The organism is Bacillus sp. AFS098217, assembly GCF_002551815.1.
Lineage (GTDB): Bacteria > Bacillota > Bacilli > Bacillales > Bacillaceae_G > Bacillus_A.
The window spans coordinates 1-48,031 of record NZ_NVPR01000002.1 but is presented as its reverse complement, the minus strand read 5'-3'; the positions used below and the strand labels follow the sequence as shown (position 1 = coordinate 48,031).

Annotated in this window: 42 protein-coding genes and 4 pseudogenes; 12 read left to right on the top strand and 34 right to left on the bottom strand. The window is 36.1% G+C overall.

What is annotated here, in order from left to right; all coding sequences use genetic code 11:
• Window positions 1-699: 699 nt before the first annotated feature.
• The 6 genes and pseudogenes from COO03_RS00715 to COO03_RS00690 form a co-directional block, all read right to left on the bottom strand.
• Window positions 700-1,158: pseudogene (locus tag COO03_RS00715) on the bottom strand (DinB family protein).
• Between the two features lie 162 nt (window positions 1,159-1,320).
• Window positions 1,321-1,434: pseudogene (locus COO03_RS27305) on the bottom strand (iron chaperone); the annotation flags it as partial.
• 259 nt (window positions 1,435-1,693) lie between these two features.
• Window positions 1,694-2,266, bottom strand: coding sequence for a hypothetical protein (locus tag COO03_RS27360; RefSeq protein WP_097894567.1), 573 nt, complete (start codon window positions 2,264-2,266; stop codon window positions 1,694-1,696).
• 237 nt (window positions 2,267-2,503) lie between these two features.
• Window positions 2,504-3,934: a PQQ-dependent sugar dehydrogenase gene (locus tag COO03_RS00700; protein WP_097894565.1), complete on the bottom strand. Its 1,431-nt coding sequence runs from the start codon at window positions 3,932-3,934 to the stop codon at window positions 2,504-2,506.
• Between the two features lie 346 nt (window positions 3,935-4,280).
• The gene (locus COO03_RS00695; protein WP_097894564.1) at window positions 4,281-5,999 is read right to left on the bottom strand and encodes an alpha-keto acid decarboxylase family protein; all 1,719 of its coding nucleotides are present in this window, start codon (window positions 5,997-5,999) and stop codon (window positions 4,281-4,283) included.
• A gap of 386 nt (window positions 6,000-6,385) precedes the next feature.
• Entirely contained in the window at window positions 6,386-6,721 is a 336-nt protein-coding gene (locus COO03_RS00690) for a hypothetical protein (protein WP_097894563.1), read from the bottom strand.
• A 137-nt stretch (window positions 6,722-6,858) separates the two neighbouring features.
• On the opposite strand from COO03_RS00690, the gene COO03_RS00685 reads away from it, so the two are divergent.
• Window positions 6,859-7,188 (top strand): hypothetical protein, encoded by a 330-nt coding sequence (locus tag COO03_RS00685; RefSeq protein ID WP_097894562.1) that lies wholly within the window; start codon window positions 6,859-6,861, stop codon window positions 7,186-7,188.
• Between the two features lie 88 nt (window positions 7,189-7,276).
• Here the strand turns inward: COO03_RS00685 and COO03_RS00680 are convergent, their stop codons facing one another.
• The 7 genes from COO03_RS00680 to COO03_RS00645 all read right to left on the bottom strand — a co-directional run bounded on the left by COO03_RS00680 (window position 7,277) and on the right by COO03_RS00645 (window position 18,250).
• Entirely contained in the window at window positions 7,277-7,996 is a 720-nt protein-coding gene (locus COO03_RS00680) for a class I SAM-dependent methyltransferase (RefSeq protein ID WP_097894561.1), read from the bottom strand.
• A 265-nt stretch (window positions 7,997-8,261) separates the two neighbouring features.
• A complete protein-coding gene (locus COO03_RS00675; protein WP_097894560.1) occupies window positions 8,262-9,956 on the bottom strand; it encodes a peptide ABC transporter substrate-binding protein in 1,695 nt (564 codons plus the stop codon).
• A 609-nt stretch (window positions 9,957-10,565) separates the two neighbouring features.
• On the bottom strand, window positions 10,566-12,269 hold the full coding sequence (locus COO03_RS00670) for a peptide ABC transporter substrate-binding protein (RefSeq protein ID WP_097894559.1): 1,704 nt from the start codon (window positions 12,267-12,269) through the stop codon (window positions 10,566-10,568).
• Window positions 12,270-12,835: 566 nt separating this feature from the next.
• The gene (locus COO03_RS00660) at window positions 12,836-14,542 is read right to left on the bottom strand and encodes a peptide ABC transporter substrate-binding protein (RefSeq protein ID WP_097894557.1); all 1,707 of its coding nucleotides are present in this window, start codon (window positions 14,540-14,542) and stop codon (window positions 12,836-12,838) included.
• A gap of 354 nt (window positions 14,543-14,896) precedes the next feature.
• Complete coding sequence (locus COO03_RS00655) at window positions 14,897-16,159, bottom strand: dicarboxylate/amino acid:cation symporter (protein WP_097894556.1); 1,263 nt, start codon at window positions 16,157-16,159, stop codon at window positions 14,897-14,899.
• 398 nt (window positions 16,160-16,557) lie between these two features.
• On the bottom strand, window positions 16,558-17,364 hold the full coding sequence (locus COO03_RS00650) for an ABC transporter permease subunit (protein ID WP_097894555.1): 807 nt from the start codon (window positions 17,362-17,364) through the stop codon (window positions 16,558-16,560).
• Window positions 17,357-18,250, bottom strand: a complete 894-nt coding sequence (locus tag COO03_RS00645) for an ABC transporter ATP-binding protein (RefSeq protein ID WP_097894554.1) — start codon at window positions 18,248-18,250, stop codon at window positions 17,357-17,359. Before COO03_RS00645 ends, COO03_RS00650 begins: the two co-directional genes overlap by 8 nt.
• Before the next feature lie 137 nt (window positions 18,251-18,387).
• Between COO03_RS00645 and COO03_RS00640 the strand changes: the two genes are divergently transcribed.
• Complete coding sequence (locus COO03_RS00640) at window positions 18,388-19,032, top strand: TetR/AcrR family transcriptional regulator (protein WP_141523349.1); 645 nt, start codon at window positions 18,388-18,390, stop codon at window positions 19,030-19,032.
• A gap of 190 nt (window positions 19,033-19,222) precedes the next feature.
• Here COO03_RS00640 and COO03_RS00635 read toward each other — a convergent pair whose 3' ends face one another.
• From COO03_RS00635 to COO03_RS00600, 8 genes are all read right to left on the bottom strand, one after another.
• Window positions 19,223-20,251 carry an oxidoreductase gene (locus COO03_RS00635; RefSeq protein ID WP_097894552.1) on the bottom strand — a complete coding sequence of 343 codons (1,029 nt, stop codon included), beginning with the start codon at window positions 20,249-20,251 and terminating at the stop codon, window positions 19,223-19,225.
• Between the two features lie 188 nt (window positions 20,252-20,439).
• On the bottom strand, window positions 20,440-22,863 hold the full coding sequence (gene parC, locus COO03_RS00630) for a DNA topoisomerase IV subunit A (protein WP_097894551.1): 2,424 nt from the start codon (window positions 22,861-22,863) through the stop codon (window positions 20,440-20,442).
• 1 nt (window position 22,864) lies between these two features.
• The gene (gene parE, locus COO03_RS00625; RefSeq protein ID WP_097894550.1) at window positions 22,865-24,829 is read right to left on the bottom strand and encodes a DNA topoisomerase IV subunit B; all 1,965 of its coding nucleotides are present in this window, start codon (window positions 24,827-24,829) and stop codon (window positions 22,865-22,867) included.
• Window positions 24,830-25,206: 377 nt separating this feature from the next.
• A complete protein-coding gene (locus tag COO03_RS00620) occupies window positions 25,207-25,620 on the bottom strand; it encodes a CoA-binding protein (RefSeq protein WP_097894549.1) in 414 nt (137 codons plus the stop codon).
• A 72-nt stretch (window positions 25,621-25,692) separates the two neighbouring features.
• Complete coding sequence (locus COO03_RS00615; protein ID WP_097894548.1) at window positions 25,693-26,919, bottom strand: S1C family serine protease; 1,227 nt, start codon at window positions 26,917-26,919, stop codon at window positions 25,693-25,695.
• A gap of 519 nt (window positions 26,920-27,438) precedes the next feature.
• The gene (locus COO03_RS00610) at window positions 27,439-28,116 is read right to left on the bottom strand and encodes a response regulator transcription factor (RefSeq protein ID WP_097894547.1); all 678 of its coding nucleotides are present in this window, start codon (window positions 28,114-28,116) and stop codon (window positions 27,439-27,441) included.
• An 18-nt stretch (window positions 28,117-28,134) separates the two neighbouring features.
• Window positions 28,135-28,587, bottom strand: coding sequence for an anaerobic ribonucleoside-triphosphate reductase activating protein (gene nrdG / locus COO03_RS00605; RefSeq protein WP_097894546.1), 453 nt, complete (start codon window positions 28,585-28,587; stop codon window positions 28,135-28,137).
• Complete coding sequence (locus tag COO03_RS00600; RefSeq protein ID WP_097894545.1) at window positions 28,584-30,440, bottom strand: anaerobic ribonucleoside triphosphate reductase; 1,857 nt, start codon at window positions 30,438-30,440, stop codon at window positions 28,584-28,586. Before COO03_RS00600 ends, nrdG begins: the two co-directional genes overlap by 4 nt.
• A 223-nt stretch (window positions 30,441-30,663) precedes the next feature.
• Here COO03_RS00600 and plsY point away from each other — a divergent pair, with 223 nt between their 5' ends.
• Both plsY and COO03_RS00590 read left to right on the top strand, forming a co-directional pair.
• Window positions 30,664-31,260, top strand: coding sequence for a glycerol-3-phosphate 1-O-acyltransferase PlsY (gene plsY, locus COO03_RS00595; RefSeq protein ID WP_097894544.1), 597 nt, complete (start codon window positions 30,664-30,666; stop codon window positions 31,258-31,260).
• Between the two features lie 108 nt (window positions 31,261-31,368).
• On the top strand, window positions 31,369-31,659 hold the full coding sequence (locus COO03_RS00590; protein ID WP_097894543.1) for a HesB/YadR/YfhF family protein: 291 nt from the start codon (window positions 31,369-31,371) through the stop codon (window positions 31,657-31,659).
• Between the two features lie 26 nt (window positions 31,660-31,685).
• Here COO03_RS00590 and COO03_RS00585 read toward each other — a convergent pair whose 3' ends face one another.
• The gene (locus COO03_RS00585) at window positions 31,686-32,105 is read right to left on the bottom strand and encodes an acyl-CoA thioesterase (protein WP_097894542.1); all 420 of its coding nucleotides are present in this window, start codon (window positions 32,103-32,105) and stop codon (window positions 31,686-31,688) included.
• A gap of 109 nt (window positions 32,106-32,214) precedes the next feature.
• Between COO03_RS00585 and COO03_RS00580 the strand changes: the two genes are divergently transcribed.
• On the top strand, window positions 32,215-33,507 hold the full coding sequence (locus COO03_RS00580) for a LysM peptidoglycan-binding domain-containing protein (protein ID WP_097894541.1): 1,293 nt from the start codon (window positions 32,215-32,217) through the stop codon (window positions 33,505-33,507).
• Between the two features lie 15 nt (window positions 33,508-33,522).
• Here the strand turns inward: COO03_RS00580 and tlp are convergent, their stop codons facing one another.
• The 5 genes from tlp to COO03_RS00555 all read right to left on the bottom strand — a co-directional run bounded on the left by tlp (window position 33,523) and on the right by COO03_RS00555 (window position 35,975).
• A complete protein-coding gene (gene tlp, locus COO03_RS00575; RefSeq protein ID WP_097894540.1) occupies window positions 33,523-33,747 on the bottom strand; it encodes a small acid-soluble spore protein Tlp in 225 nt (74 codons plus the stop codon).
• Between the two features lie 107 nt (window positions 33,748-33,854).
• Complete coding sequence (gene sspN, locus COO03_RS00570; protein ID WP_097894539.1) at window positions 33,855-33,989, bottom strand: acid-soluble spore protein SspN; 135 nt, start codon at window positions 33,987-33,989, stop codon at window positions 33,855-33,857.
• A 43-nt stretch (window positions 33,990-34,032) separates the two neighbouring features.
• Window positions 34,033-34,176 carry an FbpB family small basic protein gene (locus tag COO03_RS00565; RefSeq protein WP_097894566.1) on the bottom strand — a complete coding sequence of 48 codons (144 nt, stop codon included), beginning with the start codon at window positions 34,174-34,176 and terminating at the stop codon, window positions 34,033-34,035.
• Window positions 34,177-34,333: 157 nt separating this feature from the next.
• Complete coding sequence (locus COO03_RS00560) at window positions 34,334-35,281, bottom strand: 3'-5' exonuclease (RefSeq protein ID WP_097894538.1); 948 nt, start codon at window positions 35,279-35,281, stop codon at window positions 34,334-34,336.
• Window positions 35,282-35,399: 118 nt separating this feature from the next.
• The gene (locus COO03_RS00555; protein ID WP_097894537.1) at window positions 35,400-35,975 is read right to left on the bottom strand and encodes a redoxin domain-containing protein; all 576 of its coding nucleotides are present in this window, start codon (window positions 35,973-35,975) and stop codon (window positions 35,400-35,402) included.
• A gap of 198 nt (window positions 35,976-36,173) precedes the next feature.
• Between COO03_RS00555 and COO03_RS00550 the strand changes: the two genes are divergently transcribed.
• The 3 genes from COO03_RS00550 to COO03_RS00535 all read left to right on the top strand — a co-directional run bounded on the left by COO03_RS00550 (window position 36,174) and on the right by COO03_RS00535 (window position 37,658).
• The gene (locus tag COO03_RS00550; protein WP_097894536.1) at window positions 36,174-36,764 is read left to right on the top strand and encodes a DUF4306 domain-containing protein; all 591 of its coding nucleotides are present in this window, start codon (window positions 36,174-36,176) and stop codon (window positions 36,762-36,764) included.
• Window positions 36,765-37,095: 331 nt separating this feature from the next.
• Window positions 37,096-37,308, top strand: a complete 213-nt coding sequence (locus tag COO03_RS27355; RefSeq protein WP_097894534.1) for a hypothetical protein — start codon at window positions 37,096-37,098, stop codon at window positions 37,306-37,308.
• A gap of 23 nt (window positions 37,309-37,331) precedes the next feature.
• Window positions 37,332-37,658 carry a YmzC family protein gene (locus tag COO03_RS00535; RefSeq protein WP_097894533.1) on the top strand — a complete coding sequence of 109 codons (327 nt, stop codon included), beginning with the start codon at window positions 37,332-37,334 and terminating at the stop codon, window positions 37,656-37,658.
• A gap of 94 nt (window positions 37,659-37,752) precedes the next feature.
• Here the strand turns inward: COO03_RS00535 and acnA are convergent, their stop codons facing one another.
• Window positions 37,753-40,476 (bottom strand): aconitate hydratase AcnA, encoded by a 2,724-nt coding sequence (acnA, locus tag COO03_RS00530; RefSeq protein ID WP_097894532.1) that lies wholly within the window; start codon window positions 40,474-40,476, stop codon window positions 37,753-37,755.
• A gap of 295 nt (window positions 40,477-40,771) precedes the next feature.
• On the opposite strand from acnA, the gene sspO reads away from it, so the two are divergent.
• Window positions 40,772-40,921: a small acid-soluble spore protein O gene (gene sspO, locus COO03_RS00525; RefSeq protein WP_006095643.1), complete on the top strand. Its 150-nt coding sequence runs from the start codon at window positions 40,772-40,774 to the stop codon at window positions 40,919-40,921.
• 38 nt (window positions 40,922-40,959) lie between these two features.
• On the opposite strand, the gene pdaB is transcribed toward sspO, so the two are convergent.
• Together pdaB and COO03_RS00515 are read right to left on the bottom strand one after the other, a co-directional pair.
• Window positions 40,960-41,685: a polysaccharide deacetylase family sporulation protein PdaB gene (gene pdaB, locus COO03_RS00520; RefSeq protein WP_097894531.1), complete on the bottom strand. Its 726-nt coding sequence runs from the start codon at window positions 41,683-41,685 to the stop codon at window positions 40,960-40,962.
• Between the two features lie 44 nt (window positions 41,686-41,729).
• Window positions 41,730-41,993, bottom strand: a complete 264-nt coding sequence (locus tag COO03_RS00515) for a hypothetical protein (RefSeq protein ID WP_097894530.1) — start codon at window positions 41,991-41,993, stop codon at window positions 41,730-41,732.
• 120 nt (window positions 41,994-42,113) lie between these two features.
• Between COO03_RS00515 and COO03_RS00510 the strand changes: the two genes are divergently transcribed.
• On the top strand, window positions 42,114-42,257 hold the full coding sequence (locus tag COO03_RS00510) for a small acid-soluble spore protein P (RefSeq protein ID WP_000414451.1): 144 nt from the start codon (window positions 42,114-42,116) through the stop codon (window positions 42,255-42,257).
• 417 nt (window positions 42,258-42,674) lie between these two features.
• A complete protein-coding gene (locus COO03_RS00505) occupies window positions 42,675-43,055 on the top strand; it encodes an Hsp20 family protein (protein ID WP_141523347.1) in 381 nt (126 codons plus the stop codon).
• 233 nt (window positions 43,056-43,288) lie between these two features.
• Here COO03_RS00505 and COO03_RS27350 read toward each other — a convergent pair.
• A pseudogene (locus COO03_RS27350) lies at window positions 43,289-43,538 on the bottom strand (MFS transporter); the annotation flags it as partial.
• Window positions 43,522-43,914, bottom strand: coding sequence for a hypothetical protein (locus COO03_RS00495; RefSeq protein WP_097894528.1), 393 nt, complete (start codon window positions 43,912-43,914; stop codon window positions 43,522-43,524). The pseudogene COO03_RS27350 and the gene COO03_RS00495, both read right to left, overlap by 17 nt.
• A 136-nt stretch (window positions 43,915-44,050) precedes the next feature.
• On the opposite strand from COO03_RS00495, the gene COO03_RS00490 reads away from it, so the two are divergent.
• Entirely contained in the window at window positions 44,051-45,253 is a 1,203-nt protein-coding gene (locus COO03_RS00490) for an alanyl-tRNA editing protein (protein WP_141523346.1), read from the top strand.
• Between the two features lie 160 nt (window positions 45,254-45,413).
• Here the strand turns inward: COO03_RS00490 and COO03_RS00485 are convergent.
• Window positions 45,414-45,701, bottom strand: a pseudogene (locus COO03_RS00485) (acetyl-CoA C-acyltransferase); the annotation flags it as partial.
• A gap of 15 nt (window positions 45,702-45,716) precedes the next feature.
• Entirely contained in the window at window positions 45,717-47,330 is a 1,614-nt protein-coding gene (locus COO03_RS00480) for a long-chain fatty acid--CoA ligase (RefSeq protein ID WP_097894527.1), read from the bottom strand.
• Between the last annotated feature and the right edge of the window lie 701 nt (window positions 47,331-48,031).

Genomic DNA, 48,031 nt, shown 5'->3' with positions numbered 1-48,031 from the left:
TTTTTAGCGTTTTGGCAAGATTCTTGAAAATAAGAATACATACGATGTCCTTTTTTAATCCAAATCTGAAGAGTTTTATAATTTATTTGATTTTCCGTTGTCATTTTTTCACCTCCTTGTTAAGAATATTATACCAAAACAAGAACGTATGTTTCTATATTTTTACTTGAACATAAAATATTTTTTCGATTCATCTCACCACCTTCACATATGTTTAGAGGTGGGAGTCCTCTCGAAAGGTATGATAGATCATCATAATTTCATTATGTAAACAAAATGATAGCAATAAAGTAAAACCATTTTCTCTTGCCACACCACTGTAGGTTTGCAAAAAAGAGTAACTCCATTTTAATCAATCTTTTTTCAAAATGCAGTTTTTGTAGTTGCTGTTAAATAAGGATTGAAGGTAACTTTTTATTCAAACTTTATTTTAATCCTACAGCCACTGTGCAAGGACAAGAAAGTCTAAACTAAAATTTTATAGATTTACAGAATTATACCCATTTAAGCTTATGTTAAATCAAATAAATTTGAAAAAAGATAACGCCTTTAAAGAAAAAACGAAAAATTTTTATTTTCTTTATTAATATTTTTAATTCCTCTTTTATTGATTTAGTTACAGTTAATAATTGTTTTGTTCTAGAGTTATAATTGAATAAGCCTGTACGCTGTACAGACTTATTCATATTTGGTTATTCGTTACTTTTCTGCTTCTATAATACGTTTCATTGCCTTCATTTGACCGATATGGTCCGCTTCATGGTACAGCATCATACCGTAAAGCTCACCTACTGTTTCCAATCCTAAGAACGGCTCCGGAAGCTTCTTTTCAAATGATTCTGTCGGAATTACTTTAATGCGCTATGCTTGCTCTTGTAATTGGGACATTAGCACCTCTAGTGAAGGGCCTTCTGTTTTCCATTCAGATGGCCTTGTATCCAATCCGAAAAGGCCTGGATACTCGCTTGGCAAATGCTTAAACTCTTTGCCAAACATGAACGACTCTGCTGCAGTTAACACATGACCGATATGCCAGCGAATTGTGTTGTTGAAGCCATCCGGCTGCTTATCCGCAGTTTTAATATCCAACGTTTGCATAAATTTAACTAATGCTCCACGCGTTAATTCAAATTGCTTTAAACCCACCGTTTTATTCATTCTATCGCTCTCTTTCTCATGTACTTTTTATTTTAATATATCAGTAACAGTCACGAAATACACCTAAAAAGCTTAACTAATGAATGAACCGAGCCCCAAATAGTGGACACTAAAAAAGTGGAGCTATTCAGAGTTCGGTTCACCCTTAATAATCCGATTTTTTTATTTCCGCCAAAAAGTTGAACAGTCTGTCTTATCCAAAATATTAAACTCGATCATTTTCTCAAGTAATGAGAAATCAACCGGACTATCCCACTGGATACGTACCCACTGCTTGATTACATAATTATATCAAATGACCAATTACCCACATACAATAAGCTCCATTTTGAAACAGCTCATTTGCTTTGACTTCCAACATAGTTTTTTCAGCTCCAAGGCCACCAAGGGGATTAAGCATTGTATTCAAAATGTTTCACATGCTCCAATAACGTTTGGTATTGCTGATCAAGGGCATATTCATCTTGTCTCCTCCTTCTTTTCAAATATATGTGGCATTCAACGCTTATTCGTTCAAAAAGATTTTATGCAACTATTAAGACAATACCCGACACAATCTATTCATGAGTATTCTACAAAGCTCCGCGAAGATCCAGCAGTAAAGAAAACTCAATATAAATATTATTGCAATAACCTTTGAATCCATAGTTGTATCAACAGTAGGGCCTAGCACTGGAAAATGGAATACATACAGAATCATCATAATACCCGTAAATAGACATATCGATGAAAAGGAAACAACCACAATCCTCCTCTTCAATTGTAAAAAGGCCACACCCATCGCTATACCTAATAAACCTGTTGTAAAGGGAAAGATAATTAGTTCACTCGGCTGAATAATAAATAAAAGGAAAATCGTAAGGGTATAAGAGAGGATTCCCTGGCGGATAGAAAAGCAAGTAGCTAAAAAAATTGGTAATGTCGCTAGAAAACTAATCAGAAAACCTATACCAGGCATAAAGCCCCCCGCTGATTGAAGCATAGTGGCAAATGTACTCAATAAGGCTGTAATAACTAACTTGGTTGCAAGGGCCATCTTTCTTACATGAACATAGTTTGCACCTGTCTCTATCATCGATTGATACCAATAACGAACAAACCAATTGATGAAAACACCCCCAAAAAATATCCAATTCGTCACTTTCTATACTATTCATTCCCTTGCGCTTTATGCGGTATTGCCTGTTAGTAATCAATTGGAATGAGAATGGGGTTTGCGAAGTATTTTTGAACAAACTTTATTTCAAAGCTACAATTAGCTCTATTTTGAAATTTTCTCCTTCTTTGTCTTTATCGTCATAAATGTATGACAAATACGCCAGCCGTCGAATTTTATAGTTATAAATCATGGAACAATTTCAAAAACAGTACCTTGGTTAAAATCAGTCACTTTCATAGAGCCATAAACCCCTAAATATAGTCTGGTTTGATCCAGATTCGTTCCCAAATTAACATAATAAGCTGATTGAGAGCCAAAATTATAATCGGTTTCAATAACACTAAAATCATTTAGTTTACAATCTGTACTTACCCTGGTATAAGCTAAAGCCCCTTTAACCGGAGGGCGAGATTCTTCATACTGGGCAAGATCGGTAAACACGACGCTTCCCGTTAAATTTGGGATTCCATTTCCCATATATGGCTGGACTCCTGTAAGTGCAGTTCCTCCAAACTTATCGGGGCGGGGATCTTTATGAAAATAACTAGTTAAAGGCTGAAGACGCCTCACTGAAGTTTTTACAACTTCATTGTAATAAGCAATTGTTTTCTCATTCAAAGTCGGATTCTCAGAACAGCCCCTTATAAAGGAAGTAGGAAAAGCACCTTCCCATCCTCGCCAACCAAAGTTAATAAATCCTTCTTGGTCAGGTTCAGACCTCATTAAAGAAGCTTGAATTAGCTGTGTAACCGGTATTGGTTTATAATGAACGAATGAAAAAATCGACTCTACCAAATCCTGCCCAACATTTCCCACATATTTGATATACTGATTATAAAACCTTTGAAATGAAATGCCTGTTATATTGCGAACCCCTTTGGCAATTACCGTAAGCGTTTCCTGAATAGGTGCGGGAAGTTCATTAAAACTTGTGACTACGGGGGGATTATAGATAAATGTATTCTTAACTACATCAATTTCAATTATTTTACCAGCTATCTCCATATCATCCTGACTTAAATTAAATGGATCATAACCTGATCCACCATCTCCAGTTGTTAAAACAAGTTTTCTGGTTTCAGGTGAAAAATTTAAGCTATTGACACCATTATGATTAAAAAATGGTCTTCTTATGTTAAGTAATGTCCGTCGTTTTTGAGGTTGACCATTCGATTGTAAAATCCATTCTTCAACTGTATCAATATGATCATACCCCGTTTCTCTATTTATCCACCTTAAGTTTAAAGTTTTGGGATCACATGGGTTAGGCTTAAAAGGTTCAGAAAGAGCGCCTGGACCTTGTGTTCCAGCTACTGAATAATGAAGATAAAACAGACCGTTATGATAAAATTCTGGATGAAACGCTAGCCCTAGCAATCCCCGTTCATCATATCCACTACCAGAAACACCTAGTTCAGAATTACCTAATTTTATGATTCGCGAGCGAATATCTAAAAAAGTCCTTATAACTCCGTTTGCTATGTAAAAGATCTCTCCTACCTGGGTTGCAATAAATAATCTTTCAATTGAGTCACCCGGAAGTCTAGTTGTTTTCAAAACGGTAGGTAAATTTATCTTACTTACAATGGGCCGTAAACTAACCTTAACTTTTATCAACTAACTTTACACCCCTTTTTATTGTTTTCTATTATAAGAATATGATTAGAAATGTTCTATTAGTATCAAATTAGGGCCAGGGAGTTTACTTAATAATATTGTGAATGAATCACTTAAAGTAACGAGGGCGTATCTTCAATAAGATCTTCCATAATCGGGTGCTTTAATTGAGCAATAATCACAAAAGTTATCAAACTCCCTTTTTTATAAAAGGATGATTCAATTGAATATAAAAAAGCGTGTTTTGATCAATTTTTTTCAAAACACGCTTTTTCTATGTGCTCTTTTATCAATGGTACCCTTTAAAGATTAGATTCATCTTTCAGGAACATTCTTGTTATTTGGACTATTTCTGGCTGCGCTGCATTTCTTGCTTCTCCATATAACTGCGCATCTGTCGCATATATTTAGGTGCGTCCATCGGATTCCCGGCGATCATTTCAATGATACAGAGTCTTTCGGCACTTTCCTTTTCAGCTTGGATTATAGCCTGATCAAGCTCTCCATAGGTCCGGACCGTAACGGTAAACGCGTTGCCTCCAAACGCTTCGGCCAGCCTGGTGTAAGACCATCGAGGGATTTGGTTGTACTTTTGACCCTCTGTTTTGACATTCAAATATTTCTCGATCGTATAACCATCGTTGTTCAAGACGAAGATTATGGGCTTGCAGCCGTAATAGAGCATGGAACTAATTTCTTGGGCTGTTAGCTGCAAGGCGCCGTCACCTGTAAACAGCAACACTCGGCGTTCCGGCGCGGCCATAATAGCACCGAACGCCGAGGGGGTTGCGTAACCGATGGACTGCCATCCTCCTTGCCCAATATATGTTACATTTCTCGGCAATCTCACCTCCGCCATTCCATTATAGAACGTTCCAGTCTCGGCGATCACAATATCGCCCTCTTTCAGCATGCGCTGAAAACGTGGATAATAGCCGGCCGCCATTAAAGGCTCGTCGGCACTAGTTGTGAATTGATCGTAAGGGAATGACAATTTTTTCGCCAAACCTTGGCCCATGTAACCCACCTTCTGCACGGCAAGCAGCATGTCGGCTGCAAGAACATTCGGATATTCCGCCTCAGCGATCTTGACCATGTCCGGTTGAATATCGACAGTCACCAGCGGATTCAGCTTTGCGGTAAAATTCGCGGTGTTGGTGTCCGCCCATACCATGCCGATCGCAATGATACAATCTGCATTTTCCACCGTACTTTGGACTTCAGAACCCCCGAAAGAGCCTAGGTACACGCCGATATAATTTGGATGGGTTTCGTCGAATGCCCCCTTCCCGTACATCATCGTTACAACAGACACGTTCATAGCTTCGGCCAGCTGCCGAGCTGCTGTCTGAAGGCCGAAACGCATTGTTTTCACATCCACCAGGATAACCGGTCGGTGGGCACGCTCCAGCAGCCGATGAACATGATCCACCGCAGCCTGAAGGGTTTTCAGGTCAGACGTTGGACGTGGCGGTACCGGTTCTTCCCGGACCTTGATCGGCTTGGTCACTAAATCATCGGCCACAACCAGGTATACAGGCTTTTTCTTTTCCTTAGCAATGCGAATCGCAGCCGAAATTTCAATCTTGGCGTTTTCCGGCGTAAGCACCGCGGTATAAGCCGTAATCTGCTCATACATCTTGGGGAAGACATCAAAATTCCCATCCATTAGAGTGTGGTGCATCAGCTTGTGTTCTTTTTGATCCTTCTCAGGAGGCGCACCCACAATATGAATGATTGGCACATTCTCGCTGTTGGCCCCCGCTATCGCATTGCAGGCACTGAGCTCCCCGACCCCGAAGGTTGTAATAAGTGCGGATATTCCTTTGATTCTTGCGTAGCCATCCGCTGCATAACCCGAATTTAATTCGTTCCGTCCTTTTATAAACCGAATGCCGTTATACCGCTCTAAAGTATCAAGAAGTGTAAAATTATAGTCCCCTGCGACGCCAAAAATTTCAGTAATGCCCTCCAGCTTTAGGCAATCGAACAAGTACTGGCCAACCGTTTTTTGAGCCGCCCCGTTTTGCGAACCAAAGCTGCCCGCAGTCATCATGTTATCCATTGCTCGTTCACTCCTTATCCATGTCTTGGGCTTGTTCTGCTTTATAGTACTCTTTTTGATAATTCCCTTTCATTAAACAGGTTATCCGTCGTGCCGAGCTAAAGTAAGACGTTGACGAAATGATACTATAATAAGGCATTAAACGTCGTTTTAGGGACGTATTTAACACTAGCACAAATGTGTTATGAAAGAATAACCGATGCAAAAAAATGTTGAAATTAGGGATGTATTTTTTTGAGTATTGCACCTGATACATCTGTTATCGATTCCATATTTCCCTATTGTAATCCCTAGTTCTCGCAAACAGATTCCTCTCATCCCCTAATCCCCTTTCTTCTCAATTTCTAAACATTTTATCATAAAAAAACACGCTTATAGCGTGCCTTTCATCGTTTCACATATACTTCAACAATCGGATTATCTTTCTGATCCGCATGTAAACGAATATTTTCTTCGCCCGTCTGATAAATATTTGCTAATAACATAACAGTTAACAAATTAGGAGTTTTTCCATCACTTCCAAATTTCCGTTCAAATGCTTCTTTATATTCAAACTCCAAATCTCCTTGTATATATGTATACACTTCAAATCCATCCTTTAAGTTACAAACAACTTGATCAATAATATCTGCCCCTACTTGCCTTTTCATTTCATCCCGAAGTGCTGCTATAAATTTCTCCCAAGAAACTTCATACGTTTGAAATTGATCTGTAGATTCCATCTTATTCACTCCTTGGTACTAATCTTCTATATATATTTCCCCTTTTCTCTAACAATTATGAAACATAGGTCATTCGTACAAGCCGCACTTGTCCTGCTCACATATCGTATTACTGTAATGCGGAAGGAGGAAAAAACATGCATCACCGGAAATGCCATGATACATGTCGACGTTTTTTTGGAAAAGTGGTACGAATTGAAGATTATGATGGTAACATTCATGTAGGAAAAATAATTGATATAACAGAAGATTCTGTTTGGATCAAGCCAATTCGGCGTCCATCTTTTGATACAGGATTTGGATACTATGATACAAATTCAAATGATCGCTGTGATTCTTGCCGTGGCCGCAGATGTGATAACTGTAGATCTGGCTATGGCGGAGGATACGGATATGGTTACGGCGGCTATGAACTCGCTTTTGGTTTTATTTTCGGAATCGCTTTAGCAGCATTATTTTTCATCTAATATAAGAAGGAGTCGGCTATTTTTTTCGTCAGCTCCTTTTCTTACATATCATTATAAAACATTCAGATAGACCACTCTTTCTACAAATTCACTTTTCGCAAATAAACACACGATGTCCTAGCACATGTTGGTACATATGCAATACTTGTTCATGTTGTACCCATGCATCATATAATTCAGCTGGAATAAACTGTGACAAATTCCACTCTGGCTGTTCATTTTGCCCAGCAATTGTCTCGGCAACTGTGCCGCCACCACCAATTTTTATTCGCTTAAAATTCGCTTTCTGAAATAAATGAACCCACTCATTCTCCGTTAGTAACTGTTTCATTCCATATAGTTTTAGTATGTTCTCTTCTTCTTCACGCGATATATGATTTTCGATTATCATTTCAATAACAACAAGCTTTCCATTCTTTTGTAGTACGCGATAACATTCTGGAATAGACTGTTCTTTATTTGTAAAAGCAAGTACAGATTCTCCAAGAACCAGATGAAATTTCTCATCCGAAAACGGCAATTGTTCGGCACTTCCTTGAATCAGTTCAATTGGTAATTGCTCTTGTAACCACCTATCTTTTGCCTTTTGAATCATAATCTCATTATTTTCAACTGCCGTTACTTTATAGCCGAATTCCTTATGCATGTAAGCTGCTGTCCGCCCTGTTCCGCACCCTATCTCAAGTACACTCGCATCATGTTGTAATGGCAACTTCGCTAATAACTGCTTCGTTAACGTAAAACCACCAGGATGAGCACTCCCAATTCCGTAATAAGCTAAAAAATCAATATATACATTTCGTTTCATGGGATTCTCCTTCATTTTTTCTATACTACCATTACCTATATTCATACACATAAAAAACGGTGCAACATATAGAGAAACTTTAATCCTCACCAATCGAATTTTTACGGGTAGTTTATCTACCGTCTAACTAAACACTTGCTGCCGCTAAATTTTAAGATAGCAATACAGAAGTGGTTTCGAAAAAACTCTTATATTTAAGCTTAAATAAAAAAGCACCTCTAAAAAGCGATAACGCTTCTCTTAGAAATGCTTTTCTCTACACTATTTACTTTTCTGTTACATACGCCCACTTAAAGCTGTATTCTGGGCTGATGTTATGTTTTACAATTCCTTTGACATTTGATTTCAATACATAAGATCTACCCGATTGGAATAGAGGCACAAGTGCTACATCTTCTTCAAGTAACATTTTTTCTGCCTTTCCTAACTCTTCCCAACGCTTCTTCGCATCTGACATTAATTCTGTCTTACCTTTATTAATAATTTCGTCATATTTGGGATTGGAATAACTCATCTGATTTTGAGAGTTTTTTGATTCGAACATGTCTAAAAATGTCATCGGATCTGCATAGTCTGGATTCCAGCCTCCAAAAGAGAGTTCATAGTCTTGCTCGGACTCCAATTTCAATTTTTGTTTAAATGGCTGCATTTTAATATTCACTGTTACACCTTTTAAATTTTTCTCAATTTGATCTTTTACATACTCACCAACCTTTTTAGCATTACTACTATCATAGTTTAAAAACTCAAGTGTCACTTGATCTTTACCCAGTTCTTTTTTTGCTTCTTCCCAAGCTGTTGCTGCCTTCTTTGTATCTTGTTTCAAACCATTTTTGAATGTTTCTGTGAAGTCTTTCCCATCAGGACCAGTTGCTAATCCTTTTGGAACAAGGAAATCTGCTGGTTTTGAACCATCGTTTAAGATTACATTTGCTAAATTCTTCTTATCAATTGATAATGCGATTGCTTCACGTAACTTTTTATTCTTCAGCGGTGTATCTTGACCACTGCGTTTTTGATTTAAGCGTAAATAGAACGTGCCTGTTTCTAAATATGTCCCAAATTCATCTTTCTTTGATCTATATTTATCAGTAAATTCTCCTGTTAGTAATGAAAAGTCGATTTGATCACTATCATATAAATTTACTCTTGTCGCTTCTTCTTTTACTACACTGTAGTTAATTTCTTCAAGCTTTACACTGTTCTTATCCCAATACTTATCATTCTTTTTCAACTTCCAACCTTGTTCATGCTTCCATTCAGACATAACAAATGGACCATTATATACTACCGTATCTGCCTCTAAACCGTATTTCTCACCTTTTTCTTTTACAAACTTTTCATTTAGTGGATAATACGCTGGAAATGCCATTAAATTCAAGAAATACGGAACTGGTCTTTCTAGTTCAACTTCAAGTGTATAATCGTCTACTGCTTTTGCACCTAATGTAGATACGTCTGCCTCTCCTTTATTAATTGCTTCTGCATTTTTAATATAGTAAGCAATAAATGCATACTCCGCTGCTGTCTTTGGATCTAGCAAACGGTGCCATGCAAACACGAAATCTTTCGCCGTTACAGGATCACCGTTTGACCATTTTGCATCTTTACGAAGTTTAAATGTATACTTTTTGCCATCCTCGCTTTTTGTGCTAGATTCTGCCGCAGCTGGAATCGGCTTATTATCTTTATCAAGACGATATAACCCTTCCATTGTATTCCCTAAAATTTGCGCACCAAGTACATCTGTTGCCTTAGATGTATCCATTGTTGGAATTTCCTGATTTTCTGTACGATTCAATACTTGTTTTGCTGCATATTTAATATCAGATTTACTGTCCCCATTACTATGAGATGATGTATCTGGCTTTTTGTCTCCCCCACCTGAACATGCTGATAAAGCCATGCTCATTGCCAATACTGGCGCTACAACAGCTGTTAATTTCTTTATCTTTTTCATCTCTGTACCCTCCCTAAACTATATGTAAGCCGATCATTTTGAGAGATTTCCTGCCAATTTATTATTCACAGAAAATAACTTTTATCATGATAATTCGTTTTTTTGTAGCACTATTACAAGATTCCCCCCATCTACTATATGAACGTTGTACCCTTCTTATTCTTCCCTATTTTCCGAAATCTATATATGGATTTTTTCACCTCTATTAATACTGTAACTATAATAAAACCCCTTTGTCTTACACTCTCTATTTCTATCATGTAACAAGTTAAGATTATATGATTCTCATATCATACATATAAATCCATTTTCATTTTTCGACACCTAAATTCCCTGCTATGCAGAATAAAAAGTAACCTACACCCGTTTGCTCTTTCTGTTTTTACTTCGCATGTGGCAGAAAAAGGCCTTGACCGCAGTCATGGCCAGATGCTCTCTCCCACCTAAAAAGAGGGGGTTTTATATCAGTTTTTTAATTAATGTATATACAGTATTTTTAAATCTTCCTTTCCCTATAATGAAATGCCTTAGAAACAAGCTTATCTCCTAAACAAAAAGCATCTCTAAAAATAGATCAACTACTTCTAGAAATGCTTTTCGCTTCATTATTTACTTCTCTGTTACATACGCCCACTTAAAGCTATATTCTGGGCTGATGTTATGTTTTACAACTCCTTTTACAGTCGGTTTCATTGCATACGCTCTACCTGTTTGATATAAAGGAACCATTGCTACATCTTCTTCAAGCAATAGCTTTTCTGCTTTTCCAAACTCTTCCCAACGTTTTTTCGCATCGGACATGAGTTCATTTCCTGCTTTTTTAACCATTTCGTCATATTTTGGATTGGAATAACTCATTTGGTTGTACGGACTCTTCGTTTCAAACATATCAATAAATGTCATCGGATCTGCATAATCTGGGCTCCAACCTGCATAAGAAATTTCGTAGTCTTGTGCTGATTCTAGTTTTAATTTTTGTTTGAACGGCTGAATTTTCGTATTAATCGTTACCCCTTTTAAATTTTTCTCGATTTGATCTTTTACATAATCCGCAACTTTTTTCGCAGTTCCATCATCATAACTTAACAATTCAATTGTCACTTGATCTTTACCAAGTTCTTTTTTCGCTTCTTCCCATGCAGCTGCTGCTTTTTTCGTATCTTGCTTAACACCATTTTTAAATGATTCTGTGAAATCTTTACCGTCTGGACCCGTTGCGAGTCCCTTTGGTACTAATTGATCTGTCGGTTTAGATCCATTGTTTAAGATAACATTTGCTAGCCCTTTTTTATCGATTGATAATGCAATCGCTTCACGTAATTTTTTATTTTTCAATGGTGTATCCTGTCCATTACGCTTTTCATTCAAACGTAAGAAGAACGTACTTGCCTCTGAATACTCACCATACTCATCTTTATTTGCTTTATATTTATCAACAAATTCTCCATTTAGCAATGTAAAATCAATTTGATTCGTATCATATAGATTTACTTTTGTAGCTGGTTCTTTTACAACGCTGTAGTTAATTTCATCGAGTTTCACATTCTTTTTATCCCAATAATTTTCATTTTTCTTTAATTGCCAGCCCTGCTCATGTTTCCATGATGACATGACAAACGGTCCATTATATACTACTGTGTCTGCCTCTAAACCGTATTTTTCACCTTTTTCTTTTACGAATTTTTCATTTAACGGGTAATACGATGGAAATGCTACTAAGTTTAAGAAATACGGCACTGGTTGTTCTAATTCTACTTCCAGTGTATAATCATCCACAGCTTTTGCACCTAATGTAGATGCATCTGCTTGTCCCTTATTAATTGCCTCTGCATTTTTAATATAGTAAGCAATAAACGCATACTCCGCTGCTGTCTTTGGATCTAGCAAACGTTGCCATGCAAACACGAAGTCTTTCGCTGTCACTGGATCACCATTTGACCATTTTGCATCTTTTCGAAGTTTAAATGTATACTTTTTGCCATCCTCGCTTTTCGTGCTAGATTCCGCTGCAGCTGGGATTGGTTTATTATTTTTATCAAGACGATATAACCCTTCCATCGTATTCCCTAAAATTTGTCCCCCTAATGTATCGGTAGATTTCGAAGTATCCATCGACGGAATTTCCTGATTTTCTGTACGATTCATTACTTGTTTTGCTGCATATTTAATGTCAGATTTCTTATCTTCTCCACCACTAGATGTTGTACTTGTCTTTTTGTCTCCCCCTGAACCCGAACATGCTGATAACGCCATACTCATTGCTAATACTGGTGCTACCACCGCTGTTAACTTTTTTAATTTTTTCTTTTTCATTCATGTACCCTCCCCAAATTATATGTACGTTGCTAATCTTGAGAGATTCTCCGTAACTACTTAGTTATCAGAAAATTCTTATTAATTAGTATTCTACTATTTTTTCTGATTTTGTAAAGTTTATTTTTAAAAATTCAGAATATTTTTTCCAATATAATAGTTGGGCTTTTTCTTAGTACTATATAAATCCATTTTAATTTTCGACATCTAAATCCCTGCTATGCAGAATAAAAAGTAGCCTACACTCGTTTGCTCGTTCTGTTTTTGCTTCGTATGTGGCAGAAAAGGGCCCTGACCGCTTCTATGCATGGTCAGATGCTCTCTCCCGCCTAAAAAGAGGGGCTTATGTCGTTTTTTTAATTGATATATATATAATTTCCATTTTACTATATGGTTCTATTAAACTTCTTATTTTGTTCTCATTTCTCAGATTTGAAAGATTCATGATTCCTATACATATGCAAGCTGTCATATCACACTTTCTTCAGATAACATCATTGTTAGCAAAAAAAAAAGCATCTCTAAAAGTAGATAAACTACCTTTAAAAATGCTTTTTTATTTCATATTATTTTCCGTCTTTTTCAGTTACATATGCCCATTTGAAGCTATATTCTGGGCTGATGTTGTGATGAACAACACCTTTTACATTTGGTTGCAATACATAGGAATCCCCACGTTGATATAACGGTACAATCGCTGCATCTTCTTCAAGTAACATTTTCTCAGCTTTCCCCATCTCTTCCCAACGTTTTTTCGCATCGGACATCAACTCAGTTTTTCCTTTTTTAATGATATCATCATATTTTGGATTTGAATAACCCATTTGGTTGTAACTACTTGTTGTTTCAAACATGTCTAAGAATGTCATTGGATCTGCATAATCTGGGTTCCAACCTGCAAACGAGAGTTCATAATCTTTTGCTGATTCTAGTTTTAACTTTTGTTTAAACGGTTGAATTTTAATATTAACTGTTACACCTTTCAAACTTTTCTCAATTTGATCTTTTGCATAGTCAGCAACTTTTTTTGCAGTTCCATCATCATAGCTTAATAATTCAATTGTAATCTGGTCTTTCCCAAGCTCTTTCTTCGCTTTTTCCCAAGCAGCTGCCGCTTTTTTCGTATCGTGTTTCAAGCCATTTTTAAATGATTCTGTGAAATCTTTACCATCAGGACCTGCCGCCAAGCCTTTTGGTACAAGCTGATCTACAGGTTTTGAACCATCATTTAAAATAACATTAGCCAAACCTTTTTTATCAATAGAAAGCGCGATTGCTTCACGTAAATCTTTATTTTTTAATGGTGTATCTTGTCCATTACGGTTTTCATTCATTCTTAAGAAATACGTACTTGTTTGCTCATATGAACCAAACTCATCTTTTTTGTCTCTATATTTATCAACAAATTCCCCTTTTAATAATGCAAAGTCAACTTGACCACTATCATATAAGTTTACAAGTGTCGCTGGCTCTTTTACAACGCTGAAGTTAATTTCATCTAACTTAACATTCTTTTTATCCCAGTAGTTATCATTTTTCTTCAGTTTCCAGCCTTGTTCATGCTTCCACTCAACCATTGTAAATGGTCCGTTGTAAGCGACTGTATCTGCTTCTAAACCGTATTTCTCACCTTTTTCTTTTACCGTTTTTTCATTTAACGGGTAATACGATGGAAATGCTACTAAGTTCAAGAAATACGGCACTGGTTGTTCTAATTCTACTTCCAGCGTATAATCATCCACAGCTTTTGCACCTAATGTAGATACATCTGCTTGTCCTTTATTAATTGCTTCTGCATTTTTTAATGGATACGCAATAAATGCATACTCTGCTGCTGTCTTTGGATCTAATAAACGTTGCCATGCAAACACGAAGTCTTTTGCTGTTACTGGATCACCATTTGACCATTTTGCATCTTTTCGAAGCTTAAATGTATATTTTTTGCCATCCTCGCTTTTCGTGCTAGACTCTGCCGCCGCTGGGATTGGCTTATTATTTTGATCAAGACGATATAATCCTTCCATTGTATTTCCAAGCATTTGTGATGATACCGTATCTGTTGATTTGGAAGAATCCATTGTTGGGATTTCTTGTTTTTCTGTACGATTCAATACTTGCTTCGTTGCTAATTTACCATCTGATTTATTGTCGTTCTTACTTGAATCTGTACTTGTTTTTTTGTCCCCACCTGTAGAACATGCTGATAATGCCACACTCATTGCTAATACTGGTGCTACGACTGCTGTTAGTTTTTTCATCTTTTTCTTTTTCACTTTCTGTACCCTCCCTAATTACGTGTACGTTTCTAGATTGAGAAATTTCTGATAATTTTATTTATATTTATATGTTTAATCAGAAAATTTCTATTAACTATTATTCTACTAATTTTTTGTATTTTGTAAAGTATTATTATTGAAAATTTTAAAAAAATTATTTTTTTACAGTAATATTCATAAAAATCCCATCTAGATAACATAACACTCTCCATCAGTATTATATATACGTTGGTTCTATACTATTTTTTCCATTTCGAAATAAATCTCTTGTAAATTATTACTAATAAAAAATGTATAAATTTTAAAATTCCTTTCTTACAAAAACAAAAAAAGTCAGCATTGCTGACTTTTTTATCCTGCTATTTTTTCTTTTTGCATCCCTTTTAAGACCTGTTCATATTGCTCTTCATTAAATTCATTTTCACTTTTTGCAACAACTACAGTTGCGATACCATTCCCAATTAAATTTACGATGGCACGTGCTTCTGACATAAATCGATCTACCCCTAATAAAAGTGCTAATCCTTCTAACGGAATTACGTTCATAGCAGATAAAGTAGAAGCTAATACAATAAAGCCGCCACCTGTTACCGCTGCCGCTCCTTTTGATGTAACTAACAAAATAGCTATTATCGTTAATTGTTGACCTAATGAAAGGTCAATGTGAAAGACTTGCGCTAAAAATATAGTAGCCATTGACAAATAGATTGTTGTTCCATCTAAGTTAAACGAATACCCTGTTGGAATGACTAAACCTACTACTGGTTTTGAACACCCGAACTGCTCCATTTTTGTCATGATACGTGGTAATACTGATTCTGACGATGACGTACCAAGTACGATAAGTAGCTCTTCTTTTATATGGGATAAATATTTCCATAAGCTAAATTTATATAACTTACAAATTATATTTAATACGATTAGTACAAATAATGCCATTGTTGCATACACACAAATCATTAATTTTCCAAGTGGAATTAATGTACTTAAACCATATTTCCCAATTGTAAATGCCATTCCACCAAACGCTCCAAGTGGCGCTAACTTCATAACAATTGATAAAATATTAAAAAAGACTTTAGATAACCGATCAAAGAAATCAATAACCGGTTGTCCATTTTTCCCAAGCATTGTTAATCCTGCTCCAAACAAAATAGAAAAGAACAATACTTGTAAAATATCCCCTTTTGCAAATGCTTCAAACATGTTAGACGGTACAATATGTAAAAAGAAATCAACCCATTTCATTTCCTGACCACTTTGCACATATTGTGACACATCACCGCCCTTTAGTTTAGAAGGGTCTAAACCATCACCAGGACGTACTACATTCGCTACTATAATACCAATTAAAAGAGCAAAAGTTGTAACAATTTCAAAATATAATAACGCTTTTCCACCAACACGCCCTACTTTTTTCATACTTCCCATACTCGCAATGCCAAGTACAATCGTTAAAAATATAATTGGTGCAATGATCATCTTAATCATATTAATAAACGTGTCACCAATCGGCTTCATTTGTTGCCCCACACTAGGCCAAATTGCTCCTACTGCAATACCGCAAATAATTGCCACAATAACTTGGAATGTTAAATTCTTTACAATTCTCATCTGTCTAGACTCCCCTGTTTTGTTCATTTCCCCTTTAATTACATAAACCGATTATAGAATATAACTTTTTATAGGCCCCCTTGTTACTCAGTTCAAACCACAATATTATGTTACACTATTATGACGTTTTTGAAAATAGTATATATTAATTATAAAATAATGACATACTTAATTATTTTATAAATTCTAGATCACATCTAAAAAAGTAGCCAGCTTAATAGCTGCCTACTTAGACCCTCCCTCTTAAACAAGAGCAAACATTAAATATATACCAATCACAAAAAAGACAGCTAATATTTTAATAACAGTCATCACAATTTTTTGAAATCCCCTTTTTTCTAAGACAACAAGATAAAAAGCCCACTTGGTTAGTGGACTTTTTATCTTGTTACCGCGATTTATAATGGCAAATCTCTCTTCTTAAAGGACACAATCGCTACTATAAAAATAACAATTGCACCGCAAGTTAACCCAATACTCACCGGCCATATGTTATACGTTCCTGCCACAATTTCTTCTGGACGGAACAGTGAGAATAATGATATATTTCTCATCCATTCTAGCTTATCACTTAATTTCCCCACCATATTTAATACATAAAATAAAATGGTTAGACTTGCTGAATAGCTAAGAGCTTTTCTTTCATCATTACATAGACAAGAAAATAGAAATGAATAGGCACTGACTACTAAAAATACAAGTCCTCCTACTAAATTCATCTTGAAAAATAATTCTTGATTTAGATTATTGTCTTTTAAGAACCATTCTGCTCCTAATACACCAGCTCCGTACGTAGCAAGTGTAATAATCAGTAACCCAAGAATAAGAACTACCGCTTGTGTTATTGCAATCTTCACTCTAGATACAGGTGTTGCAAGTAAATATGCCATCGCTCCTTTATCTACATAACGAGCCATTAAGTGCGTCGCAACTGTTACACTAAAAATCGTCAAAATGATAATAAACAACATGCCATAGTATTCACCCGCTAAAAACTGACTTACATTTTGAATCGAAGTTTCCATACCAACTATTTTTTTCACACTCTCTGGCATAGCACCTATTAGTTCATTTAACCCTTTTGCGGATACGAGCGATGGAAATATCCAAATTAACAACCATAAATAAAGAGCCGCACCAATCGCATAACTCCATATACTTTTTGAATTTTCTTTAAAGCTAGCTAAAAACAGCTGTTTATTCATGTTTTGCACCCTCTTTCGCATCATAATAATGCATAAATAAATGTTCCAAATCCATCGCTCTCGTTTGAAGTGCTTTTACATTGTATTGCGCGAGTATTTGTAATACTTCCTGATAATTCCCCTGCACAATAACGGATGCTGTATTCCCCTTCACCGTTTCAAATTGTAAATTTGTCTTTTGTAAAGACCGCATTTCCTCTTGAGAGGACACTGTTACATCCATTACCTGTCTTCTCATACCCTGTAAATCATGAATATTTTCAACTGTTACAAGACGCCCGTCTTTAATAATTGCTACTCGGTCACATGTCCGCTCGATTTCTGTAAAAATATGTGACGACATAAGGATTGTCTTTCCTTTTTGTTTTTCTTCTAGTATTAAATCAATAAAAGTTTGCTGCATAAGTGGGTCTAATCCTGATGTTGGTTCATCTAAAATTAACACTTCTGGATTATGCATAAATGCAGCAACAATGCCCACCTTTTGCTTCATCCCTTTAGACATTTTTCGAATCGGTGTTTTCACATCAAATTGCAATCTTTCAATAAGCTCATCACGCCGTTTTGTTTCTTTCAATCCTCGCATACCTTGCATTAGTTTTAAAAATTCTAATCCATTCATTCCTTCTATAAAAGAAATTTCCCCTGGCAAGTAACCAACTTCCCTTTGGATTTTCGCAGCGTCATTCCAGCAGTCTAATCCGAAAATTTCTGCATGGCCAGCTGTTGGCTTTATAAATCCCATTAAATTACGAATCGTTGTTGATTTCCCTGCACCATTAGGCCCTAGATAGCCGAAAACTTCACCTTCTTTTACTTGAAAGGTAATATCAAATAAGCCTTTCCCATTTGAAAATTGTTTTGTGATATTTTGGACTGAAATCATTATTCCACCTCATTTTTTGAAATATTTTATGTTGTATATTTCAAAATCATTGTACTCCTCTCCAATTATATTAGCAACAATTTTTTGAAATTTTTATAAGTCTATATTTCAAAATTATTGTTTTCATCTTTATTTTCTTGTATATTTTAGGTGAGGTGATTGTATTGAACGGGTTTGAAAAAGTGAAAGAAAAGAAAAAACGCGCCATTAAAGACGCTGCATTGTTATTATTTTCAGAACGTGGATTTAACGAAGTAAAAATAGAGGATATTGCAAAAGAAGCGAAAGTATCTCAGGTGACGATTTATAATCATTTTGGGAGTAAAGACGCTCTTTTTAGAGAACTTATTCAAGAATTTGCGACAACTGAATTCCAATACTATCAAGAGCTAGCATCAGAAAACATACCTTTTCATGAAATGATGCATAAAATGATCGTTAGAAAAATGGAAAGTGGCGGGTTATTTCATCCTGACATGCTGTTGCAAGTCATCCAAAAAGACCCAGAACTTCGCGAATTTATATATCGTTATCAAAACGAAACAGTCCTGCCCTGGTTTTTAGAACTATTAGAAAATGCACAACGTAAAAATGAAATTAATCCTAACCTTTCAAAAGAAATGATTTTACTATACATTCAAATGTTTAGTAAACTAGGCGATGATTATGGGGTACAATTGTTAGAAGGAGATCGTGAAAAACATATACAAGATATTGTTACGATGTTTTTTTATGGGCTTTCTAACCCTGAAGATACAACTAATTTATACAAATTAAAATAATTTTTCACATCGATTATCTTTCATTTAAATGAAAATTCATATGTCACAACAAATTAACCTGTATAAGCTGCAGGCAAATATTCAAAGTATCAGTAAGCACATTAACATATAAAGTGTTTAAAGAAAATAAGAATGGAACATATATTTCATTTTCGAAAGCAAAAAAGACACGAAATCGTGTCTTTTTTAATTATAGCGAGATAACTCTACCCGTTTCACTACTTTTAATCGCTAATTGAATGAGCCGGATGACTTGTAAACCTTCTTCAGCTGTAACAGGAGGTTGCACGCCATGTAATATACTATCTCGAATGCCTATGTAATACATTTCATAGCAACCCACTTCTGTCGGAATACGTTTTACTACTTCTTCTGTTTCTAAAACTGCAAAATTACTTTCAGGATCTTCTCCATATCCTATATCACCTGGCTTCATACCAGATTTCAATTGCTCTTCCTGTGAATCCATACCGTATTTCACAATTGAGCCTTTATCTCCATGGACATGAAAGTGTGGTCCTGCATGTTTTACGTAACTACTACTATGTAAAATAATTCGTTTCACTCCATAGTGAAGTACAATATGGAAATAATCATCGGTTTCTGCTCCAGGTCGTTGTTTTACTACATCTGCACTAACAGCATCTGGTTTACCAAATAGATGTAATACTTGGTCAATCAAATGTGATCCTAAATCATATAAAATCCCTGACCCCGGTAAATTCTTTTCACGCCAGCGATCACGCACATGAGGACGGAAGCGATCAAAATGCGCTTCATATGTATACACATTTCCAATTTCTTTTTCTTCAATTGCCCTCTTTATTGTTAAGAAATCATTATCAAAACGACGGTTATGATATACACTCACAACTACATCATGTTTTTTCGCCAAGGCAATGAGTTCTTCTCCCTCTTCAGTTGAAACAACAAATGGTTTTTCTACAACAACATGTTTCCCATGTACAATAGCCTCTTTTACAAAGGGAAAATGTGTTGTATTTGGCGATGTAATGACAACAAGATCAATGTCGTCTCGCTTTACTAATTCTCCAATCGTATGAACAACATGCACAGTTGGTAACGCTTGTTTCACTACCTCTTCTTTCGATGAGACAATCGCACGAATATCATATTCATCAATCGTTTGTAATAAAGGGATGTGAAATGTCGTACTAGAAAATCCAAATCCTACAATCCCTACACCTATTCTTTTCATATATTTCCTCCATGTATGAGAACGATTTCATAATTATTATAACAAGTTTTCTTTTATAGACCTAACTTTTTGCTTCACTACTTCTGTTTGATTGGATTACATTTTTTACTACAAAAAAAAGAAAGGCATGTCCCTATGAAGCATGCCTTTCTCTAATAAGTTAAATATTTTTAATATGAATTAACGGTTCACTCTATCCGCTTTTTCGTCCACGTCTCAACCACTTCACCAGTATCACTAACATCTAAGACTAAACTACCGTTACTATACCGGTCTTTATTACGAAACGCTTTTGGATCTATTTCTTCTACAACATGTTTCTCTGTTTTCATGTAAACAAGTTCATCATCCCGAACAATTTCAATACCGACAATGCGATATGGATTACGCTTTAGCTCTTTAAAAATTACAAGTCCCCGCTTCGCTCTTGTTGATTTTTCAATTTCGGAGGCTTTTAATCGTTTAACTGCGCCTCGCTGCGTTACGAGGATCAGTTGATCTTTTTCACCATTTAACGGTTTACCAGAAGCAACATAATCATCTTCTTTTAAGTTAATTCCCTTTACACCAGCTGCTCTTACACCAACTGGACTTACTTCTTCTTCATTGAAAATAAGTGCATATGCACCGTGTGTTGCAAGAATAATATCACTTGTTCCATCTGTTGCAAATACATCTACAACTTCATCATCTTTTTTCAAGTTTACGGCAACAAACGCTCTTGAATAGCGCTGAACTTTATACTGATTTAGTTCCGTTTTCTTAATCATACCATTTCGCGTAACAAACACAACAAAACGTTTTTCTTCCTCAAAGTTCGGTACAACGGTTGCCCAAATTAAGGTCTCATCTCGTTCAAGTGAAACAATATTTGCAACGTGCTGTCCTAAGTCTTTCCAACGAATATCCGGCATCTCGTACACTGGAAGATAAATATAATTTCCTTTATTCGTAAATAACAGAATTGTTTCTGTTGTATTTGTATCGAAACGTTCCAGTAAGATGTCACCCTCTTTCATACCGAAGTCTTTTCCGTTCGATGCATTATGTGAACGCCATCCTGTTCGTTTCACATACCCTTCTTTCGTTACAGTAACGATGACATCTTCTTGTGGAATCATAACTTCCACATCAATTTTAATTTCTTCAATCTCTTCTTCAATGACAGCACGACGATTATCACTATACGTTTTCTTTACTCTCTTTAAATCTGCTTTGATGACTTGAAGAAGCCTTTTCTCACTTTGTAAAATCGCTTGTAATTCTGCAATTTTCTTTTCTAGTTCTTCTGCTTCTTTTTCTAGTGCGGTAATATCTGTATTTGTTAAACGATACAGTTGCAGAGATACAATTGCTTCTGCTTGCGCTTCTGTAAATCCAAATGTTGCACTTAAATTATTTTTCGCATCACGTTTATCTTTAGATGCTCGAATTGTCTCAATAACCTCATCTAAAATCGATAATGCTTTCATTAAACCCGCTACGATATGTTGGCGATTTTCCGCTTTTCGCAACTCATACTCCGAACGACGTGTAACAACTTCTTTTTGATGCCCAATATACGCATCTAAAATTTTCGGTAATGTCATAAGTGTTGGGCGACGATTGTTAATGGCTACCATATTAAAGTTATAAGGGATTTGTAAATCCGTATTTTTATATAAATAATTTAAAATCCCTTCAGCATTTGCCTCTTTTTTCAATTCCACAACAATACGAAGACCTGTACGATCCGTTTCATCACGAACCTCGGCTATTCCATCTAGTTTTTTATCTAAACGTAATTCGTCCATTTTTTTGACTAGATTCGCCTTGTTTACTTCATATGGAATTTCTGTAATAACGATTTGCTGTTTGCCACCGCGAATTGTTTCAACTTCTGCTTTTCCGCGAATGATGACTTTCCCTTTCCCTGTTTCATACGCTTTTTTTATTCCATCAATCCCTTGAATAATACCACCTGTTGGGAAATCAGGTCCTTTAATAACTGTTAATAGATCATCTACAGAACTATTTGGCTTATCGATACGCATCATTGTAGCATCAATAACTTCACCAAGATGATGCGGTGGAATTTCTGTTGCGTAACCAGCTGAAATCCCTGTTGAACCATTTACTAATAGATTCGGGAACATTGCTGGCAGTACAACTGGTTCTTCACTTGTATCATCAAAGTTTGCTACAAATTCCACTGTTTCTTTGTCGATATCACGCAGTAACTCAGAGGCAATTGGCGATAAACGAGCTTCTGTATAACGCATCGCTGCCGCTGGGTCACCATCAACACTACCATTATTTCCGTGCATTTCAACCAATACGTTACGCACTTTCCAATCTTGGCTTAAACGTACCATCGCCTCATATACAGAGGAATCACCATGTGGATGATAGTTACCAATAACGTTACCAACTGTTTTAGCTGATTTACGGAACGGTTTATCATGTACGTTTCCTTCTACATACATTGAGTATAAAATACGGCGTTGTACCGGTTTTAAACCGTCACGCGCATCTGGAAGCGCGCGATCTTGAATAATATATTTACTGTAACGTGCAAAGCGATCACCTAACACGTCTTCAAGCGGGAGGTCATGAAACTTCTCTGCTTGCATGTTATTCCACCTCCGTCTCCATAATCATTTCATTTTCTAAAATATTTCCTTCTTCTTGCATACCAAATTGCACATTGCGCTCAATCCACTTACGACGAGGCTCTACTTTATCACCCATCAACGTTGTGACGCGGCGCTCCGCTCTTGCTGCATCATCAATTTTCACACGAATTAACGTACGTGTCTCTGGGTTCATCGTTGTTTCCCATAACTGATCGGCATTCATTTCACCAAGCCCTTTATAACGCTGCAGTATATATCCTTTACCGACCTTTTTCGTTACACCATCTAATTCTTCGTCTGACCATGCATATTCAATGACTTCGCTTTTTCCTTTTCCTTTACTTACTTTATATAAAGGTGGAAGAGCAATAAACACTTTACCCGCTTCGATTAACGGCTTCATATAACGATAGAAGAACGTAAGCAGTAACACTTGAATATGAGCACCATCTGTGTCAGCATCGGTCATAATTACAACCTTATCATAGTTGATATCTTCAACAGAAAATTCGTTTCCAACACCGCCGCCAATTGCATAAATAATCGTATTAATTTCTTCGTTCTTGAAAATATCAGCAAGCTTTGCCTTTTCCGTGTTGATTACTTTACCACGTAATGGCAAGACTGCTTGAAAACGACGATCTCGGCCTTGCTTCGCAGAACCACCGGCAGAATCACCCTCTACTAAATACAATTCATTCTTTTGTGGATTACGTGATTGTGCAGGTGTTAACTTCCCGCTCAAAGTTCCTTCTGAACGTTTTTTCTTCTTACCAGTACGAGCTTCTTCTCTAGCTTTACGTGCTGCTTCACGGGCTTGAGCTGCTTTGACTGCTTTCTTCACAAGAAGTGTTGCTACATCAGGATTTTCTTCTAAAAAGTATGCTAAGTGTTCCGACACAATTGCATCTACTGAAGAACGCCCTTCACTTGTCCCAAGCTTTCCTTTTGTTTGCCCTTCAAATTGCAGTAAATCTTCCGGCACACGCACAGAAACAATGGCAGCTAACCCTTCGCGAATATCTGTACCTTCTAAGTTTTTATCTTTTTCCTTTAATAGAGAGACTTTACGAGCATATTCATTGAAAACACGAGTCATCGCTGTTTTAAATCCAGATTCGTGTGTTCCGCCATCTTTTGTACGCACATTATTTACAAATGAAAGAATGTTTTCTGAATAGCCATCGTTAAATTGAAATGCAAGTTCTGCCTCGATTCCATTTTGTTCACCAGAAAAATATACAACTGGATGAATAGAGTCTTTTTCTTCATTTAAATACGTAACAAATGCTTCAATTCCTGTTTCATAGTGAAACACATCTTCTAAATCATTTCGTTCATCTTTTAAAGTGATTTTCATACCTTTTAACAGAAATGCAGATTCACGTAGTCTTTCACATAACGTTTCATAGTTATAATTTGTTGTACTGAAAATAGATGGATCTGGTTTGAAATGCATCGTTGTACCAGATTCTTTTGTTTTCCCAATTTTCTCTAATGTTGTTGCAGGAATACCACCATTTTCAAAACGCTGTTCATATATATTTCCATCTCGTTTAATCGTTACAATTAGCCATTCTGATAAAGCATTTACAACAGATGCACCAACACCATGTAAACCACCGCTTGTTTTATAACCGCCTTGCCCAAATTTACCACCTGCATGAAGTACAGTTAAAATGACTTCAGGTGTTGGCTTTCCAAGCTTATGCATTCCCGTAGGCATTCCACGCCCTTTATCAATAACACTAATACTATTATCTTTATGTATTACGACAGAAATTTCGTCGCCAAATCCCGCTAATGCTTCATCAACGGAGTTATCTACTATTTCGTATACTAAATGATGCAATCCACGGCTGTCCGTGCTCCCGATATACATACCCGGGCGTTTTCGAACGGCTTCAAGGCCTTCAAGCACTTGAATTGCATCTTCGTTATATTGAAATTGATGCTTCGCCAAACTCCTTGCCCCTTTCCTAATTAAATCAGAACATATGTTTCTATTATAGAATAACTCCTTAACCATGTTTTTGGCAAGTTATGTTATGTCTTTTATATACCATTTTCAAAAGAAAAATCCTTGTTTTTGTACAAGGATTCCTCTAGGCTACTATTTCAGAAAAATAATCGTTTGTCAACGAGAAATGGATATGTATTCCAAAACCACACATTCCACCATTTTAGCATTACCCAAATGACAAGTATCCAAAACGGGATAACAAGTAAGCATCCCAAAAAACAGCCTTTAAAAAATCTCATGATGAACAACTCGTTCATCCGCTCAGCTCCTAAGTGTGAACGAAAGCTGAATCGACCTTTCATTTACAAATGTCTATACTACCTCGTCATCGCGTGTTCTACTTTAATACAACGATCCATGATAACAGTATAGCCTTTTTCTTTTAACAACTCGTATGTATCTTCATCTTGTAGTCCTAATTGTGCCCAAAAAACATCAGCATCAATCTCTACAAATTCTTTTGCCACATCTATTAAAAATTCAGAGCGACGAAATACATTTACGATATCAACATGTTCCTTAATATCTTTTAAGGAAGAAACCGCCTTTTCTCCCAGTACTTCATCAACGACTGGGTTAACTGGAATAATACGATACCCAGCATCCTGCATCGCTTTTGAAACCATATACGATGTACGATCTGACTTGTCAGATAATCCAACAACCGCGATGGTTTTACTATTCTTCAATACTTCACCAATTTCCGTACGAGTTGGGTTTTCAATTGTCATATTACATCCCTCCTATTCTTTTAGTATAGCCGATAAAGAAAGTCTCTTTCAATACGAAAGAGACTTTCTTTATTAATTCTTAGCAGGAGAGTTATCTGCTAGTGTAGCTGTTTTCGTCATTTTTTCACCATTGCGATAGAATGTAACTTCAATTTTATCGCCAACTTTTTTCTTTTCATATAAGTATTTACGGAATTGAAGTGCATTTTCAACCTTTTGACCATCTAATGCTACCACAACATCATATTGTTGTAATCCTGCTTTTTCTGCTGGTGAGATTGGATAAACCTTTCCTAAAACAACACCGCTTGTTACATCGTTTGGAAGTTTTAGTTGAGAGTATCCTTGCACATCCTCTAGTGAGACAACACCAACACCAAGAGCTGGACGTTTTACTGTTCCGTCTTTTTCAAGAGATTCGATTACTGGTTTGGCAATGTTAATTGGAATCGCAAATCCAATTCCTTCTACCGATTGTTGTGCGATTTTACTAGAGTTAATACCTATTACCTCACCATTTTGGTTAAACAATGCGCCGCCACTATTACCAGGGTTAATCGCTGCATCAGTTTGAATAACTTGTGCTTGCCAATCTGGACGTTTGTCACCATCAATATCAACTGGAATTTCACGTTCTTTACTACTAATGATTCCTTCCGTTACACTGCCATCAAAGCCTAGTGGGTTACCAATTGCAATTGCTGGTTCACCAGCACGAATTTTACTTGAATCGCCTAACGTTGCAACTTTATTAATATTAGATCCGTCAATCTCTACAACAGCTAAATCTAACCAAGGATCTTTCCCAACCAATCTTGCATCAACTTGCTTACCATCACTTAGTTTTACTGCAAGTTTATTTGCTCCCTCTACTACGTGGTTATTTGTTACAATGTACGCCTTATTTCCAGCTTTCTTATAAATTACACCTGATCCTGTTCCAGCTGTTTGTTCTTGGCCTGCTTGATCTAGTGCGAATGGATCTACTCTTTGTTGCATGTTAATGACGCCTACAACAACATCTTTTGCTCCTTCAATCATGCCTGGTAAATCCGTTTCATTTTTTGCTTTATTTACAACAGGAACCATAGTTCCTTCTACCTTAGAATTAGAAGATACTGGTGAGACTCCATTTCCATCATTCCAAGGCATATATGGTGCTGCAAAACTGATAGTAACCGCTCCAACCACAGCCCCCACTAAACCAGTAAAGAAATAGCCTTTCTTACTACCAGATTTTCTAACTTCTCTTGTTTCACTGCGTTCTTCATTCATATTTGGTCCGTCATAATATCCCATGTTTTATTTCCCCTCTCTGCTGAGTTCGTATTTTTAGTATAGTCACGCTTTGTGTCCTCCTTGTGAACTCATCGTGAAATCCAATTAAAAAAATACTCTTATTTATTATTGTAGACAAAAAAGTTATCATTTTTACATTTCATCCGCAAAAGAGAGTGTAAATGTACTATATTTTCAACATATAAGTTGCTGCTACGAAAAACAAAAAGAGATCTCCACTCGTTTTCTCCCTCTGTTTTCACTCGGCATGGGGCTAAAAAAGGCACGGACCGCTTCTATCCTTGGACGGATCCTCTCTTCCAACCAAAAAGGAAAGCTTTTCTATCCGTTCTCTACTATATATTGATTTCACACCATTTTACTACTCGCTGCTATGAAAATAAAAAGAGATCTCCACTCGTTTTCTCTCTCTGTTTTCACTCGGCATGGGGCTAAAAAAGGCACGGACCGCTTCTATCCATGGACGGATCCTCTCTTCCAACCAAAAGGAAAGCTTTTCTATTACATAGTATTTAAAAACTATTCCTCAAACTTATACCCAACCCGAATAACAGTTCCAATATGCTTGGCTTTGTCACCTAATTTATTACGTAGTTTTTTTATATGTGTATCTACTGTACGATCATCACCGTAGTAATCATATCCCCATAGCTGATCCAGCAAATGTTGACGTGATAATACAATCCCTTTGTTCTCCATTAAATAAACAAGAAGTTCAAATTCTTTATGCGTTAATATAACCTCTTCTCCATTTACAGATACTGTTCGTGAAAGTCGATTCACATCGATTCCAGCCATAGACATTACGTTTTCTTCAGCAACCCCTACTGCTCCATCAGCACGCTTTAATAACGTTTTTGCACGAGCTACTAATACTTTCGGACTGAAGGGCTTGGTTACATATTCATCCGCTCCCAGTTCAAAACCTAGTAATGTATCATCTTCATCAGAACGTGCTGTCATCATAATAATTGGCACTGCCGATTCTTTCCGGATACGGCGACAAACAGACCAACCATCTATTTCTGGCAGCATAATATCTAACATAATTAAATCAATTGTATGTTCAGCAAATAATTCTAACGCTTGTTTTCCATCTTCTGCTTCGATCACTTCAAAGCCTTCACTGCGAAAATAATCACTAACAATTTCGCGTAATCTTCTTTCATCTTCAACAAGTAATACTGTTTTATTCATCTAACCTATCCCGCCTTTTTACTCTTTCAATCGAATAATACGTTGATTGGAGCTTCCGCGAAATGGAAGTGTTAAATCTCTTTTATCGAGTTCAAACCTTCCATCGACCAAAACATCCCCATAGTGTAACAACTCTATCATATCATTATTTCGGGAACTCTGTATCTCTTCTAACGTATAACCAGTGTAAATCCATAAGTTTTTTTTCAAGTCCTTCACAGCTTTTGCTACCTTTTTCACTTCCGCAGCTTGAAAGAATGGATCTCCACCTGAAAATGTTACATCAGTGAGCGGATTTTCGGTAATCTCTTTTACAATTTCTTCCACAGTCATTTCTGTTCCATTACAAATATTCCACGACTTTGGATTATGGCAGCCTATACAACGATGCGGACAGCCCGCAAAAAACACGACTGTCCGCAATCCTTCCCCATCTACTACACTATCATGAATAATGTTCATAACTTTCATTTATGTTTCACCCGATCCGCTTCTTCACTACGTTTTGCACTATTCCATTTGGACATATCTCCTACAAGGTATCCAGTAATGCGACGAATTCTTTCTATCTCATGCTCGTCCTCATTTGCACAACTTGGACATTCATTACGAATGACACCATGATAACCACAGCACTTACAACGATCGACAGGGTGATTAATTGACCCATATCCTACTCCATATTGCGCCATTGCCTGCACGATTTGTTTTAAGGCTTTTTGATTATGAACTGCTGCTCCATCTAATTCAATATACGTAATATGCCCACCATTACAAAGTGCATGAAATGGCCCTTCTAAACGTATTTTATCTATCGCTTGAATGTTATAATACACCGGAATATGAAATGAATTTGTATAATAATTATGATTTGTTACACCGCTAATCGTTCCAAATTCTTCTCGATCTTTTTTAACAAACTTACCTGATAATCCTTCTGCAGGCGTTGCAATTAAAGAGAAATTCAACTGATGTTCTTCCATTGCTGCATCCATTTTCTGTCTCATAAAGGTAACAATCTCATATCCAAGATTCCATGATTCTTTATCTTCTCCATGATGTTTCCCTGTTAAAACAACTAAACATTCTGCAAGACCAATAAAACCAATGCTTAATGTTCCTTGTTTTAAAATTTCTGCAACAGAATCTTCAGGCTGCAGTTTCTCTCCGCCTCGCCATACTCCTTGTGAATATAAAAACCGAAAATCTCTTGCTTTTTTTGTACATTGATAGGCAAATCTTTCTAGCAATTGGCGAATACCAAGATCTACATAATCATTTAACATCTCAAAGAACGCCTCTTTTGAACCGCTCATGAATGCTAGTTTCACTAGATTGATGGAAGTAAACGATAAATTCCCTCTTCCAATTGCCGTTTCTTCTCCATGAATATTAGACATAACACGAGTTCTGCATCCCATATAACACACTTCACTTTCAGGACGACCATCATAATGGATTGCATTAAACGGTGCATCTAAAAATGAAAAATTCGGGAACAATCGTTCAGCTGTCGTTTCTAGTGCCAATTCAAATAAATCATAGTTCGGATCATTTTCTTCAAAATTCACACCTTTTTTCAATTTAAAAATTTGAATAGGGAAAATCGGTGTTTCGCCTTTTCCTAACCCTGCTTGCGTTGCTCGTAATAATTGTTTAACTAACAATCTGCCTTCTTTTGATGTGTCCGTTCCGTAGTTAATCGAAATAAACGGAACTTGACCACCACCTCGGCTATGCATACTATTTGAATTATGAATAAAAGCTTCACAAGCTTGATACGTATCGTTTTCTGTTTCCTTCCATGCAAATTCTTCTACTTGTTCTTTTGTTAATGGATAGTTTGCTAATCGTTTTTTATTTCTTTCAAATGTTTTTCTTACATATGGTGCTAAATCAATATCAAATAATGCAAATGATTGACCACCGTGCTGCATATTTTGATTTGCTTGAAAAATAATTGAAGCAAGCGCCAACGCACTTTTAATATCTTGTGGTCGCCTCATATGTCCATGCCCTGTATGAAATCCCTTTTCAAGCATTTGCGCTAAAGGAATTTGAGAACATGTTGTCGTACCTGTCGCATAAAAATCTAAATCATGTGGGTATACTATATTTTGATCTATTGCTTTTTTTACTTGTTCGGAAAGTAAATATTCCACCGCATAATATTTCGCACTCTCCGATGCAAATGTTCCCATCATTCCCATTGGAGATCGTCCATCAACATTTGCATTTTCTTGCATTAAGTCTTGTTCATTACTGTGGACAATCGTTTCAAAAATCTTTACAAGTTCTTCTCCATGTATACTTTGTTTCAGCATTACTTAACCCTCCAACTATATCTTGTCACTTCTCTAACGAAATGATACAACATATAGCCCTACTGGTTCTGTGAAAAATGTAACATTCCTGTGAAAGTTTTTTTAAGAAACATTGAATTTTCATTTACAAAAAAAATGTGCTCTTTACAAATGTATGGTACAATATACGGGAAAAACTCTTTTTACCCTTTATCAACACATTTGAATAAAGGAGACTGAACTTATGCTTATTACATATCTTTTATTGGTCGTTGCCTATCTACTCGGCTCGATTCCATCTGCACTTGTTGTTGGGAAAATTGGTTATGGAATCGACATTCGCGAGCATGGTAGCGGTAATTTAGGAGGAACGAATACTTTTCGTACACTAGGGAAAAAAGCTGGTTTTATCGTTACAATTTCCGACATTTTAAAAGGAACGTTAGCAACAGGTCTGCCGCTAATTTTCGGCTTACATATCCATCCTCTTTGGTTTGGATTAGCTGCAATTCTTGGACATATATATCCAATCTTTGCAAAATTCCGTGGTGGAAAAGCAGTTGCAACTACTGCTGGAGTACTTTTATGTTATGCACCAGTTGTTTTTTTAGTATTAGCCGTTGTCTTTTTCACCCTTCTATTTACAACAAGATACGTGTCACTTTCTTCTATGGTAACAGCTATTTTCGCTGTTATCGCATCGATTATTAACGGGGATAAGATCTTCATTGTTGCGATGTGTTTAGTAGCTGGTATGGTTATTTATAGACACCGTGCAAATATTGGACGAATTATAAATAAAACTGAACCGAAAGCAAATTTTACAAAGAAACAAAAGTAAGATTGTAGCCCACATAACGCAAAAAGAAAACGCAAAGCATATTAATAGCGTCTTTTTGCGTTATTTTTTATACTAAAGAAAAAGCAACATAATTTGGAGGAACTATACATGAATCTTTCCGTAACAAAAGAAGCAGTAAATTGGTATAAAGATGAATTAAACTTACAATCTGGCGATATGCTTCGCTTTTTCGTACAATATGGTGGTTGCAGTACTGTACAAAAAGGTCTTTCTTTAGGAATCCGTAAAGATGACCCTGCACATCCAGCTGTTCAAATTCAGGAAGAAGGCATCACTTTCTTCGTTGAAGGTGATGATGAATGGTTCTTTGATGGACACGACCTATCCGTTACTTTTAATGATGGTGATGACTTCCCACAATTTAATTATGAAAAATAAAAAAACGTGGCTTTCGCCACGCTTTTTTATTTTTTCTTAATTTCCTCATATTTTGCATACCACTCAGGATATAGTTTCTTAAAGGATACAGGACGAAAACCCTCTTTTTTCGCACAAATATTTGTTGTTGTAGCTGTAATACAAAGGTCTCCATCACCATTATAAATTTCATATCCATATATAACACGAAGGGGACTAACTGAATCAATCCACGTTTTCACAATTGCTTTTTCTCCATAACGCATTGCTTTTCGATATGAAATTTGCAAATCTAATACGGGAGAAATAATTCCTTCCTGCTCCATCTCAATATATGAAAACCCTAATTCCTGTATCAATTTCGTACGCCCTAGTTCAAGCCATACTAAATAATTTGAATGATAAACAACACCCATTTGATCCGTTTCCGCATAGCGGATTTCAATTTCATGTTCTGCTACAAACATATCACTATCTCCTTCACACTTCTGTTTCCTTGCATACATTTAATCATAATACAGGGAAATCAAAAATAAAATAGAAACGGTGGATCTTTTTACTGAAAGGAGCAAGTATATGATTCAAATTGTAACCGTTCGTAGTGGTGATAGCGTATATAGTTTAGCAACAAAATATGGCACTACACCTGAAGAAATTGTAAAAGATAATGGACTGAATCCCGCTGAAACACTCGTTGTTGGTCAGGCACTCATTGTAAATACGAAAGGAAATAATTATTACGTACAGCCAGGCGACAGTCTTTATCGAATTGCTCAAACATATAACGTTCCTCTCGCTAGCTTAGCAAAAGTTAATAATCTATCATTAAAATCCGTTCTCCATGTTGGGCAACAATTATATGTACCACAAGGCTCAAAACGAGCGATAGAATCTATCGCCTACTTGCAACCTTCCACAGTACCTATTAAAGAAAGCTTAGTAAATGCTACGCGGGCTATTAATCCTTATTTAACATATTTGGCTTATTTCAGCTTTGAAGCACAAAGAGATGGAACTTTAAAAGAACCAACCGAAACCGCTAGAATTGCTGAGCTCGCTAGGCGAGGACAAACAATCCCGATGCTCGTTATTACGAATATCGAAAATGGGAACTTCAGCACTGCATTAGCATCTGTTCTTTTAAGAAGCACTACCATTCAAAATAAGTTTATTACTAACATTCTACAAACAGCTGAGAAATACGGTATGCGTGATATTCATTTCGACTTCGAAAATGTCGCTCCAGAAGACCGTGAAGCATACAACCGCTTTTTACGAAGTGTAAAAGCAAGATTACCTGAAGGATATACGTTAAGTACGACACTTGTCCCAAAAACAAGTTCAAAACAAAAAGGCAAATTTTTTGAAGCGCATGATTATAAAGCACAAGGAGAAATTGTCGACTTTGTCGTGATTATGACTTATGACTGGGGATGGCAAGGCGGACCGCCAATGGCAGTTTCTCCTATTGGCCCTGTAAAACAGGTAATCCAATATGCAAAATCTCAAATGCCACCGCACAAAATTATGATGGGTCAAAACTTATATGGTTTCGACTGGACACTTCCGTTTAAAGCAGGGAATCCTCCTGCAAAAGCTGTTAGTTCGGTCTCAGCTGTTGCCCTTGCTCGTAAATATAACGTTCCAATTCGCTATGATTTCACTGCTCAAGCACCACACTTTAATTACTTTAATGAAAATGGTGTGCAGCATGAAGTATGGTTTGAAGATGCACGGTCAGTCCAAAGTAAATTTAATTTAATTAAAGAGCAAGGCATACGCGGTATTAGCTATTGGAAAATTGGTCTTCCTTTCCCGCAAAATTGGCGTTTACTTACTGAAAATTTCTCAGTTACAAAAAAAGGCTGACGATTGTCAGCCTTTTTACCCATTATATTCAGATTCATCTTTTATTTCACTTTTCAATGAATCAATACTTTCTAAACGGCGTTGGTTTTTTGCTTCAATTGCAGCGCGATCTTGTTCATTTGAAACCTCTGCAGTTTCTTTTGCCTCATTAAAATTATCAATCGTATTTTGTACCATCTCTTGTAACTTTTCTACATTGTCACTTCTGTCATCTGGATTCGCTTTATATTGCTCTGCCATGCTATTTCCCTCCTAATTGAGATATACATACCATGTTAGTTTTCCAAAAACAAATTAGATTATGTACACACATAAAGAAAAGGAGAATGAAAACATTCTCCTTTTCTTTAACCGTTATCAACAATCGGTTGTTTTCCAGTCTGATCTTGCATTTGTTTGCCTTTATTTCCACCAGCTTTTTTTGATTGCGTTCCAATTTGGTTCGGTGCAAAGTCTTTTGGATTCTTTTTTGGATTACCCATCGTTATCGCCTCCTTATCACTAGTATCATACTAGTGATAAGAATTATTCAGCTTGCTTAAAAAGCCTCATCTCATAACGTTTTTCAATTCGTTCTTCAATCCGTTCAATTGCATCACGATCGCTTAGTAGTTGCCGCTTATTTTCCTTCACAAGTTCCTCGAATGTTTTTCGACGATTTCTTCTCATGTTGTTCATCCTTTCTCCTTCTCTTTCTTATTATTAGTATGAACAAATAAAAAACTCTTTAATCAGACTTATGAGAAAACTTCATATTTTAATAAAGAACAGTTTATTGTACACAAAAAATCCATTCGCAGTTTCTCTAGACTGCAAATGGATTTTTTTATTTCATTATACTCAAATACTTCTTAATCTCTTCCTCTGCATTCACTTGATTTTCTTTATACTCGTGCAGAGCTCGCAACACTGAATCGTATTCCTCCAAAATATAGCCTTCTAACTTCGTAAAGTCATCTAAGCTTTCAATCATTATTCTCGTTATACCTAATTCACTTTTTAAAGCTGGCTCGCATTTTAAACTCGTACATATTTCTAACACTTCTTGTTCCGTTTTTTCCGTTAGCACATATTTTTTCCGTCCTTTTACCTTCAACCTTACAATCGGATAAAAAGCTTTAATATCTAAATAACTTCCGACACTCACACTACGAATCCATTCTATATCGCGATTATGCTTCACAAACATTTCTTTTATTAATGTGCATACTATTTCTTCTTCAACCGCTTCTTTTTTCGTTTTCTTTTGTCCTTCTTCCTGTATAGCTGCACATTTTTGATAAACCGCTGCGCACGTTATACAATCATCCAGTGCATTATGCGAACTCAAACGAATGCCGAGCATTCTTTTTAAAGTCTCAAGTTTATGATTCGGGGCATGCTTCATATACTTTTTCGCTAAAAATACCGTATCAACGACTTTATTTTTAGGCTCCGATAACCTAAGCATATTCGTATTACTCTTTAAAAAGCGCATATCAAAAGAAGCATTATGCGCAACGATTGTGTCTTCGCCTAAAAATGCTAAAAACAAAGGCAAAACTTCCTGAATTGTTGGTGCATCTGAAACACGATAATTTGTAATCCCTGTTAAACTTGTAATACGGCTAGGTATAGGCCGTTCTGGATTTACGAAAGAAACAAATTGATCTGCTAGTTCATGATTACGGTATCGAACCGCTGCTACTTGAATAATCCGATCACTATACGGATTAAATCCTGTCGTTTCAAAGTCAATAACAACATAGTCCACTGGCAAAGTTAAATGTCCCACAACATACTCTCCTCAAATTATTATTATCTTTCAAATTTCTTTTATCATATCATGAACAAACTGTTTGATGAAAAAGAAAAGACAGAAATGGTCTTTTACCAATCCTGTCTCCTGACTATTATTTTAATTTTTCAATTCGTTTCTCCATCTCTTTTTGTGTCATCGGTCCGATAAATTTATCTTGAATTACACCTTTTGTATCTACAAAATAAGAAGTTGGAATAGTGATCACTTTATATGTCGTTGTAGCACTTATATCCTTATCAAGTAAAACAGGGAAAGTGAGTCCTTTCTCTTTCGCGAACTGCTTTACCTTTTCTTCTCCATTCGCTCGTTCTGAGACCGTATAATTTACAGCAAGAATCTCGACATCATCTTTATATGTTTTATAAAAAGCCTCCATGTCCGGCATTTCCTGCTGACAAGGGCCGCACCATGTTGCCCAGAAATTTAAGATAACTTTCTTACCCTTCAAATCCGATAACTTTACTGTTGTACCATCTAATTTTGATAACTCAAAATCCGGTGCAATCTTTCCCACTTCAATTCCATTTTTTGCAATAACTTCTTTCATCGCCGCTTCACTTTTTACTGGTTCTTCGCTTAGTTGTTTTTTATTTTTTCCGCTCTGTTCGTAGACTGCATAACCCGCTAAGCAAAGCAATACGATAACAATGGTAAGCTTTCGCCACATGTACATCACCCTTATCGTTTATCTCATTTTATATATCACTAAAAAATAACGATAGTATTTATACTTTATTTTAGCTTATACGGACAAGCTTGGAAATATTCCCCTGGAAAACAGAAAGAATATTTCGCATAATTTTGAATTTTTTACCTTTTTATCATATAATTAGGAAGAGGAACAGTTTCAGGAGGATGATTACATTTGAAAAAAACAACTATCCATTGGTTACAATATATACTTAACCTCCCCATCTTATTTGTCTCATTTTTTGTTACAAGCATCATTGCGAGCTACTTAATGATTTCTGAAAACTGGAAAGATTATCTTGTATTTACCCCTCAAACGACTACAGATAAAGGACATATTTATATAATAGATACATTTATTTATGCTTTTAAAATCGAGCCAATTGCAGCAACAATTTTCATTTTGTCCGCTATATATTTAATAGGAATTATTATTACACGTTGGTTATACTGGAGAAAAAACAAAATAGGATTCATTGGTTTACAACTCATGATTGTTATTCCCATTTTTATTTACACCTTACTCGTCGCACATTCCGAAGGTACGATGATTATTGTAGAAGAGAATTGGGAGAAATACTTAGTCTTTTCACCAAAATCCATTACAGATACAAATCAAATTTATTATATTGATAGATTGTTATACGGAATTCAAAAATTACCTATCTTTGGCACCGTTTTCATTCTAAGCTTTCTTTATGTAATCGGACTCATCGTTTCTAAAGTTTCCTATAAAATACGTTTCCACAAAAATAGAAACACATGAGGTGCTACTCGTGCTGCAATTACTTATCCATCCTGTAACTTTTATTTTTGTTATTTTACCATTGTTATCTATTGTCCTTGGAGCCTTACTTTATAAATCCAAATGGCTTTCTGTTCTTTTTTCTTTTTTTATTCCACCTATTTTTTTCATTATCGTATCTGGATGGGATTTACGTGTAGTTCTCATCAGCTTTGATGCTTGGATACTGTATGGCACCTTCTACTCCATTCTTTCTTATATTACAGTAATGATTATACGACGGAGAAAAAAATTACAATGAGGAATATATTTATATTTCTAGCGAATACCTTTATTTGAAAAGAGGATTCTTATGTACTCATTTGAAAAAGCCATTCTCTATATTTTTAGTTTCATATTCTATCCTATTGGCATTATCGTATGGATTATCTCCCTATTTAGTAAAGATCCTGAAAGAAGAAAAATCGGCCGGATTTGCATTTATACCGCTTTAGTATCGTTTATTTTATTCACCACGCTCTGTATCATTAACTTCTACTCCATTACAACAATCTCTAGTTCATAATAATCATAGAAAGGACGAATGCTATGGAAGAACATCCAATTAGTAAAGAACTACGCTATATGCGCATATGTTTTATCATTTTAATTCTAATCCTAATATTTTTTGACAGAGGGAAGGTTGTTGAAGTCTCTACAAATCACGACACTCCAATAATGAATGTACCAACTAGTAATATGACACAAATTGCAGAAAATACATTTGCTTTACAAGAAAATGATCCTGCAAGTGGCGATAGACATACGATTAAAATTTTCAAATATGATCCGGACACAAATAAGATTATATTAGTAAAAGAATTTAATACTGAAAATTATTCTACATACGAATACAAGCTTAATAAACCAGAATAAAGAAACTGCCCATAAAATGAGGAAGCTAACATCAGTCAGCTTCCTCATTTTGATTGAAAATATTTTACTTTTCTCGTTTACTACAATATCTTTCTTAGTTTGACACCTTAGACTCTTCAATTTTCTCACGAAGAACCATTTGTAAGATACCACCATGACGGTAGTAGTCGATTTCAACTTCACTATCGAAGCGTGCTACTACTTCAAATTGTTTTTCGTTTCCGTCTTGGTCAATTGCAACTACTTTTACAAGGTCACGTGGTTTAACTGTTTTGTCAATTTGAATTTCAAATGACTCGTTACCAACAAGACCTAATGTTTCAGCATTTTCGCCTTCTTTAAATTGTAATGGTAATACACCCATTAATACAAGGTTACTACGGTGAATACGTTCGAAGCTTTCTGCGATTACTGCTTTAATACCTAAAAGGTTTGTACCTTTCGCAGCCCAGTCACGAGAACTTCCCATACCGTAATCTTTACCAGCAACTACAAGAAGTCCAGTACCATCTTCTTTATATTTCATTGCAGCATCATAGATAGATGTTACTTCACCAGTTGGCCAGTAAGTTGTATATCCACCTTCTGTTCCTGGTGCGATTTGGTTTTTGATACGAATATTCGCGAATGTACCGCGCATCATAACTTCATGGTTACCACGACGAGAACCATAAGAGTTAAAGTCAACTGGTTGTACGCCATTTTCTAATAAATAGCGACCTGCTGGTGTATGTTTACCAATTGAACCTGCTGGTGAAATATGGTCTGTTGTTACAGAATCTCCAAATTTACCAACTACGCGTAAACCTGATAACGTTTCAACTTCACCTGGCTCTTTAGATAATCCTTCAAAGAATGGTGGGTTTTGAATGTATGTTGAATCATTATCCCAAGTATATAAAGCTTCATTAGAAGTTTGGATTTCATTCCAGCGCTCATTGCTGTTAAATACTTGCGCATATTCTTTTTTGAACAATTCAGATGTAACAACACTTTGAACTACATCTTCAATTTCTTTAGCTGATGGCCAAATATCATTGAAGTAAATAGGGTTGCCATTTGCATCTTTACCGATTGCATCATTTTTCAGATCAATATCAACAGTACCTGCAAGTGCATATGCCACAACAAGTGGTGGTGATGCTAAGTAGTTTGCTTTTACAAGTGGATGAATACGACCTTCAAAGTTACGGTTACCAGATAAAACAGATGTTACTAGTAAGTCGTTTGCTGCGATTGCCTCTTCTAATTCCTCTGCTAATGGACCAGAGTTACCGATACAAGTCGTACAGCCGTAACCAACTGTTTGGAAACCTAATTGATCTAAATACGTTGTTAAACCAGATTTATCTAAGTACTCTGTAACAACTTTAGACCCTGGTGCTAATGATGTTTTTACGTAACCAGGTACTTTAAGTCCTTTTTCAATTGCTTTCTTCGCAACTAAACCTGCTCCAATTAATACGTATGGATTTGACGTATTTGTACAGCTTGTAATCGCAGCGATTGCAATTGCACCTGTTTTCATCGTTACTTCTTGATCTTTTAATGCAACTTTCACTTCTTTATCAAATTCTTGCTCACTGAATCCAAGTCCCTGTGTTCCAACTGGCGCTACAACAGCTTTGTGGAACGCATCTTTCATATTTGAAAGTGGGATTAAATCTTGTGGACGTTTCGGTCCAGAAAGGTTAGATTCGATTGTATTTAAATCAATTTCAACAAGATCAGTATAGATTGGATCTTTACTATCTGCTGTATAGAATAAGCCATTTGCTTTACAATATTCTTCAACAACGCGAATTTGCTCTTCATCTCTACCAGTTAAACGTAAGTAATCTAATGAAATTTCGTCAATCGGGAAGAATCCACAAGTTGCACCATATTCTGGTGCCATGTTTGAAATTGTTGCACGGTCAGCTAAAGGCATGCTCTTTAATCCGTTACCGAAGAATTCAACAAATTTACCAACTACACCTTTTTGACGTAATACTTGTGTTACTTTTAATGCAACGTCTGTTGCTGTTGTACCGCTTGGAAGTGTACCAGTTAATTTAACACCAATTACTTCTGGCACTGGGAAGTATGAAGGTTGTCCAAGCATTCCTGCCTCTGCCTCAATACCACCAACGCCCCATCCAAGAACACCGATACCGTTAATCATTGTTGTATGAGAATCTGTTCCAACTAATGAATCTGGATATGCAACTAATTCACCTTCAGCATTTTTCACTGCATGAACAACTGGTGCTAAATACTCAAGGTTTACTTGGTGTACAATACCTGTTGCTGGTGGAACTGCACGATAGTTATCAAATGATTTTTGTGCCCAGCTTAAAAATTTATAACGTTCTTCATTACGTTTAAACTCTAAGTCCATGTTGAATGCAAGCGCGTCTGCTGTACCCGCTCTATCAACCTGTACAGAGTGGTCAATTACAAGGTCTACAGTAATTTCAGGATTAATTTTATCAGGATCCCCACCCATGTCTGCCATTGCTTTTCGAAGTGAAGCCAAATCAACAACAGCTGGAACACCTGTGAAGTCTTGTAAAATTACACGAGATGGTTTGAATGGAACATCAATGTCTTGAACATCTTTCGTTCCCCACTTCGCTAAATTTGTAACATGCTCTTCTGTAATTACACGTCCGTCAACTTGACGAAGTACAGATTCAAGCAAAACTTTAATAGAATACGGTAATTGTGATACGTTGCCAACCCCTGCGTTTTCAAGCGCTTTCAATTGATAATAATGATACGTCTTTCCATCTAATTCAAATGTTGCACGAGATTGAAATGGATTATGTTTGACCATTATGTTTCCCCCCTGTTAAACGTGACTAAGTTGTCTGAATATAAAATGTAGACAAATTTTTCAATACCTTACGATAATATCTTATTACAACTTTCTAAATAAGTAAATAATAAGAAACTTATAGTTTATCATAAGTTTTCTTTATCTCTCGAAATTTGAATAGTCTTCGTCCTCCTTATGAATACTATTACCATAAAGCAAAGCTTTCTCTTAGAAGCTTTCCTTTACTGTTTATACATGTAATGAGCAACTCATTATGTTGTCTATAGGGAAAATATGATAGAGGTGAAATCAAATGGGTAAACGAAAAGCAAATCATGTCATTCCAGGAATGAATGCTGCATCAGCACAAGGCCAAGGAACTGGTTATAATGAAGAGTTCGCAAACGAACCGTTAACACCTGCGCAGCGTCAAAATAATAAAAAACGAAAAAAGAATCAGTAATGAAAGATCCCAAAAGGGCTACCTTTTGGGATCTTTCTTTAATGCTTATAACGTAATAGTTCTGAAACTTTTACAAATCGATACCCTTTCTTTTGAAGTTCAGGTAGAATTTTTGCTAGTGCAGCCACCGTTTGACTGCGATCATTTCCTCCATCATGTAACAAGACAATATCTCCACTTTTGGCATTTTTCACGACATGATTTACAATGGATTCAGTACCTGGATTTGCCCAATCTCGTGGATCTTGATGCCAAGACCATAAAACGATTTGATATCCCGCTTCTTTCGCCGTTGTAAATACAGCATCATTAATATACCCACCTGGAGGACGAAATAGCAACGGTTCCTTCGCCCATTTTTCTAAATACTTCTTCCCATCTAAAATATCATTTTTTAATTTTTCATCAGATGCACTTTTGGCATATAAGTGATTCATCGTATGATTTCCAATTTCATGTCCTTCTTTCAGTACTTGCTTGACTAAATACGGATTCTTCTGAATTCGAAAGCCAATCATAAAAAAGGTTGCTTCAGCTTTGTATTGGCGTAATAATTTTAGTACTTGCGGCGTATATGTCGGATCTGGACCATCATCAAATGTGATTGCAATAATTTTCTCATTATTCGGTACTTCCCATGTTACATAGCCGGTAGGCTCTAATTCTTTTCTCAATAACATTTTCGCTTCCACTTTGTCCACTTGAAATATATGTACCAAACAAATTAAACAAATGATTGTTATAACAATTTTTCGTCTTAACATATTTATTCCCGAAGTAAAGAGTCGTTGAAATCGTAACAACCTCTTCACTTTTCTAATTGGTCTACATCTCGCATAATATTTTGTAGATTGCTTTCATATTGTTCAAGTTGTGGACGTTGCGTTTCAGATGCTACTTCAAGCGCATTTTGAATTTGTTCATATGCCTCTTGAATTTCGTGGCGTAAATGTTTTAAATCATGACCATAATCTGAATCATTTTTCACAATATTATTAAATAAATTTTCTGCTTGTACAACTCCTTGTTGTGCGGCTTGAAAAGCTTGCTGTTTATCTTTATGATACGGCATACACTTTCCCCTTTCTACAATAGTTAGTCTCACTTATCTTTACCCTTTTTTCTAAAAACATTCTCGTATAAATTTGTAAACTTCTCTCATTCTAAATATGAAAGGGAGGTGTAATACGCCATGGAAAAAAACAACAGTAAGTCTATTCGCCAAAACACAAAAAAAGGACAGCCTTCTGGGCAACCTGAGCCTTTAAGCGGATCACATAAAGTAAAAAATCGCAACCATTCTAGACAAAAAAATCACGCACATCATGATATGTAAAAAGAAAGACAATTCACATGCATTGCCTTTCCCACATAAAGCGAAACTTTAATCAGTGGAGGTTTTCTTCATTCCACACTGATTATTAGCCCCCACCAATTGGGCTTTTACGGGCAGTTTATCTCCCGCCTTACTTCTTTAGAAAAGCGGAAGCGGCTTGCTCAGAATCGCAGGACGCCCGCACCAAGGGCAGAGAGGTGCTTTTTGTCTCGTCCGAGGTGGTGAAACGACCGAAGATTCTAGCCGCTAGAGCTGGACAATGCTTTTGTCAAACTTTGAGGTGGGAGTATTACTGTCGCGAGTAGCAGGATAAAATATGTACATCGAATTCTTTCACTTATGTATTATTTATCCCTCACCCCTAATTTCTTAATGCATATCATAGGATGAATTGAGATTTTACGGAGGGTGTCCTACATGAGCAAGAAAAAGAAAAATTGTCTTTTTCGTGTTAATGGTTTTGAAGAATGGATGGAGCAATTTTGCTCTGAATCCTATGATAACTGTAGTTTTCCTAATCACATTCACATTGATCTTTGTGAAACAGAGCAAGAATATATTTTGGAAACCGATGTTCCTAACGTTACAGAACAAAATGTACTCATAAAAAAGATGGAGACAGGCCTAAATATTTGCATTTCCAAAAAAAATTCTTCCTTACAACGAACCATTTCTTTACCTGCTAACATCATTTATAAAAAAATGCTAGCCTGCCTAGAAAACGGGTTTCTCGCCATTCATATTTCAAAAAATGAAGTGGCCAATAAACATGAAAATAAAGTTCTTTTTTCAAATTAAGCATTTAATATAAAGCAAAACTTTAATCAGCGGAGGTTTTCTTCATCCCCCGCTGATTATTAACCTTCATCAATTTGGATTTTACCCTCCCCCTAACTTCTCTGTTTTCATTGAATTTTGAGGTGAAGGGCTTATTGCATGAAAATACTAGGATAAATACAAAACAGGATCTAAAAAGTTTTTAGCTTTTTAGATCCTGTTTATTTTTTATTTACAAGATGTCTCTTTCGTTATTATTTCGTACTTACCTCCACCTTAGCAACTTCGATATGTCTTTTAGCCAATAAGCTGCGTGTGATGAAAAGAATTGGAAATGCAAACATTGAAAAAATAGACAACATAAAAAATACAACAAAACCATTTTGATACCCATAATGATCCTAAAAGTACACCGCCAAACCATGGTCCAATTACTCCACCAATTCCTGAAAAACCCATTGCTCCAAAATATGTCCCTTTTATATGTTTATACCCTAGCTGTTCTCGTTATTTCCATATCAATCCCGTATGTAAATTGTAGCTCTTTACAAACCTCTTTAATTAAGATGTTCACACTATATTTTTCGTTAAATGCAACAACTGCATTTTCTACTTCCTCATATGTATACTTATATTCACCAGTAATTACACTTTTTAAATCAAAGCATTCATTAATACAAAGTTGTACGAGAAGTCGATCATACATAGCCACTACATCTTCTTTTTTCCATAACAATTCTTTTACATATAATCGATCAAATATTACACTTTCTCGATTACATTCTGTTAAAGTCCGGGTCATTTCATGTAATTCTCGATATAGTTCAGAAATATTTGTATTGAGACAAATCAGTTTGTCTACGCCGTTTTCATATAGCATTTCATCCACCCCCGTATATCCCTTTTTCTCATTATAGCAAGAAAATTCTAAAAAAGAGGTTTTTTCTTCTGAAATATTAGGAAACTTATCTAGATTGCTTTACAATGAAACTAGCGAATCAGAAAGGGGTACACAAGTGAAACAAAAATTATACTACATTGATGCTTATCAGCAATCTTTTACAGCTCAAATTATAAAACAAGACTATGATAATGAAGGAAAACTATATGTTACTTTGACAGAAACAGCATTTTATCCAAATGGTGGTGGGCAACCACATGACACAGGAACATTAAATGACGTTTCCGTTATTCATGTGGAAGAAGTTGATGGAGAAATTCGTCACTTCCTATCAAAAGAATTACAGACAAAAGAAGTAACCGGTCAAATTGATTGGCAACGTCGTTTTGATCATATGCAGCAACATGCCGCTCAGCACATTCTATCGGCTGCCTTTTGGGATCATTTTGATATTCCAACAATCGGTTTTCATCTTGGAAAAGAAATGGTAACAATCGATTTAAATACACCGGATCTTTCTATAGAAACAGCGGCACAGGCACTCCAAATCGCAAATCGGATTGTCTTTGAAAACCACCCTATTCGTATCCAATGGATGAACTTAGAAGAGGCAAAACAATTACCTCTCAGAAAAGAGCCAACAGTTACAGAGAATATTCGCGTTGTAATCATTGAAAACTTTGATTACAACGGTTGTGGTGGAACACATCCAAAATATACAGCTGAAGTGGGACCAATTCATATAATCGGATGGGAACGGAATAAAGGTGGCATCCGTTTAAGTTTTGTTGCAGGATGGCGTGCCCTCAAGTTAATGAGTCATCATCAACAAATTATAAAAGACATTTCTAAACAGTTAAACAGTAATGAAAATGATATTCCAAGTAAGGTAACCCAGCTTCTCGCATCTCAGAAAGAAAACGAAAAAACATTACAAGCGATGAATGAGAAACTACTATTTGTAGAAGCAAATGAATTATTACAACAAGCCCAAGACATACATGCTGGAGCACTCATCTCTCAAACCTTTATCAATCGTTCCATGCAGGAAATCGCTAAATTATCTGCCATTATTACTGAACAAAATGAAAACTCAATTACATACTTCGTTATCGAAAGTGATGCGAAACTGCAATGCATCCTTGCATGCGGAAAAGCTGTAACAGCCAACATGAACACAATTTTAAAAAACGCCCTCCCTGCTATTGAAGGAAAAGGCGGTGGCAATCAAAAAAGTGCTCGCGGCGGTGGTAAAGCAATTATGACTGGTGAAGCATTTTTAGCTCATCTTATTCATTTACTAAAAGAAACAATTTAGTTTGTCCTTAAAAAAAATAGGATCCTTCATACAAAACAAACGTCCGTTCTTATTTTAGGGATGATCACTTTACACGTGACTTTTTCCAAGATCCATATAACAAAGGAAAAACAAAAACCCATGCGATAGTAATCTAAAAAGTAGAAAACTAGACTTCTTGCTAGTTTTCTACTTTTTCAAATAATAGAGCAATTCCAATCCCACCACCAATACCTAATGTCGCTATTACGTATTTCGCCTTTTCTCTTTGTACTTGATGGAATAATCGGGTTACAGGCATAGCCCCTGATGCCCCATAAGGATGCCCAAGAGCAATTGCCCCACCGTTTATATTTAACTTTCCATAAGGAATTTGTAACTCTTGTGCACAGGCTACAATCTTAGAAGCAAAGGCCTCATTCATTTCAATATAATCAACATCATTTATTGATAGATTTTGATTTTGTAAGCCAACTAAAAAATTTTAGTTTTTCCTATGCAAATGCTCTAATTCTTTTCGTAATGCTTGTTTTAAAAATTTCCCAACCGATGTTTTTGGAATCTCTTCCATAAACACAATATCGTCAGGTAACCACCACTTTGCAAACTGTGGTCGTAAAAATTCATACAGCTCTTCTTTTGTTACATTGCTATTTTGTTTTTGTACAACACAAGCAACTGGGCGTTCTTGCCACTGCGGATGGGGAACCGCAACAACGGCCGCTTCAAATATAGCCTCATGTGCCATCAATGCATTTTCTAAATCTACAGATGAAATCCATTCGCCTCCACTTTTAATAACATCTTTTGTACGATCAACAATTTTAACACAGCCTTCTTCATCAACTGTAACAACATCACCTGTATATAACCAGCCTTCACGGAACCCTTCTACAGTACGCTCATCGTTATAATAACTTGCAGCAATCCACGGTGCGCGTAAGCATAGTTCTCCCATTTCAGTTCCGTCCCACTTTACTTCTCCGCCTGCTCCAACTACTTTCATCTCCACACCCGGCACAAGATATCCTTGTTTTGATCGAATCTCAAGCTGCTCCTCATAGGATAAATCTGTCTCATAGCTTTTTAATCGCGCAAGTGTCACAAGCGGACTTGTTTCGGTCATACCGTATGCATGCACAAAAGGAACGTTATATTTTTGTTCAAATGCCGCAATCACACTTTTAGGTGCGGCAGCACCCCCACATAAAATTCGTTTTATACTTGATAAATCATAATTGTTATTTTCTAATTCCTGTAACACCCCAAGCCAAATTGTTGGTACACCGGCAGCTATCGTCACTTTTTCGTCCTGAATCATTTCAAGTAAAATTTTCGGTGTAAACATCGGACCAGGTAACACTTGTTTTGATCCAAACCATGTTGCTGCAAAAGGTAGTCCCCAAGCATTTACATGAAACATTGGAACAATTGCCATAGCTGCATCACTTTCAGATAATGCTGTTGTATCCGCTAATCCTAGAGCCATACAATGGAGCACTGTACTGCGATGTGTATATACAACCCCTTTGGGATTTCCTGTTGTCGCCGACGTATAACACATGCCAGCTGGTGTATTTTCATCAATATCTTTTAAAAATTGAAAATTAGGATCCCCTTCCGCAAGAAGTTGCTCATAATGATAAATAGGTTGAAGTGAGGTTTCTGGAAGGTCTTCTTTGTCAGTCATAATAATATAAGCTTGTACAGTTGATAATTCATCTTGTATTTTTTCAACGAGAGGTACAAGATCTTCATCAACAAGTAAAATGCGGTCTTCGGCATGTCCAATAATGTAGGAAATATGCCCAGGAGATAAGCGAATATTAATCGTATGCAATACAGAACCAATGCTTGGAATTGCAAAATATGCTTCTACATGTCGATGGTGATTCCACGCTAACGTTCCAACTCGATCCCCTTCCTTTATCCCTAATTTCTTTAACGCACTAGAGAGCCTTCTTGTCCGCTCTCCCATTTGTTTATACGTTAAAGTTGTAATTGTATCATGTGTACGCGAAACGATTTCTTTCTTTGGAAACAGTTTTTCTGCCCTTTCCATCATAGAACTAATTGTTAATGGCACATTCATCATCATATTTGTCCCAACCTCCCGTTAAAGCGTTTTCATTTCATTCATTATATCAAACTTCTACCGATAATAAAGATAATTATTCTGTATTTTCTGAATTATTTCCATAGAAATAATTCAGTTCCATGAAAAATAGAGAGAATCCCACTATACAAATTAGACCCTCTCTATTTTCGGATATATGTCTCCCGTAAAATAATATATTTGTTGGTAAGATATAATTCTTTAAAACACATGAAAAAACGCTAATGCAGCTTCTGTTCCCGATCCTCTCCCCCATATTTTCGTGATAATGTATATGTGATTTCCACTTTATGTTCTCTTTTTTATATGAAACAAAAACCCACATTCCTATGGGATTATGTTCTTCTTTTAACTCCATATCAAAGACAGCTGCTTCTCCTTTTGCATAGACTAGTAATTGAATTCACAAAAATTGTGGTATTCTATAATGTTTTATACTCCCTATATATGTAGTTAATTCTTCATCTAGAGTATATTTAATTATACCAATTCCCCTTACTATATAAATCCATTTTAATTTTTCGGCATCTAAATCCCTGCTATGCAGAATAAAAAGTAACCTCCATTCGTTTGCTCGTTCTGTTTTTACTTCGCATGTGGCAAAAAAAGGCCCTGACCGCTTCTATGCATGGCCAGATACTCTCTCCCACCTAAAAAGAGGGATTTTATGTCGTTTTTTTAAT

Excerpts from the sequence above, each read along its gene's own strand:
- COO03_RS00695 (WP_097894564.1), bottom strand. The coding sequence starts at position 5,999 with ATGGATAACATGATGACTGCGGGCAGCTTTGGTTCGCAAAACGGGGCG.
- COO03_RS00690 (WP_097894563.1), bottom strand. The coding sequence starts at position 6,721 with ATGGAATCTACAGATCAATTTCAAACGTATGAAGTTTCTTGGGAGAAA.
- COO03_RS00685 (WP_097894562.1), top strand. The coding sequence starts at position 6,859 with ATGCATCACCGGAAATGCCATGATACATGTCGACGTTTTTTTGGAAAA.
- COO03_RS00680 (WP_097894561.1), bottom strand. The coding sequence starts at position 7,996 with ATGAAACGAAATGTATATATTGATTTTTTAGCTTATTACGGAATTGGG.
- COO03_RS00675 (WP_097894560.1), bottom strand. The coding sequence starts at position 9,956 with ATGAAAAAGATAAAGAAATTAACAGCTGTTGTAGCGCCAGTATTGGCA.
- COO03_RS00670 (WP_097894559.1), bottom strand. The coding sequence starts at position 12,269 with ATGAAAAAGAAAAAATTAAAAAAGTTAACAGCGGTGGTAGCACCAGTA.
- COO03_RS00655 (WP_097894556.1), bottom strand. The coding sequence starts at position 16,159 with ATGAGAATTGTAAAGAATTTAACATTCCAAGTTATTGTGGCAATTATT.
- COO03_RS00650 (WP_097894555.1), bottom strand. The coding sequence starts at position 17,364 with ATGAATAAACAGCTGTTTTTAGCTAGCTTTAAAGAAAATTCAAAAAGT.
- COO03_RS00645 (WP_097894554.1), bottom strand. The coding sequence starts at position 18,250 with ATGATTTCAGTCCAAAATATCACAAAACAATTTTCAAATGGGAAAGGC.
- COO03_RS00635 (WP_097894552.1), bottom strand. The coding sequence starts at position 20,251 with ATGAAAAGAATAGGTGTAGGGATTGTAGGATTTGGATTTTCTAGTACG.
- parC (WP_097894551.1), bottom strand. The coding sequence starts at position 22,863 with ATGCAAGCAGAGAAGTTTCATGACCTCCCGCTTGAAGACGTGTTAGGT.
- COO03_RS00620 (WP_097894549.1), bottom strand. The coding sequence starts at position 25,620 with ATGACAATTGAAAACCCAACTCGTACGGAAATTGGTGAAGTATTGAAG.
- COO03_RS00615 (WP_097894548.1), bottom strand. The coding sequence starts at position 26,919 with ATGGGATATTATGACGGACCAAATATGAATGAAGAACGCAGTGAAACA.
- COO03_RS00610 (WP_097894547.1), bottom strand. The coding sequence starts at position 28,116 with ATGAATAAAACAGTATTACTTGTTGAAGATGAAAGAAGATTACGCGAA.
- nrdG (WP_097894546.1), bottom strand. The coding sequence starts at position 28,587 with ATGAAAGTTATGAACATTATTCATGATAGTGTAGTAGATGGGGAAGGA.
- COO03_RS00600 (WP_097894545.1), bottom strand. The coding sequence starts at position 30,440 with ATGCTGAAACAAAGTATACATGGAGAAGAACTTGTAAAGATTTTTGAA.
- plsY (WP_097894544.1), top strand. The coding sequence starts at position 30,664 with ATGCTTATTACATATCTTTTATTGGTCGTTGCCTATCTACTCGGCTCG.
- COO03_RS00590 (WP_097894543.1), top strand. The coding sequence starts at position 31,369 with ATGAATCTTTCCGTAACAAAAGAAGCAGTAAATTGGTATAAAGATGAA.
- COO03_RS00585 (WP_097894542.1), bottom strand. The coding sequence starts at position 32,105 with ATGTTTGTAGCAGAACATGAAATTGAAATCCGCTATGCGGAAACGGAT.
- COO03_RS00580 (WP_097894541.1), top strand. The coding sequence starts at position 32,215 with ATGATTCAAATTGTAACCGTTCGTAGTGGTGATAGCGTATATAGTTTA.
- tlp (WP_097894540.1), bottom strand. The coding sequence starts at position 33,747 with ATGGCAGAGCAATATAAAGCGAATCCAGATGACAGAAGTGACAATGTA.
- sspN (WP_097894539.1), bottom strand. The coding sequence starts at position 33,989 with ATGGGTAATCCAAAAAAGAATCCAAAAGACTTTGCACCGAACCAAATT.
- COO03_RS00565 (WP_097894566.1), bottom strand. The coding sequence starts at position 34,176 with ATGAGAAGAAATCGTCGAAAAACATTCGAGGAACTTGTGAAGGAAAAT.
- COO03_RS00555 (WP_097894537.1), bottom strand. The coding sequence starts at position 35,975 with ATGTGGCGAAAGCTTACCATTGTTATCGTATTGCTTTGCTTAGCGGGT.
- COO03_RS27355 (WP_097894534.1), top strand. The coding sequence starts at position 37,096 with ATGTACTCATTTGAAAAAGCCATTCTCTATATTTTTAGTTTCATATTC.
- COO03_RS00535 (WP_097894533.1), top strand. The coding sequence starts at position 37,332 with ATGGAAGAACATCCAATTAGTAAAGAACTACGCTATATGCGCATATGT.
- acnA (WP_097894532.1), bottom strand. The coding sequence starts at position 40,476 with ATGGTCAAACATAATCCATTTCAATCTCGTGCAACATTTGAATTAGAT.
- sspO (WP_006095643.1), top strand. The coding sequence starts at position 40,772 with ATGGGTAAACGAAAAGCAAATCATGTCATTCCAGGAATGAATGCTGCA.
- pdaB (WP_097894531.1), bottom strand. The coding sequence starts at position 41,685 with ATGTTAAGACGAAAAATTGTTATAACAATCATTTGTTTAATTTGTTTG.
- COO03_RS00515 (WP_097894530.1), bottom strand. The coding sequence starts at position 41,993 with ATGCCGTATCATAAAGATAAACAGCAAGCTTTTCAAGCCGCACAACAA.
- COO03_RS00510 (WP_000414451.1), top strand. The coding sequence starts at position 42,114 with ATGGAAAAAAACAACAGTAAGTCTATTCGCCAAAACACAAAAAAAGGA.
- COO03_RS00505 (WP_141523347.1), top strand. The coding sequence starts at position 42,675 with ATGAGCAAGAAAAAGAAAAATTGTCTTTTTCGTGTTAATGGTTTTGAA.
- COO03_RS00495 (WP_097894528.1), bottom strand. The coding sequence starts at position 43,914 with ATGCTATATGAAAACGGCGTAGACAAACTGATTTGTCTCAATACAAAT.
- COO03_RS00480 (WP_097894527.1), bottom strand. The coding sequence starts at position 47,330 with ATGATGATGAATGTGCCATTAACAATTAGTTCTATGATGGAAAGGGCA.